Genomic DNA, 57,671 nt, shown 5'->3' with positions numbered 1-57,671 from the left:
CGCAGCAGACCGTTGAGCGTGACGTCGAGACAGGTCTGCAGGTAGCGCTCGACATTGGTGTCGCGTCCGCAGCACGAGGCGTATGAATGCCGCCACAAGGCCAGGTGCAGCAGCGGGGCGATCAGCACGGGGCCGATGGTGTCGAGATCGACGGCGCGGAACACGCCGCGCGCAATGCCGCGCGAGATCGCCGCGCGCACGAGCCCGAGTCCGCGCTGGATCACGGCCTGGTCGTAAAACACGGCGACCTCCGGGAAATTGCGCGCTTCCGACATCATCAGCTTGGGGATGCCGCCCAGTTCGGTGTTGCCGATGCGCTCCCACCAGCCGAGCAGAATCGCGCGCAGCAGGACGACCGGATCGTCGTGCGCGTCGAGCAGGGCTTCGCCGGCCTCGATCGCGGGTACGACACCTTCCTGGATGACCGCCTTGAACAGCGCTTCCTTGCTGTCGAAATAGAGGTACAGGGTGCCTTTCGAAACCCCGGCGCGTGCTGCGATCTCGTCGAGCCGGGTTGCCGCGAAGCCCTTTTCGACGAACAAGGCCAGCGCGGCGGCCGTCAGCTCCTGGGGGCGCGCCTCCTTGCGGCGGCGGCGCGAAGCATTGCCTGTCACGGCATCGGTCATGTCACACCATTGGTATTGAGCGAGAGGGGTGAGAACAACATGCGCCATCACCCGAGCCGGCGTGCGAGCCTCAGACTACTGACTGACTAGTCAGTAATTTAGTACAACGCCGCGGGAGATACAAGCTCCAAACGCGGGAGTCACGAGCAAGCCTTATCAGGAACCAAACCCCCGTCGCAGCAAACAGTTAAAGTTTGTACCGTAAGTGCCGTAGCAGCTTGCATCGTGAAAGCCGTAGCGCCCCTGCACCGTGGGGGCGTTTCGCCCGACACGGCAACATCGCGCCAGCAGCTGATCGCTTGCGCTAGTGCGCGACCGCTGCACCTGGACACCTCGCCCTGGAACCGCAAAAAATGGCTCACACGCTCACGATCAAACAGAAATTGCTGGGTTCCGCCGCAATTTCGATTGCGCTGACGCTCGGCGTCGGACTCATCGGCTACACCTCGACGGTAAAGCTATCGGAAGCCAACGAGGTTTCTGCGACATACGCGGAGGCGATCCGTTTTCATGTCGAAACCGACATGTTCCACGACGCGCTCAACAGCGACGTCCAGGCAGCGCTGCTGGCCGGTTTGCGCAATGACCCCGCCGCACACAAGGCTGCAGTGGCCGACGTGGCCGAGCACGCAGCGTCGATAAAGTCCAACGTTGCCTCATTGGCGGCGTTACCGATTTCGGCGGAAATCAAGCAGGCGATCGCGCAGTCCGACACCCCGCTCGAGGCCTACACGAAGGGCGCAGAGGAACTTGTTCGCCTGTCACTCGAACAGAATGACGCGGCTTTCGCGAAGAAGCCGCACTTCGACGAGCTGTTTACGGAATTGGAAGGGAAGCTGGAAAAGGTCAGCGACCGTCTCGTCGAAGAAACCAAACGCACCCGCGACGAGGCCATCTCCGCTGGCGCGCGCCAGAAGCAAATGACGCTCGGCGCGCTGGGCATTGCCCTGCCGTTGTTGTTGCTGTTTAGCATCCTGACCCTGCGTAGCATTTCGCAACGCTTGCACAGCCTGACCCGCTTCACGCAGGAACTCGCGTCCGGTGACGCGGATGTGCGCAAGCGGCTTCCTGCGGAAGGCGACGATGAAATTTCGGGCAGCGCGCGATCATTCAACTCTTTCATGAGCACGCTGCAACAGATCATCATCGAACTTAAGAATGATTCGGATGCGCTCAATGGCGCGGCCGCGCGGCTCGCGGAATCGGCGCGAAACGGGGAAGGACGCGCTTCCGCGCAGAGCGAGGCATCGGAAACCGCGGCGGCGACGATCGAGGAACTGACCGTGAGCATTGCGGCCGTCGCTGCAAGCGCCGAAGAAGTACGCGATCTGTCGCGCGGCGCGCAGGACCGCACCCGCGAGAGTCATGACAACCTGGACAAACTGGTTCGGGAAGTCGACGACGTCGAATCGGCGGTGCACGCGATCGCAGAGTCCGCGGCGGCTTTTATCGAGAGCACCGCGACGATCACGTCGATGACGCGGCAAGTGCGCGAGATCGCGGACCAGACCAACCTGCTTGCGCTCAACGCGGCGATCGAGGCCGCTCGAGCGGGCGAACAGGGGCGCGGATTCGCGGTGGTTGCCGACGAGGTCAGAAAACTGGCCGAACGCTCCTCGCATTCAGCAGTACAGATCGAGAAAGTCACGATCGGGCTGGGTGGACGTTCGGGCGAAGTCGAAAAAGCCATCCAGAAAGGTCTGCAGGCCCTGGAACAAAGCCATGCGTGCGTGGAGCGCGTGGTCAAGACATTGTCGGCGGCCGACGATTCGGTAGCCAAGGCCAATCGCGGCATGAATGACATTGCCAACGCGGTGATCGAGCAGCGTGCCGCCAGTCAGGGTATCGCCCAGAACGTCGAGCAGATTGCCCGAATGGCGGAAGACAATCATGCGGCCGTGAAGCAATCGGCCGAAGTGGCCGCATCGATGGAGGACACCGCATCGCGGCTGCACAACCTGGTCCGGCGCTTCCGCACCGATGGTTGATCCACGCCTATCGGGACGATGCCGTTGAGGGATTAGCGGCGGGGGCCTGCCAGCCAAGGTCGCGGTGGCGCGCGAGGTGGCGCGGGGTCCAGGATTGCGGGCTCTTCATTACGAAATGGTAGCGCGCGACGTGGTAGCTGGGGTCGAAGCCATAAAAGTTGCGGCGCATCGCGGCGAGTTCTTCTTCGCGGTAAGCGGCAAGCGGTTTTTCGACTTCGTCGGTGGCGCGGCGGGCGGCTTTTTCTGCGCTGCGCTCGGGGAGCGTCGGGTCGGTGGCGAGCGCGGCGGCGTGGCGCCCGACTTCGGTCTCGAAGGTCGCCAGATCCGGGCTGAAGACGGCATCCGCGAGCCCTGCGGCGCGGGCGTCGCGCGCGAGGAGCGGCAGGCGGTTGCCCATGATGCGGCGGATAGCTTCGCTACCGACACGGCGCGGTAGCAGGTAGGTCCAATATTCGGAGCCGAACAGGTTGCCCATGTTTTTGTAGTGCGGATTGAGCACGATGCCATCTCGCGCCCACACGAGGTCGGCTGCGAGCGCGAGGAAGCAGCCCCCTGCCCCGGCGTTGCCGCGCAGCGCGGCGATCGTGACCCGGTCGGTGAGCGTGAGCAGCGCGAGGCAGACGTCGTTCATCGCGTTGATGTTGGCCCAGGATTCGTCGGCCGGGGAGGCCGCGGCCTCGATGCGGTTGAGGTGGATTCCGTTGGACCAGAAGTCGCTCCCACCTTCGAGCACGAGCACACGGGTCGGGCGGCGGCGGGCGAAGTCGATGGCCGCGACGAGGCGGCGGCACTGGTCGGTGGCCATCGCGCCGTTGTAGAAATCGAACGCGAGGAAGCCAACCGTGCCGTCGGGGCTTTCGCGGTAGCGCAGTTCGCTCCAGCGCGTGTCGTCCGCGTCGCGCAACAGCGGGACCGCGAGTTCGGGCAGCTCGGCGGCTTCGGCGACGAAGGCGACGGTCGCGGGGAGCTTGAAGGGGTGGTCGCCGTCGGCGCGCTTGACGTGGCCGATCCAGACGGCGCCGTCGCGGGTTGCGCGCAGGATGGCGCCGTCGCGGCGGGCGATGGTTTCACCGGGGGCGGCGGGGAAGAATTCGTCGGGCGTCGCGGGGTGGGCGTCGAAGAGGTGGCAGGGAATGCCGAACAGGGAGTCGGCGACGCCAGGGAAGCCGTCGGCGGCGCGGAGTTTCTGCAGGACGGTTTTGGTCGTGTCGTGGGCCCAATCGATGGCGCGGTCGGACTGCTTCATCAGCGGGCGTTCGACGCCGATCGTTGTTTGAGCCGGCGCTAAACCGCGCCCTCCGGGCGCTGTCTCGTGCTTCGTTGGACGCGTGGCGAACGCCTCAGCACGAGACAGCGCCCGAAGGGGGCTGCTGCGTGCAGGACTGGATCGTTTTTCGTTGTCTTGTGCGCTGTTGTTCCCGGGGCGTTGCCCGACGCTTGCGAAGATCCCGGCGAGCGCAGTGGGGGACCAGTTTCCGGCGCGCCAGTCGGGGATGTTTCCTAGAGCAGTCCTCACCGCCAACACGGCGGTGGCCGTGACTTCGTTGCGGTAGAGGCTCGCCTTCGTCGCGTCGCGCATCGGAAAGCGCACGCTCGCCCACACGGGGCCCGCATCCATCTCGGCTTCGGCCTGCAGGACGGTGACGCCCCAGTCCGCTTCATTGTTCGCGAACGCCCAGTCGAGCGCCGACGGGCCGCGGTCGCCGACGATGCCGGGATGCACGATCAGGGTGAGATGCCGCGACCAGATCGATTCAGGCACGGCACGCTTGAGGAGGGGGGCGAGGATCACGTCTGGTTGGAACAGTGCGACGGCTTCCTCGGCGACGCGGTCGGCGATGTCGAACTCGACCGACAGCTCGTGGCCGTCCGCCTTCAGTTCGGCGTACAGCCGCTGGGTGAGGCTGTTGAAGCTGTGCGTGAGGAGCAGGATGCGCATCTGCATGATCTTTCTAGCAGATGCGCGGCAGTTGCTCGCCGGAGAGCCAATCGACCATGCGCCGGCCGCCGAAGGCGGTGCGGATCTGCACGAAGGCGTTCGGGTCGGCGGTGACGGTGCCGATGCGCGCGGCACGTTCGCCGAGCGGATGCGCGCGCATCACGGCGAGGAGGCGCTCGGCGTCCTCGACCGGGCAGATCGCGATCAGCTTGCCTTCGTTCGCGACATACAGCGGGTCGAGGCCCAGCAGTTCGCAAGCGGCGGCGACCTGGGGCTGGACGGGGATCGCGGCTTCGTCGAGTTCCATGCCGACGCCCGACTGGGTCGCGATCTCGTTGAGCGTCGTCGCGAGTCCGCCGCGCGTCGGGTCGCGCAGCACGCGGATCGACGCCACCGCGGTCAGCATCGTCTCGATGAGGCCGTGCAGCGCCGCAGTGTCGGAGGCGATCTCGGACTCGAAGGCGAGCGATTCGCGTTGCGCCATGATGGCCATGCCGTGGTCGCCCAGCGTGCCGGAGACGAGGATGGCGTCGCCGGGCCGCGCGTTCGCGCCGCCGATGTCGCGCCCGGCGGGCAGCGCGCCGACGCCCGTCGTCGTGATGAACACGCCGTCGCCCTTCCCTTGTTCGACGACCTTGGTGTCGCCGGTGACGACCGGCACGCCCGCCTCGCGCGAGGCGCGGGCCATCGACGCGACAATGCGCGCGAGCTCCGCCAGCGCGAAGCCTTCCTCGAGGATGAAACTCGCGGCGAGATACAGCGGGCGTGCGCCCATCACCGCGAGGTCGTTGATCGTGCCATGCACCGACAGGCAGCCGATGTCGCCGCCGGGGAAGAACAGCGGGCTGACGACGTGGGCGTCGGTGGCGACGACGAGGCGTTCGCCCGGCGCGGGGGCCGGCAACACCGCGCCGTCGTCGCCGCGTTCGAGGTGCTCGTTGGCGAAGGCGGCGGCGAAGAGTTCGGAGATCAGCTGCGCCATCGCGCGCCCACCGGCGCCGTGCCCCATGTCGACGCGTCCGTGCTTGAGGTCCAGCGGGCGCACGTAGCCCTTCATGATCGTTCCGGCGAGGCTCATGAGACGGTCCCGGCGGCGACCGGGACATCCCGGAAGCGCCCGTAGTTGTAATGCGCCGCGCAGGCGCCTTCGGAGGACACCATGCACGAGCCCATCGGATTCTCGGGCGTGCACACCGTGCCGAACAGCTTGCAGTTGGTCGGCATCTTCACGCCGCGCAGGATCGCGCCGCACTCGCAGGCGCGGTTGTCGGGCACGGAGACGAACTCCAGGCCGAACTTCGCCTCGGCGTCCCAGGCCGCGAAGGGCGCGCGGATCCTCAGCGCCGAGTACGGTACGTCGCGGAGCCCCCGCCATTCGAAACTGCGGCGCAGTTCGAAGACTTCCGACACCAGTGCCTGCGCCTTGAGGTTGCCGTCTGCGGTGACGGCGCGCGTGAACTCGTTCTCGACCTCGGCGCGGCCTTCGTTCACCAGCCGGATCAGCATGCGGATCGCCTGCATCACGTCGAGCGGCTCGAAGCCGGCGATCACCACCGGCTTGCGGTATTCCTCGGCGAAGTAGGCGTAGGGGCGGCTGCCGATGATCGTCGACACGTGCGCCGGGCCGATGAAGCCGTCGAGCGGCACGGTGCCGAGCTCGCGCACTTCGGGCGATTCGAGGATGGTCAGGATCGCGGACGGCGTCAGCACGTGGTTGCACAGCACGCTGAAGTTCGCGAGTTGCAGCGCCTGCGCCTGGCGCAGCACCAGCGCGGTCGGCGGGGTCGTCGTCTCGAAGCCGATCGCGAAGAACACGACCTCGCGTTCGGGCATCTTCTGCGCGAACGCGAGGGCATCGGCCGCCGAATACACCATGCGGATGTCGGCGCCGCACGCCTTGGCCTTCAAGAGCGAGAGCCCGTCGGACGCCGGCACGCGCAGGCAGTCGCCGTAGGTGCAGATCGTCACGTCGGGGCGCGCGAGCGCCAGGCGGATCGCCATGTCGATGCGCCCGATCGGCAGCACGCACACCGGGCAGCCGGGGCCGTGGATCATGCGCACGTTGGCGGGCAGGAGATCCGTGATGCCGTAGCGCGAGATCGCGTGCGTGTGGCCGCCGCAGAATTCCATGAAGGCGTAGCGCCGGCCGGGATCGGCCTCGCGCGCGATCGCGGTCGCGAGCTTCGCGGCGAGTGCGCCGTCGCGAAACTCGTCGACATATTTCATGTGGAAGCATCCTCGGCCGCCGCCGCGAGCGTATCCCCGGCGAGGCCGGCTTCGGCGAACAGCGCGAGCGTCTGCTCGGCCTCGTCCTGGTCGAGCTTCGACAGCGCGTAGCCGACATGCACGATCACGTAGTCGCCGACCGTCGCGCCATCGACCAGCGCGAGCGAGATCTCCTTGCGCACGCCCCCGAGGTCGACGCGGCAGGCGTCACCGGGCAGCAGTTCAACGATGCGGGCAGGGATGGCGAGGCACATCGTTCAGAGTCCTTCGTTCAATTGGTGGATCGCGACCCAGGCCTGTCCGAGCGCGAGGCCGGCGTCGCCGGGCGACAGGCGCTGCGCTTCGAGCACGGTCAGCCCTTGGGCGCGCAGGGCCGCACCGAGGCGCCGCGACAGGATGCGGTTGTGCAGGCAACCGCCGGAGAGCGCGACGACGTCGAAGCCCGTCCGCGCCGCGGCGTGCGCGGCCCACGCCGCGAGCGCGGCCGCGAGGGTCACGTGAAAGCGCGCGGCGCCGCGCGGCGCGTCCGGCTCGTCGGTGAGCGCGACGAGGAGCGGCAGCAGATTCAGCCGCCCTGCCCCGTCGATCGCCCAGCCCTCGGGCTCGACCGGGACATCGCCGACACGTTCGAGGTAGTCAGTCGCGGCGCGTTCGAGCGCGATCGCCGCCTCGGCCTCGACGCGCATCACCGAGCACAGACCGAGCAGGCCCGCGACGGCGTCGAACACGCGGCCGAGGCTCGTGGTCGGCGGGCACAGCGCGTCGCGCGCCAGCACGGCGGCGAGCATCGCCGCTGCGGGCTGGTCCGCGAAGCGGCGCGCGATCTCGTCGGCACGGCCGGCGCGATGCAGCACCGCGGCGGCCATGCGCCAAGGCTCGCGCGCGGCGCGGTCACCGCCGGCGAGCGGCAGCGGCGCGAGGTGGCCAAGGCGCTCGAAACGCGCGCCATCGACGTACAGAAGTTCGCCGCCCCAGGCCGTGCCGTCGGAGCCCAGGCCGACACCGTCCAGCGCGAGGCCCAAGGCCGGGCCGGGGTGAACGTTCTCGGCGAGGACTGCGGCGACGTGCGCGTGGTGGTGCTGCACGGCAATCGCCGGCACGCCGAGGCGCGCGGCCAATTCGCAGGCGCGGTGGCTGGAATGGAAGTCCGGGTGCAGGTCATGCGCGATCGCGGCGGGCGTGTCCTGTGCGAGCAAGGCCCGGGCGCAGCCGTCCATCCGCCGGCACGCGTCAGGGGTGTCGAGGTCGCCGACCGTCGCACTGAACCGGGCCTCGCCGTCGTGCGCGAGACACAGCGCGTTCTTGAAATACGCACCGAACGCGAGCACCGCCGGACCGCGCAGTGCGAGCGGCAGCGGCGCAGCGAAGGGGGGCGCTTCGAGGACGGAGCCCATCATCCCGCTCAGGCGAGCCGGGGGGCGGGACGGGCGGCACGTGCCTTCGCCATCCCGCGTTCCAGCCACGCGAGCCATTCGGCAATCCCTTCGCCACTGGTGGCCGAGGTGCGGATCACCTCGATGGCTGGATTCACGCGGCGCGCGTAGCCGATCGCGCGCTCGACGTCGAAAGTCAGGTGCGGCAGGAGGTCGACCTTGTTGAGCAGCATCAGGTCGGCGGCGGCGAACATGTCCGGGTACTTCAGGGGCTTGTCCTCGCCCTCGGTCACGGACAGGATCGCCACCTTGTGCGCTTCGCCGAGGTCGAAGGCGGCCGGGCACACGAGGTTGCCGACGTTCTCGATCAGCAGCAGACTGTCGTCGGCGAGCTGCATCTGCGCGAGCGCCCGACCGACCATGTCGGCGTCGAGATGGCAGCCCTTGCCGGTGTTGATCTGCAGCGCCGCCACGCCGGTCGCGCGGATGCGCTCGGCGTCGAACTCGGTCTGCTGGTCGCCTTCGATGACAGCGACGGGCACGCGGCCGGCGAGCTCGGTGAGCGTGCGCACCAGCAGCGCAGTCTTGCCCGAGCCCGGGCTGGAGACGAGATTCAGCGCGAAGATGCCGCGCCCTGCGAGACGGCGGCGGTTCGTTTCGGCACGGGCGTCGTTCTCGCCGAGGATGTCGCGCTCGATCTTCACCATCTGCGACTGCGTGAGGCCCGGCGCATGCGCGTGGGCGGGTCCTGCACCGAAGTGCAGGTGAAGGGGGTCGGCGTGGATGTGGCTTTCGTCCGGCACGGCAGCCGAATGCAGCGCGAGCTCAGGCACCGCCTGCGCCGGAACAGACTTCCATGCACGCGTCGCGCCCGCCTTCGGCCGCGCGGATTGCGCCCGCCCTGCCCCGCCGATACTCACTCCGCCACTGCCACAACCGCATACCGTACACATTGCCCTGCTCCACTGCGAAGCGCGACGGCCAGTCGGCCTGCCGCGTGACTCGGATCATTCGACTTCGATTTCCCTGACTCGCATCTCGGTGCCGCCGATCGGCCGCACCTGGTAACCGCCGCACTCGGGACACGCATCGAAGCGCTGCGCCAGCGGCACGCCACGATCGCACGCGAGGCACCAGCCGACACCGGCGACCGGTTCGATCTTGATCGCTGCACCTTCGGCGAGCGTCTCGCGCAGCACGACGTCGAGACAGAAACGCAGCGCCTCGACCTCGACCGCCGACAGTTCGCCGATTTCCAGCACGACCGTCTTTACGCGCGTGCAACCCTGCCCCCGCGCGGCGTCCTCGACGATACCGCGCACCCCTTCGGCAAGCGACAGCTCATGCAACGGGCACGTCCTCGATCACGATCTCGTACTCGACACACGGATCGAGCGACAGCGCGAGCGCCTTCAGGCGCAACATCGCCGCCTCATCCGATTCCGCTTCCCAGCCGCAACCTTCCCGCACGAAGGGGCCGTCGTCGTGGAAGTTCCATTGCGTCGGCGCGATGACCGCGTACTCGGCGATGCGTTCGCCATCGAGTCGCACGGCGTGCATCAGCAGGCCGCACGAGGTCTCGACGCAAGCGAGCCCCGCGTTCTCGCCGAGTGGCGCGGCATCGATCAGCACGGGCAGGTCGGACGCCTGGGGGTGGCGCAGACGGCTCGCGCAATCTGCCAAATCGACGACCCGCGCAAACAGGCGCGCGGCGATGCGGTGGCGGTGCGTCAGCAGGTTGGACACCATCATCGAATCCGCGTGGCGCGCGAGCACACCGGTCTCGTGGGCCCGTCCGAACAGCGTCGGCGCTTCGCAGAAGACCGTGGGCGGCACGCCGCCCAACTCGTGCGCCCACGCGCCCGCGGCGAGCGTCGGCAGCAAGGGCACCGCTTCGCCTTCGGGCGTGGATGAGCCCATCTCGATCAGGTCGGCGAGCGCCGCACCAATGGTGCCGCCACGCCGCGCGCGTTCGACGAATTCGCGCAGGCCGCTGGGTTCGCGCGTGGCGGTGAAAAAACCGCCAAGAAATTCGACTGCCACCAGATCGAGCAGATCGCCCCCCAGGTCATAGGCCGCTCGCCCATCGCCAAGCTGGGCGAGGCGCCGGTGCAGGATCGCAAAGCGATCGCTGCGTGGCTTGTGCCCGAACAGTTGTGGCCAGTCGAGCATCAGGCGCCACAGATGCTCCTGCGCCGTTTCGATCGCCAGCGCGCGCTCCTCGGCCCACGGCTCCATGCGAGTCAGGTCCGCCGCGCCGGCCGCGACGCAGGCGGCGGTCGCAGCGATGCCCTGCGCCCGCGAATACTGGCCGAACTTCGCGGGCACGAGTGTCAGCGCCTCGTCGATGGTACGTCCGACCAGCACCTGTGCTGCCTGCGGACGCGGGTTTGGCACCGACACGCCGACCAGGCGCCCGGCTTCGCGCCGCAGCACAAGGCGCATCAACGCGCCGGGACTCATATGCGCGCTCCGCGACGAATATTGCCTGCTGCCGCGCGGCGTCCGGCGGATCGCCACCGCCTGCCCTGAACCATGCTTTCTCCTTGCGCCTGCGTCCGACCCGAGCCGATGATAGGCGCAGTCGTGCATGGGTGAAAGCCTGCGCTTCGCCGAGCAAGCATTTCCGGGAAAGCCTGTGCCCAGCCGACCCCTTGCGCGGGATCACGCAGACAGCCAGGTCTCAGCGCGATTCGAGGATCAGGCGCCCGTTGTGAGGCTGGATTGGCCGGCCATTGCGCGCGTACAGGCGCGCGAAAATGGCCAGCTGCTCCGCCGATAAATACAGCGGCTCCTTCATCACCGCCCACAGCACCCCCTCGGTGCACGGCGGCGCCTCCAGCGAGCCCATGAACAGGTAGTGTGCCGAGTTCGCGGGCAACAGGCTCGCGGGATCGATCGTCACGGTCGGTGCGTACGCCGTGCCGCGCTCCAGCGGCAGGTTGTTCCACAGCGTCTGGACCAGCGGGTGCGGCCGATCGCCGCCTTCGAGCAGCACCGCGACGACCGCGATGTTTCCGGCCGGATCGCGGTGATGGAAATGCACCACCATGTCCGACGCCTGGCCGCCGACACGTTCCACCGACGGGCGGTGAAATTCGAAAAAATCGAGCTCATAACGCTGCCCGCGAAGGTCGACCCCCATGCCGGGCCCGACATGCACGCGCAAAGTACGCCCGGTATCGGCGATGCGGAATAGGGTCGCGCGGTAATCGAAGCGCGGCGCCTCGAGATCCACCGCGATCCCGTTGCGCAGATCGATCGGCGACTGGCGCCTGCCCTCCGCACAGACCGCCCACTCCGGGCGCAGCTTGCCCCAGTGTTCCGGCCCCGTCTCGCCATCGTAACTCCAGTCAAACCGCGCGACCGCGGACGACGACCTGGAGGTGGCTTTCGACGCTCCCGGCCCGGATGAGCGCACCGGCGTCGGCGCCGCCAGCGCAAGGGCAGCCGGCGAGGCTTTGCCGCTCGCCGCCGCCGGAACGATCGCCTGCATTTTCGCCGTCGCACTGCCTGCCGCCTTGCTTGCGATCCGCGCTGTTTCCTTCGCGGGGGCATCGGCAGTCGCCGCAGCCGAACGCGATAGCGGCACCAGCGGCGCAGCCCCGGCGTCGGCGCTTGCCGCATTCGCGATCACCGTCACCTCGCGTGCGACTTTCTGCAGATCGCTCACCGTCGGCGGCCGGCACACCTCCTGCCACATCCGCTCGTCGACGCTGTTACGCGCGGCAAGGATCGGGCTTTCGTCGAGCCCGCCTTCCTCGCGCACTACTACATGACGCGCATCCATATACACGCGCTTGACCGTGAAAAAGCTGCGGTTGTAGCAATCGTAGCGGTTCAGGGCCTTCACCGACGCATACCCCTCGACGGCAGCGCGCTCCGGCGACAGCACGATGCGTCCCCACCCGACCTTGCTGCCGCCGTCCGACTGGATCACGCTGGAGCGGTCGATCTCCACCACGCGCTCGCGATCGCGCACCACCGTTTCCCACGGCTGCTCGGCGAGCGCGGGCGCCGTCGGCAGGACCAGCGCCGCCAACACGGCGCGGAGAATCGGAAAACGCAGGACTTTCATGGCAGCGAGCACAGTCTCAAGGGCAATTCCGGGGGCGTCGATGGACGCCATGGTGGCCGTTCATGGCATCGTCTTCGGCCGCAAAACGGGAATCTTTAGCCCCGTCGCGCGCATGGCCACTTCCCTCGCCCCCTGCCTCGAGGTTACAATCCGCGCCGTCATTAGGGAGTAGCCGCCCCCGAGCCCTCGGGGGGACCACGTCAACAAACTTGCCCATCCGGGCATGGCGTGGCCAGTCTTCGGACCTGGCGAGACTTTTGACCGCATGCTCTCCGATTGTTCGGGCCGGGGAGGCTTGCGGTCATCGGTCATGTGCCGGCCCGGAGAACCTGATGATCTTCCCCTACGAAGCCTTCCTGATGTCCACCGGCATCGTCGCGCTCGCCGAAATCGGCGACAAGACGCAGCTGCTCGCCTTCATGCTCGCGGCGCGCTTTCGCCGTCCGTGGCCCATCATCGCCGGCATCCTGATCGCGACTCTCGCGAACCACGCCTTCGCCGGCGCGGTCGGCACCTGGGTCACCACCGTGCTCGGACCTGACGTGCTGCGCTGGGTACTGGGCCTGTCCTTTATTGCAATGGCGATCTGGACGCTGATCCCCGACAAGCTCGACGACGACGAACTCAGCACCCCCAAGCTGGGCGTGCTCGGCACGACCATCGTCGCGTTCTTCCTTGCCGAGATGGGCGACAAGACGCAGGTCGCGACCGTCGCGCTCGCCGCGCAATACAACGCCCTGATTGCCGTCGTCGCCGGCACCACGCTCGGCATGATGATTGCGAACGTCCCGGCAGTGGTCGTCGGCGACCGCATCGCGCACCGCATGCCGGTGCGCCTGATCCACTGCATCGCGGCCGCACTGTTTGCCGTGCTCGGCATCGCGACGCTGACCGGATTCGGCATGGACTGAGCCGGGTCGGTGACGGCATCGTACGGAAAAGCAACAAAAAATCCGCGCGATGCCGCCCGCGCCGAGCTGCGAAACGCTTGCCTGCGGGGCGCTCGTCCGGTAACGTTCGGGAATCCGTTAGGGGTGCCTGCCACGGGGTCGTGCGCGGGCTGAGACAGTCCCTTTGAACCTGATCCGGGTCGCACCGGCGTAGGGAAACGCATCCATGCAAGTCCGTTCGTCCGCAGCCTTCCCCTCCCGCCTCACGGTCGTGGCGCTCCAATGAGCCGCGCGATCCCCAATGTCGTGTCCATCGCAGGCGTCGACCCGAGCGGCGGCGCTGGCGTGTTCGCCGACATCAAGACCTTCTCGGCGCTCGGCGCCTACGGCTGCGGCGTGGTCGCGGCCCTCACCGCGCAGAACACGCAGGCGGTCGCCGCGGTACACATCCCGCCGACCGACTTCCTGCGCCTGCAGATCGACACCCTGTTTGCCGACGTCAAGATCCACGCGGTCAAGCTGGGCATGCTCGGCAGTGCGGAGATCGTTACTACCGTTGCCGACCGGCTGGCGCATTTCGACGCCCCCTTCGTCGTCTGCGACCCGGTGATGGTCTCCAAGAGCGGCGATCACCTGCTGGCGCGCAACGCGGTGGCGATGCTGATCGAAGCGCTGCTGCCGCGCAGCTTCATGATTACCCCGAATCTGCCCGAAGCCGGGGTGCTGCTCGAACAGCGGGCACCCGACACGGTGAAGGAGATGTACCGCGCCGCCGAACGCCTGCGCGAGATGCTGCCGCTGTCCTCGGAACGCTGGGTGCTGCTGAAGGGCGGACACCTGCCCGGCAGCGACGTCGTCGACCTGCTGTTCGACGGCGACCGCATGATCGAGATGCCCTCGCCCCGCATCGAGACCAAGAATACCCACGGCACCGGCTGCACGCTGTCGTCGGCGATTGCGGCGCTGCTGCCGCAGCACGCCGGCGGCTTCCGTTCGGTCGAAGCCGCAGTGCGCGATGCGCGCGACTACCTGCTGCGCGCGATCGCCGCGTCCGGTGCGCTTGCGGTCGGCAAGGGGCACGGTCCGGTACATCACTTCCACGCCCTGTGGAGAGCCTGACCCGGCAACGCAGAACCACCGCACATCACCGCAACTCACCACCCAAGCCAATCCGAAGTTCCCCGCGTGCCGGACGTGCACCGGGATAAGTCATAAATCAGATCCCCAGGAGACAGCATGAACGCCACAGAAAAATTCATCGCCGCAAAAGCCCATGTGGACGAAGCCGCGATCGCCCCGCTGCCGAACTCGCGCAAGATCTACGTCGAAGGCTCGACGCCCGACATCCGCGTGCCGATGCGCGAGATCTCGCAGGCTGACACCCCCACCGCCTTCGGCGGCGAGAAGAACCCGCCGATCTTCGTCTACGACTGCTCGGGCCCCTACTCCGACCCGGCCGCCAAGATCGACATCCGTTCCGGCCTGCCGGCCATGCGCCGGAAGTGGATCGAGGAGCGCAACGACACCGAGGTACTCGCCGACCTGAGCTCGGAATTCGGCCGCGCCCGCGCCGCCGATGCGGCGCTGGACGAAATGCGCTTCCCGGGCCTGCACCGCCACCCGCGCCGCGCCAAGGCCGGCATGAATGTCAGCCAGATGCACTACGCGCGTAAGGGCATCATCACGCCGGAGATGGAATTCATCGCCATCCGCGAGAACATGAACCGCCGCGCCTACGTCGAGTCGCTCCGCGCCACCGGCCCCACCGGCGAGAAGATGGCCAAGCTGCTGACCCGCCAGCACCCCGGCCAGCACTTCGGCGCCAGCATCCCCGAAGAGATCACGCCGGAATTCGTGCGCAGCGAAGTCGCGCGCGGCCGCGCCGTCATCCCCAACAACATCAACCACCCGGAAAGCGAGCCGATGATTATCGGCCGCAACTTCCTTGTGAAGATCAACGCCAACATCGGCAACTCGGCGCTCGGCTCGTCGATCTCGGAAGAAGTCGACAAGATGACCTGGTCGATCCGCTGGGGTGGCGACACGGTGATGGATCTGTCCACCGGCAAGAACATCCACGAGACGCGCGAATGGATCCTGCGCAACAGCCCGGTGCCGATCGGCACGGTGCCGATCTACCAGGCGCTGGAAAAGGTCGACGGCAAGGCCGAGGAACTCACCTGGGAGATCTTCCGCGACACGCTGATCGAGCAGGCCGAACAGGGCGTCGATTACTTCACCATCCATGCTGGCGTGCTGCTGCGCTACGTGCCGCTGACCGCCAACCGCATGACCGGCATCGTCTCGCGCGGCGGCTCGATCATGGCCAAGTGGTGCCTCGCGCATCACAAGGAAAGCTTCCTCTATACGCATTTCGAGGACATCTGCGACATCATGAAGGCCTACGACGTGGCCTTCTCGCTCGGCGACGGCCTGCGCCCCGGCTCGATCTACGACGCCAACGACGAGGCGCAGCTCGGTGAGCTGAAGACGCTCGGCGAACTGACCGACATCGCGTGGAAGCACGACGTGCAGACGATCATCGAAGGTCCGGGCCACGTGCCGATGCACCTCATCAAGGAGAACATGGATCTCCAGCTCGAGCACTGCAAGGAAGCGCCGTTCTACACGCTGGGACCGCTGACCACCGACATCGCCCCGGGCTACGACCACATCACCAGCGGCATCGGCGCCGCGCAGATCGGCTGGTACGGCACCGCGATGCTGTGCTACGTGACGCCGAAGGAACACCTGGGCCTGCCGAACAAGCAGGACGTCAAGGAAGGCATCATCACCTACAAGCTCGCCGCCCACGCCGCCGACCTCGCGAAGGGCCACCCCGGCGCGCAGATCCGCGACAACGCGCTGTCGAAGGCACGCTTCGAGTTCCGCTGGGAAGACCAGTTCAACCTCGGCCTCGACCCCGACAAGGCGAAGGAATTCCACGACGAGACGCTGCCGAAGGAGTCCGCCAAGGTCGCGCACTTCTGCTCGATGTGCGGCCCGCACTTCTGCTCGATGAAGATCACGCAGGATGTGCGCGACTACGCCGCGAAGGAAGGCCTCAAGGAAGAAGAGGCGCTCGCCAAGGGCATGGAAGTGAAGGCGGTCGAGTTCGTGAAGAGCGGCGCCGAGGTGTATAGCAAGCTCTGACGTTTCACTTCAACGCTGCAGCTGAAATGGACATCGGGCCGCAATTGCGGCCCGATGCGTTTTGGGGCGCCAAACGCAGCCGTTTCAAAAGTCCGACGCGAAGCAGGCCCGAGCTCAGTACCGTGCATCGACGACTGCGGCCGCCAACTCCCGGGTCAGCGCGCTCGCCGAGACCTCCTTGCATCCGCTCGCGTTTTGCCCCGCCCACAAGGGCGAGAATTCGCCACTGCCCAGGCTCTCGGCCTTGGCGCGTAGCGGCATGATGGCCGCCGTCGCCAGCGGGAAAGCGGGGGCGGCGGCACTCATCGGGCCCAGCTCCCTCATGATCCGGTTCACGATGCCGCGAGCGGGACGGCCGGTAAACAGGTTGGTGAGCGCCGTGATGCGGGCAGCATCACTTTTCAGGGCCGCGCGATGAACGGCGCTCGTCGTTGCTTCGGGACACAACATATAGGCCGTGCCGATTTGCACACCGGCCGCGCCGAGCGCCATCGCTGCCGCGACACCCCTGGCATCCGCGATGCCGCCCGTGGCGATGACCGGGATTTTCACCGCCTTCACGATCTGCGGCACGAACGCAAATGTGCCGACCTGGGTATCGAGATCGTCGGACAGAAAGTGGCCGCGATGACCTCCGGCCTCGAGCCCTTGAGCGATGACTGCGTCGACGCCACGCTCCTCCAGCCAGCGCGCTTCGTCGACGGTTGTCGCCGAAGACAGGATTTTGGCGCCCCAGCTACGCACCCGCGCCAGCAAGTCGGCCGACGGCAGGCCGAAATGAAAACTCACGACGGCAGGCCTGAATTCGTTCAGCGCGTCGGCAGTCGCGGCGCTGAAAGGGAAGCGCCCGGGCCCCGCGGCAATGGCGCTTGCATCGATTCCGTACTCGGCGAAGTACGGTGCAAGCGTCTCCCGCCATATCGCGTCGCGCTCGACGCTGGGCTCGGGCTGTGTATGGCAGAAGAAGTTTACGTTGAACGGCCTGCTGGTCTGCGCACGGATGGCTGACAACTCCTGGCGCATGGCTTCCAGACCGAGCAAGGCGCAGGGGAGCGAGCCGAGCCCGCCCGCATTGGAAACCGCAATGGCGAGCGCGCTGCCCTGCACGCCCGCCATTGGGGCCTGAATGATCGGGAGATCGATTCCGAGGAGCTTCTGCAGAATCATTGTCGGACCTCTTGCGCTAGTCACGCACTGTTGGCGCAGCCGCCCGGTTTGTAAATGCGTTGAGTGGATGCCGGATTATTGGCGAGCCTATTTGCCGGGCGGCGAGGACGGGCGAGCAACTCACCGCCACAGTTCGGGCACTTGCCGCCAAGGGGTCCGTCTGCACAGGATGCACAGAACGTACACTCGAACGAACAGATGCGCGCCTCGGTCGATTCAGGCGGAAGGTCCTTGTTGCAGCATTCGCAATTTGGTCTTAATTCAAGCACGTGAACCTCCTGATGGGAAAGCCATACCTTGGAAAACAGGCGGCACCGGAATGCAGGGGGGAACACCCAGCTGCGCGACAGTATGGCTCCCGCTTGACTGACCGCTCAAGCCACCCCCTTTGCCCATCGCCGTTCAAGCGGGCGACATGCCGGAAGAAAAGGAAAGGCACGGACGGAAAGCTGTAGGCGGATGACCCGCCAGGCTCACGGGATGGTCTCCCCGTCTTACCGGCGTCGAATGGGCGTGAACTTCAACATTCCCCGCCGATCCAATCCTTGCGCCCGGATCCTGCCATTTTCCTGCAATTGTGCAGACCAAGCCGGGCTGGATGGCATCGGTACCTCCCCCTGGTGCGGATGCGCCCGCTTCCGATCGCGGCATGCGGGCTGTGCAAGAACACGAAACAAGGAAAAGATCATGCGCAGACTGTTGATCATCGTTTGCTCGGCACTCCTTGCAGTGAGCGCTGGGTGCGCAACTCCCGGGGGATCGGGGACCGCGACGTCCGGCCAGGACTCGTCGCGATCGATGGGCGGCTATGGCGGTGGAGGTGGCGGCGGATACTGACCGACGCAAAGAGGCAGCACTCCTGCAAGACGGGTCGCGATCGCGACCCGATTTTTTTCCCGAAACCACTCTCCCCGCCCCGGATCAACCGTCACGGGAGTCTGTGCCTGAATGGGCTTTGAGAACTCGATTCACGCTTTCCGCGATTCGCCAACGCAGTCGTGCCCTCGTGCGTGAGACAATTCCGCTCTTGTGCCCGAACTTGCCGTGCCGCGCCTCACCGGAGTGCGCCCGACCGGCGAGGCGTCGGCGCCCCCAAACTTTCTCGAAGAAATCTACCGCGTCTGCATGACCTCTCTCGACAACTACACCGCATCCGACCTCATTAACTGGCTTGGCGCGGACGAGGTCGCGAAGGGGCGCGGCTACCTGTCGGCGGTATCGGCATTGCAGCGCAATGGCGAGATGCTGCTGGCGCGGGTGCGCGGCACGCGGATCACACCGTACGAGGTGGTCGTGCAGGTGGTCGGCGACGACCGGCGCGGCGGTGGTTTGCTGTCGCATTGCTCGTGTCCGGTTGGTCGCTCGTGCAAGCACGTGGCGGCGACACTGCTGGTGTGGCTGGCACAGCGCGCCGACCCGAACCGGCCACGCGAGCAAGTGCTGGCATGGATCGAAGCGTTCCGCGGGGTCGCGACCTCGCAGGAGATGCCCTCCCGCACCGCGACAAGCGCCACGCACGCGCTGCGCTACCTGATCCGGTTTCAGCCGGGCGCCCAACAGTACGGCGTGACTTGCTTCAAGGTGCGGCTCGACCGGCAGGGAGCGGTACGCAGCGCGGAGAGCTGGAACAACATCGAACGTGCGCTCGACATCCCGCCGGCCTTTGTCGACGACACCGATATGGAAATCCTGCGCCTGTTGTGGGCGCACAAGCCCCGCGGGCTTTCCTGGGGCGAGGCGCTGCCGCTGAACGGGCGCAATGCCGACGTGCTGATGGAGCTCTTGCTCGCCAGCGGTCGCGCGCACATCAACGAACTGACCGGCCCGGCGCTGACGGCCGGAGAGCCGCGGCCCGGCCGGCCGGAGTGGATCAACGCTTCCGACGGTCGGCGCGCGCCGGCGCTGCGCCTGACACCGCCCGCCGATCTGGTGTTGCCGCTTCTGCCGCCCTGGTACATCGACCGCAAGGCGAATGCTGCCGGACCGATCACGCTGGAGGCGCCGCCGGAGCAGATCGTGCACCTGCTGTCCCTGCCGCCGCTGACGCCGGTCGAAGCCGAACTGGTGAGCGCGACGCTGGCCGAGGTGGCGCCCGAATTGCCGCTGCCCTTGCAGATCGGCGAACCGCCGGTGCACCTCGACGGAACGCCGGTGCCGGTGCTGCGGGTGAATACGGCGCCTGTGAATGGCGTGAGCTTTCGCGATTATCCACGCTACGGCGTCGATGAATTCGACTATGCGACGCTCGCCTTCCGCTACGGTCCGCTGACGATCGAAGCTGGCGACACGGCAATGTTCCACACGCTGGAGGATGGCCGCAGCGCGCGCCTGGAACGTCACACCCGTGCCGAATCGGAGGCGGTGCGCCGGCTCGGGCGCGCAGGCCTGGGGAAAGTGCCATCGGGCAAAGTCCTGGCGGGCTACGAACGGCTGCCGGCGGACCTGTTCGGACTCGCCAGCGAGACCGACTGGGGCGCCTTCACCGCGAGCGAAATTCCCGCCTTGCGCGCCGAGGGCTGGGAGGTGGAGATGCCTGCCGATTTCCGTCATCTCGCGCTGGACATCGAGGCGCTGCTGCTCGACGTTGACGAGACCGACGGCGGCTGGCTCGACATTTCGCCGGGCATCGAGGTCGATGGTCGCCCGCTGGCGCTGGCGCCACTGTTGTCGGAACTGTTCACGCACGATTCGCGCTGGCTGGGCGGCGGGCTGGACCGCATCGAGGACACCGAGCCGATCATCCTGCACCATGAGCAACTCGGCCGCCTGCGGATTGCGGCGGCGCGCCTCAAGCCGCTGGTGGGTGCGCTGGTGGATCTGTTCGACCGGCCCGACGGCGTGTTGCGCGTGTCGCGGCTCGACGCCGTGCGCCTGGTCGATCTGGATCTGCCCGGGCGCGGTCGCGAAGCGCTGGCAGAGCTCGCGAAGCGCCTGCGCAACGCCGGCAATATGGTCGCGGTCTCGGCACCCAAGGGTTTCCGCGCCGAATTGCGCCCCTACCAGCTCGAAGGCCTGGCCTGGCTGCAGCATCTGGTGCGCCACGACCTGGCGGGCATCCTTGCGGACGACATGGGCCTGGGCAAGACGGCACAGGCACTCGCGCACCTGCTCACCGAGAAGCAGGCGGGCCGGCTCGACCGCCCCGCGCTGGTGGTCCTGCCGACCTCGCTGGTGTTCAACTGGCAGGCCGAAGCGGCGCGCTTCACGCCCAAGCTGAAAGTGCTGAATCTGCATGGCGCAGATCGCCACAGCCGTTTCGATGAACTGGAAGGCATCGACGTTGCACTGACGACCTATCCACTGCTGTGGCGCGACGCCGACGCGCTGCGGGCGCGCGAGTGGAGCCTGCTGATCCTCGACGAGGCGCAGACGGTGAAGAACGCCGCGAGCAAGGGCGCGCAGGTGATCCGCCAGTTGCGCGCGCGCCATCGCCTCGGCCTCACCGGCACACCGCTGGAAAACCACCTTGGCGAGCTGTGGGCGCAGTTCGACTTCCTGCTGCCGGGCTTTCTCGGCTCGCACAAGGATTTCACGCGCACGTGGCGCACGCCGATCGAAAAGCACGGCGACACGCAGCGCCGCGACCTGCTCGCCGCGCGCATCAAGCCCTTCATGCTGCGTCGACGCAAGGAAGACGTCGCCAAGGAGTTACCGCCGAAAACCGTGATCGTGCGCAGCGTCGGCCTCGACGGTGGGCAGCGCGACCTGTACGAGACGGTGCGTGCGGCGATGGACGAGAAGATCCGTTTCGAAATCGCCAGCAAGGGCTACGCGCGCAGCCAGATCGTGATCCTCGACGCGCTGCTGAAGCTGCGTCAGGTGTGCTGTGACCCGCGCCTGCTGAAAACGCCCGTCGCGGCGAAGGTGAAGGAGCGCGCCAAGCTCGACATGCTGATGGAGATGTTGCCGGAATTGATCGCCGAGGGGCGGCGCATTCTGGTGTTCTCGCAATTCACGCAGATGCTCGCGCTGATCGCGGCGGAACTCGACGCCGCCAACATCGGCTGGGTCAGCCTGACCGGCGACACGCGCGACCGCCGCATTCCGGTCGAGGATTTCCAGAAAGGCCGCGCGCCGGTGTTCCTGATCAGCCTGAAGGCGGGCGGCGTCGGACTCAACCTGACCGCCGCCGACACCGTGATCCACTACGACCCGTGGTGGAACCCGGCGGCCGAAAACCAGGCCACTGACCGCGCCCACCGTATCGGCCAGGACAAGCCGGTGTTCGTGTTCAAGCTGATCTGCGGCGGCAGCATCGAGGAACGCATCCTCGCCCTGCAGGATCGCAAGGCGGCTCTCGCGGCCGGCGTGCTGTCCGAGGATGCGAACGCACTGGCGAAATTCGGCGAGGCGGACATCAAGGCGCTGCTCGCGCCGTTGCCGCCAACCCCGCGCTGACGCGCGCCTGAATCGGATCGCCGGCGACGGGTTCGTGTCTTTCCATCGTCGACATCACACGGCTTCTCCGGCCAGCATCGCCGCCTTCGCGACCTCGTCGGCGCGGTACGAGGAACGCACCAGCGGTCCTGCCGCGACTTCGGCGAAGCCGAGTTCGAGCGCGCGCTCGCGTAGTCGCTCGAACTCGTCCGGCGCGACGTAGCGTTCGACCGGCAGGTGCGCCGGCGAGGGCCGCAGATACTGGCCCAGCGTGACGATGTCGCAGCCGTGCGCGCGCAGGTCGCGCAGCGTGTCGAGCACTTCGTCATCGGTTTCGCCCAAGCCAAGCATCAGGCCGGACTTCGTCGGCACGTCCGGCAGCCGCCACTTCACCGACTGCAGCAGCGCAAGCGAGCCGGCGTAGTCGCCCCCCGGGCGCGCGGCGCGGTACAGGCGCGGCACGGTCTCGATGTTGTGGTTGAAGACGTCGGGCGGGGTTGTCGCGAGGACGTCCAGCGCCACGGCCTCGCGGCCGCGGAAGTCGGGCGTCAGCACCTCGATGCGGATCGCCGGGACGGCAGTGCGTGTCGCCGCGATGCAGGCGGCGAAGTGGCCGGCGCCGCCGTCGCGCAGGTCGTCGCGATCGACCGAGGTGATGACGACGTAGCGCAGGCTCATCGCGGCGGCGACCTCGGCGAGTTGGCGCGGCTCGTCGGGGTCCGGGCGCGCCGGCCGGCCGTGGGCGACGTCACAGTACGGGCAGCGCCGCGTGCAGATGCTACCGAGGATCATGAAGGTCGCGGTGCCGCTACCGAAGCACTCGCCGATGTTCGGGCAGGCGGCCTCCTCGCAGACGGTGTGCAGCCGGTGGCTACGCAGGATCTGCTGCAGGCGCAGCACTTCCGGCGTGCCGGGGTCGCGCGCCCTGAGCCATGCTGGTTTGGGCGGCGACACGCGGCGGTCGTCGATCTTGACCGGTATGCGGGCGAGCTTGTCGGCGCCGCGCACGCCGCGGAGTTCTGGCATTGTTTGCATCGAAGTCGGCTCCTGTCAGAGGGGTTGCAGCAGGCCGGCCCGGCGAACGAAGCACCGGGCCGGCCGTCGGTCTTAGCCGAGGAAGCGTCCGATCAGGCGATTGACCTCGTTCGCGGCCTCCATCTGCAGCATGTGGCCCTGCTTCGGCAGCACCTCTACGAGCACCGGGGCCGTAAGGCCCTGGGCATGCGCCGCCGGGATGATGCGATCGTCCGCGCCCCAGATCACCAGCACCGGCTTGCCGAAGCGCGCCGCGGTTTCGCGCAGTACCGTTGCCTGGCGACCGTTCTCGAACAGGCTGCCGGCGAGCGTGCGCAACGCGTCACCAACGCCTTCGAGCCGCTTGTACTTCAGCATGTCATCGACGAGCTGGCGCGTGACCAGCGCCGGGTCCGCGAACAGTTCGGTGAGCAGCGGCTTCAGCGCACGGCGGTCGCCCGCTGCGACGAAACCGTCGATATAGGCGCCATTGATGTCCTCGCCGAGGCCAGCGCTCGCGATCAGCGTCAGCGAACGCACGCGTTCCGGCGCGGCGGCGGCGACCGTCAGCGACACCGCGCCACCCATCGAGTGGCCGACGAGATGCGCGGATTCGATGCCGACCGCGTCCATGAAGCCGGTCACCGCCGCCGCGAGCGCGCCGAGCGAGCCTTCGCCGACATCCTTGGACGACTCACCGTGGCCGGGCAGGTCGAGCGCATAGACTTCGCGATCCACGGCGAGCGCCGCGTGGTTGAACAGCCAGTTGTTGAGATCGCCACCGAAGCCGTGGATCAGGATCATCGGTTCGCCGACCTCCCTGCCCCGCTCACTGCCGCCCACTCCGAGCTTCAGGTAGCGCAGCTTCTTCCCGCCGACCTCGATCTTCTCGGGCGACGGGCCCGCATCCTCCTCGTCGCCAGTGGCCGGCGTGAAGTTCGCCATGAAGTCGGCAACCGCGGCGTCGATCTCAGCGTCCGCGACGTCGGCATCGGCGACGATGCCGAGGAGCCCCCCGACCGGCAGCACATCGCCCTCGCCGGCGCTTTGTCGGCGCAGCACGCCGGCCACCGAGGCTTCGACCGCGCCGGCGATCTTCTCGCTCTCGACTTCGACGATCTCCTCGCCAACGGCGATCGTGTCACCGAGCTTCTTCAACCAGCCGTTGACCTTGCCTTCCTGCATCGAAAGGCCCCATTTCGGCATCGTCAGGGTGTGGATTGCGGACATCAACGGTACTCCTTCACGCGGATTACAGCGGCCTCGACCGCGGCCGGACTCGGGACATACAGGTCTTCCAGCGCATCGCTGAAGGGCACCGGCACGTGCGGCGCGGTGACCGGCTCGATCGGCGCCTTCAGCGCGCCAAAGGCCTTCTGCGCGACCAGCCCGGCGATGTCGGACGCCATGCTGCAGCGCGGCGTAGATTCATCGACGACGACCAGCCGCCCGGTCTTCTCGACGCTTTCGAGGATCGTGTCCTCGTCGAGCGGCGAAGTGGTGCGCGGGTCGATCACTTCGCAATGGATGCCCTGCTTCTGCAGCGCGGCGGCTGCCAGCAACGCCTGATTCACCATGCGGCCAAAGGCGACGATGGTCACGTCGTCGCCTTCGCGAACGACGTTGGCCTCGCCGAAAGGCACGGTGTAGCTTTCCTCCGGCACATCGCCTTCCATCGTGTACAGCACCTTGTGCTCGAGGAAGATCACCGGGTCGTTGTCGCGGATCGACTGGATCAACAGGCCCTTCGCGTCGTACGGATTCGACGGCACCACGACCTTGAGCCCCGGAATGTGCGTGAACATGTTGTACAGGCACTGCGAGTGCTGGGCCGCGGCGCGGAAGCCCGCGCCGTACATCGCGCGGATCACGACCGGCGTCTGGGCCTTGCCGCCGAACATGTAGCGGAATTTCGCCGCCTGGTTGTAGATCTGGTCGAAACACACACCGATGAAGTCGACGAACATCAGCTCGGCGACCGGGCGCAGGCCGTTGCATGCGGCGCCGACCGCCGCGCCGACGTAGCCGGACTCCGAGATCGGCGTGTCGAGCACGCGGCCCGGGTACTTGTGGAAGAGGCCCTTGGTGACGCCGAGCACCCCGCCCCACGCATCCTCCTCGCCGGGCGCGCCGGCGCCGCCGGCGTTGTCCTCGCCCATGATGATGACGCTCGCGTCGCGCGCCATTTCCTGGTCCAGCGCCTCGTTGATGGCCTGCTGGTAGGTGATCTTTCTTGCCATTTGATGTCTCCTTGGAATCCTGTCGGGCGCTCAGTACGACACGTACACGTCGGTCAGCAGCTCGGCGGCTGCGGGTTTCGGGTCGGCTTTCGCGCGCACCACCGAGTCGTCGATCAGTGTTTTCACTTCGCGGTCGATCGCGTCGAGCTGCTCATTGGTGATCTCGCCGTCGGCGGTGACGCGGCGACGGAATTGCAGCAGGCAGTCCTTGGTTTCGCGGAGCCGCTGCACTTCGCCCGGCGCACGGTAGGTCTGCTGGTCGCCTTCGAAGTGGCCGTAGTAGCGGGAGAGCTTCACTTCCAGCAGCGTCGGCCCGCCGCCTTCACGGGCCCGCTTGATCGCTTCGCCCGCGGCCTGATGCACGGCGAAGAAATCGAAGCCGTCGACGATCACGCCGGGCATGCCGAAAGCCGGTGCGCGGTCGGCGATGTTTTCGCAAGGCACCGAGTACTTCGACGAGGTCGCCTCGGCGTAGCCGTTGTTCTCCGCGACGAAGATCGCTGGCAGCTTCCATACGGCGGCGAGGTTCATCGCCTCGAAGATCGTGCCCTGGTTCGATGCGCCGTCGCCGAAGAAGCACACGCCGACGTCCTTGGTGCCACGGATCTTCGCCGCCAGCGCAGTGCCGCAGATCAGCGGCCCGCCGCCGCCGACGATGCCGTTGGCGCCGAGCATGCCCACCGACAGGTCGGCGATGTGCATCGAGCCGCCTTTGCCCTTGCAGGTGCCGGTGGCCTTGCCCCAGATCTCGGCCATCATGCCGACCGGGTCCACGCCCTTGGCGATGCAGTGGCCGTGGCCGCGGTGGGTGCTGGCGATATAGTCGGTGCCGGTGAGGTGCATGCACACGCCGGTCGCCGAGGCTTCCTCGCCGGCGTAAAGGTGCACGAAGCCGGGGATCTCCCCGGTGGCGAAGTCGGTATGCACGCGTTCCTCGAACTCGCGGATGGTGCGCATGCTGCGGTAGGCCTTGAGCAGGCTCTCGCGATTCAGCGTCGTCGTCACGTCTGTCTCCTTCCTGGTTGATGGTCTTGCTGAGCGCTTGCAATGGCCGGCGGTGGATGCGCCGGACCATTCGCTCGTCGCAGGACTCATGTCGCACGCCACGTGCCAGATTGGCGGCAGCCGCGCCAGAACGGGCTTGCAGACACGCGCAAGGCATTGTTAGATAAGGAATGACAGATTCCGTGACCCGCCCTTTCGCGACGCGTGACGACCGCGCGCCGAGGCCGAAGCGCAAGACAGGTGCGTCATCGCCGGCACCATTCGTGAGACAGCTGCCTCACGCGCTGAGACACTTGTCCGCATTGCTTTCGCGGGCGACGCGGAATAGGCTGAAATCACAAGAAAAACGCCCATCCGCAATCTGATTCCGGCGCGCATAGACCGGAACGGAGGAGACACCATGCGAGAACATCAAGTCATTGCCGAGCACGTCGGGCGCGTCATCGACGTTGTGGAAAACGGCCTGCGCCTCGGTGGCGACAGCAACTTCGACCGGCTCGCGCGCTCGTGGCAGCGCTCGCTGAACGCTCACCAGGTGGACCCCGCCCTGGCCAACGTGCCGCGCGTCGTCACCAGCCAGGAACTGCGCGAACACCGCGACCGGCTCGAGACTTTCATGCGCATCTCGCGCGAAGGCCTCGACCGCCTGCACTCGCAGGTACTGCCGGCGAACTACTGCGTGCTGCTGACCGATGCGACCGGCGTGACGCTGGACTTCCGCACCGTGCCGGGCCTCGAGCGCGAGTTCCGCGACGAAGGCTTCCGCGTCGGCACCTGCTGGTCGGAAGAACACGAAGGCACCTGCGGCATCGGCACCAGCGTCGTCGACGGCCAGCCAACGCTGGTGCATCGCGACGAGCATTTCCGCTCGCACAACATCGGCTTCACCTGCAGCGCGGCGCCGATCTTCGGCCTCGACGACCAGCCGGTCGCGGTGCTCGACGCTTCCGCGCTGAACTCGCCCTCGCAGCGCGAAAGCCAGCTGCTGGTGTTCCGCATGGTCGTCGAGAAGGCGCAGCTGATCGAAAACGCTTTCGCGTACTACAACCTGCGCCCCTATTGGGTGCTGCAATGCGGCCGGCTCGCCGAATTCCTCAGCGTGCAGACCGACTACATCGTCGCCTTCGACGACGGCGGGCGGCTCGTCGGCGGCAATCGCCGCGCCAAGCTCGAACTGCTGAGCCGTGACGGCGTGACGCCGCTGTTCGTGCACGACTTGTTCGAATGCACCGCCAACGACATCCTCGCCGCCGCCCACGCCCGCCCCGGCCAGCCCTTCCCGCTGCGCCTGCAGGGCTCGGGCGAGCGCATTTTCGCCCAGCTGCGCGCGCCGGCGGCCCGCAGCCGGGCGAGCGCACCCGCGCCGGCGCGCGACACGGCGATGGATGCCGCCTGCGGGGAAACCAAGGTGCGCGGCTTCAGCCACCTCGCGCTCGGCGACGCGCGCCTGCGCGGCAACGTCGAACGCGCGCTGAAGATCGCCAACCGCGACATTCCGGCGATGCTGCTCGGCGAGACCGGCACCGGCAAGGAAGCCTTTGCGCGCGCGCTCCACGACTACAGCGAACGCCACCTCAAGCCCTTCGTCGCGCTCAACTGCGCGGCGATTCCCGAGAACCTGATCGAGAGCGAACTCTTCGGCTACCGCGACGGCGCCTTCACCGGCGCACGCACCAAGGGCGCGCGCGGCAAGATCCTGCAGTCGGATGGCGGCACGCTGTTCCTCGACGAGATCGGCGACATGCCGCTGCAGTTGCAGAGCCGGCTGCTGCGCGTGCTCGCCGAAGGCGAAGTGCTGCCGCTGGGCGCCGAAACCGCGACGCCGGTCCAGCTCCACATCATCTGCGCGACGCACCAGAACCTACCCGAACTCGTGCGCCAGGGGCGCTTCCGCGAAGACCTCTACTACCGCCTCAACGGCGCGGTGTTCCTGCTGCCGCCGCTGCGCGAGCGCGAGGACATCGGCGACGTGATCGCCAAAGTGCTGCAGGAAGAAGCGGCGGCGATGGAGCGCCCCGAGCTGCGGCTCGACTCCGACGCCCGCGCCGCGCTGATGCGCCATGCCTGGCCCGGCAACATCCGCCAGCTGCGCCACGCGATGCGCTACGCCTGCGCCATCGCCGACGGCAACGCGCTGCGCATCGAGCATTTCCCGGTGGACCTGTTCACGGCACCGGGCGGCTTCGCCAAGCCGGCGCCCGTTGCCGCACTGCCCGCCGACAGCCCGGTCACAAGCCGCACGCCAGCCGCGCCGCGCCAGGCGCCGCTCGACCTCTCGGATGCGGAGGCCGCACTGCGCGCGCGCATGATCGAGATCCTGCAGCGCAACCACTGGCAGGTCACGGTGTCGGCGCGCGAACTGGGCATGTCGCGCGCGACCTTCTACCGCAAGCTCGCGCGGCTGCAGATCGTCGCACCGAACCAGCGCGACGCGGCCTATCCGGACGGCACTCCCTGGCGCCAGCCGTCGTGACACCGGCATTTCCCGCGCAGTTTCCCATTCACTCGGCCGGCTGCCGGCCAAGGTACTGCAGGTAGGCGACGAGCTCCCAGATCTGCTCGACGCTAAAGGCGCCGCCCCACGGTGGCATCACGTCGGCGCCGGTGCGTCCGCGCGTGATCGTGTCGAATGCGAACTGCGGCGGCAAATCGGTGCGCCCCCTGAAGTCCGGCGCCCGTCCGCCCTTGCCTTCGAAGCCGTGGCAGTAGCCTGCGCAGGTCTTGTTGAAGCGCTTGCGCCCGGCCTCGATGCGCGCCGGATCGTCCAGATCGACGGCCGCAGCCGACGGCGCCCCCGCCTGGATCGACACCGCAGCGGCTTCCGCCCCACCCGCAGGCGGAGCCACCGCCGCGCACTCGAAAGTGAATGCCAGCCCCAACAACAGCCATCCGCGCACCGGAGAGCCCCGCTGCACTGTCGCGGCAGCACTGCGCATGCGATCGATGTTCATCTGGTTCGCTCCACTTCATGTCCGAAAAAATCCCGGGGCGACGCAACGACGCCCCGGGCGAAATGGGCTGCAGGCCAGCCCGGAGGAAGTACTCGATAGCCGCTACTGCAGCGTGAACGCGATCAGCGCCGCCCCGCCCGGCAGATCCTTGATCTGCGGATAGGCCCCGGCGAGAAAGCCCGGTGCGTGCGAGCCGAGCCCGGTCGGCACGACGATGTACTGCCTGCCGCCGGCGGCGTAACTCACCGGCCCGCCGCGCAGCCCCGAGCCGGCGTTGAAGCGCCACAGCTCCTTGCCGGTGTCGGCGTCATAGCCGTAGATGCGCCCCTCCATGTCGCCGGTGAACACCAGCCCGCCGGCAGTGGTCAGCACGCTCGACAGCGGCGGCATGTCATAGCGGATGCTCCACTTGCGCTTGCCCGTCAGCGGATCGCGCGCATCGAGACGCCCATGCGGCTTGTCGTCCGGCGGCGGCACCAGCTTGATCTCGTCGATGCCCAGCGACAGCGCCGAGATCGGCGTCAGGTTCGCCGGATCGTCGCGCCCGGCCACCACCTCGTTGCACACCTCCATGCCGTGCGAGTACCACAGGCCGGTCCCCGGGTTGTATGCACCGTGGTTCCAGCTCCTTGCGCCGAGCAGGTTCGGACAGAAGGTCTTGCGTTTGCCCTCCTCCGGATACACCGGGTCGATCAGGCGGCCGCTCTTCGGGTCGATGCCCTTGACCCAGTTCACGTGCTGCGCGAACTGCCACACGTTCTCGAGCTGGCCGTCGTCCTTGTCCATGACGAACACGAAGCCGCCCTTGTTGAGGTGCACGATGCGCTCCTTGCCGTCCTTGTCCCTCACCATCAGCGCCTCGTACGCCGAGTCGAAGTCCCACGAATCGTGCGGAATCTCCTGCCGCGCCCACTTCAGCGTGCCGCTCTTCGGGTCGAGCGCGAGCAGACTCGCGGTGTGCTTGTTGTCGCCCTTGCGATCCGCATTGAAGTAATCCGGCGCCGCGTTCGACGTGCCGATGTAGATCGTCCCGGTGCGCGGATCGTAGGTGCCCGGCATCCACGCGCTGCCGCCGCCCTTCGCGCGACTGTCGCCGGGCCAGCTCGCCGGATCGTCTTTGAGGATGTCGAAGGTCCACGCCGGCTTGCCGGTATCCGCATCGACCGCGTAGATCTTGCCGCTGATCGGCTGGTCGCCGCCGGTCGTTCCGCCGAACAGGATATCGCCGGCGAGCTGCGGCGGCGCCGAGAACAGCGCGCCGTACTGGGTCTTCATGTCGGTGAGCTGCGTCGACCACAGCTCCTTGCCGGTCTTCTGGTCGAGCGCGACGAAGCGGCCGTCGAGCGTGCCGAGGAAGACCTTGCCGCGCCCCACCGTCACGCCGCGACTCGCCGCCGCATAGAACACCTGCTTCGACAGCGGATTGAGCTTCGCCGCGTAATGCCACAGCGTGCGCCCGGTCGCGGCATCGACCGCCCACACATTGTTCTCGGCCGACACGTAATACAGCACCCCGTCGATGACGATCGGGGTCGCCTGGATGCCGTGAGTGATGTTGCCCGGCTGGTGGATCCACGCGACCTTCAGCTGCCCCACGTTGGACTTGTCGATCTCCTTCAGCGGGCTGAAGCGCCACGCGTTGTAACTGCGGTGATACTGCGGCCAGTCGTTCGGCGCTTCGTAGCCCGGCCCCGGCTCGGCAGCGGCGGTGAGGGCCAGCAGCAGGGCGCCGGCCAGCGCAGCCGGGCGCAGCGCTCCGGCGAAGGGAAGGGAATTCATGTGCGTCTCCATGATCGGTTCAGGCAGCGGATTCGGCGAGTCGGCAGACCGGGGCCTACCACGCATACGCGTACTTCAGGTTCAGGCTGTTCGTCGCACCGTGGCTGTCGCCATCGAGTCCGCGGGAATAGCGCAGGGTCAGCGACTGGTTGCCGTAATACTTGAACATCACGCCGAGGCCCGCCGTGGTCTCGTGGCTGCGCGCGACCTTCTGGCCGGTCGCCTTGTTGGTCCAGCTGCCCTGCTGCTCGTAGTCGAGGCCGACGAAAGGCTCGACGACGTCGTTGAGGGCGTAGCCGACACGGTGATTGGTGTGGAACACGTTCGCCGGCGTGGCATCCGCGGCATTCGACTCGCCGAAGAAGACGAAGCCCGCGTCGGCGGTGTAGGACCACTTGCCCAGCTGCACATCCCAGAACACGCTCGACAGGTTCTTCCAGCCGTCGCCACCGCCGATGTCGCTGTCGCCGACCGGAACTTGCACGAAGCTCTGGAAACCGACGGTCGAATTCGGGCTCGGCTTGTACCAGATCGCCGGCCCGGTCAGCGGATCGCCGATACCGCTCGCCGACGTGTTCGCCCGAGTGTTGCGAATACCCACCTCCGGCACGATCACTTCGTATGCCAGTCCGATGTTGCGATGCGACTCCGGCGACCAGAAGCGCACGTACTTCGTCAGCCCGACCAGCACCTCGCTCTTCGGCGTCGCGCGCCGATCGCCACCGCTGTCCCACACCCGGTCGGCACGCTGGAAAGTCGCGTACTGGACAAGGACGTTGAACGGCTGGAAGCCGACCGGCAGCTCGTACTCGTGCGGACCGATCACGTCGAGCGTGACCTGCGCCGCCGCCGGCGCGCCGTGAGCGATCGCCGCAAACAGTGTTGCGACGCGAAGAAGCCGGCGCACAGGGCGGCTCCGGATGTTGCTGGGCATGGATGTCTCCTTTGGTCCTGTTTTTGTGGCGATACACGCTACGAAGGGAGGCCGGTGTGATGCGCCCTTCCCACCCCTCTCGGTAACAGCGTCGCGACTTCCATGCCAATGCGCGGATATTTTTAAATTCAATGACTTGCGTTACACACTCAGGCGCAACAAGGGAAACAGCTGTCTCGAAGGAGTTGCGACGGCTGAGACACGCGAGACAGGTGTCGCAGCCACTGCGCTCACGCTGTCGGGGTGGGCGGCTGTCGCCGGGGGTGAGACAATCGCCATCTCATCCAGTCCCGAGTCCGCCATGTCCGCCGACGTTGCCCTGCCGATCGCCGCAATCGTCTACAAACCCACCGATCACATCGAACCGGTGCTGCTTGAAGCCGCGCGCGCGCTGGCACAGCAGGGGGTACAGCTCGGCGGCGTGCTGCAGCACGACATCCCGACCACGATCGACGACCCCTGCGGCATGGAACTCGAAGACCTCGCCAACGGCGAACGGTTTGCGCTGTCGCAGGATCTGGGCAGCGGTTCGGAAGCCTGCCGCCTCGACCCCAATGCGCTGGCGCATGCGGCGGTCGCGGTGCGGGGCGCCCTCGAACGCGGCACCGAACTGGTGTTCATCAACAAGTTCGGCGCGCAGGAAGCCTGTGGCTCGGGCCTGCGCGCCGAAATGGCGATGGCCGTGACCAGCGGCGTGCCGGTCATCACTGCGGTCGGCGAACGTTTCCTGCCGGAGTGGCAACACTTCACCGGCGGCCACTCGACCTTGCTCGACGCAAAAGTGGAAAGCATCCTGGCGTGGTGGGCCGGCCTCGCACGGCGGGCCTGACGCCGATGGAATGCCGTCACGCCTGCGCGGCGTGCTGCATCGCGCCGTCGATCTCGAGTCCGATTCCCGGCATGGCACGCGGCAAGCCTGCGGGCGTGCGCTGCATCCAGCTCGACGACGCCGACCGCTGCCGCCTGTTCGGCGACCCGCGCCGTCCGGCGGTATGCAGCAGCCTTAGCCCGCAGCCGCAGATGTGCGGCGAACATCGCGAAGCGGCGCTGATCTGGCTCAGCGAACTCGAAGCGCTGACGGCGCCGCCTGACGCCCTTACGTCCTGTTTCCGCTGACACGCACTTTCCGCCGCAGCGCAGCATGGCGACGGGGTATCATCGCCCCTTTCGCACTTCCCACCCACCGGCCGTGCGCCGCCCCGCTCCATGGATTTCTCCCAACTTCTCGTCGCGCTGATCCTCGGCATTCTCGAAGGCCTCACCGAATTCCTGCCGATTTCCTCCACCGGCCACCTGATCATCGTCGGCGACCTGCTCGGGTACAACGATGACGCCAGCAAGGTGTTCAAGATCGTCATCCAGCTCGGAGCGATCCTCGCGGTGTGCTGGGACTACCGCGAGCGGCTCACGAAAGTGGCATGCGGCTTGGCGAGCGACCGCAGCGCACAGCGCTTCGTCGGCATGCTGCTGATCGGATTCCTGCCCGCGGCAGTGCTCGGCGTGATGTTCCACTCGAAGATCAAGGCCCTGCTGTTCAACCCGCTGACCGTCGCCACCGCGCTGGTGATTGGCGGCCTCGTGATCCTTTACCTAGAAAAGCGCAGCTACCACCCGCGCATCAATGCCGTCGACGAAATGCGCTGGCCGGACGCCCTGAAAGTCGGCTTCGCCCAGGCGCTGGCGATGATCCCCGGCACCTCGCGCTCGGGCGCGACGATCATGGGCGGACTGGTGTTCGGCCTGTCGCGCAAGGCGGCGGCCGAGTTCTCGTTCTTTCTCGCGATCCCGACGATGTTCGCCGCCACCGCCTACGACCTCTACAAGAACCGCGCGCTGCTCGACATGGGCGACCTGCCGGTGTTCGCGGTCGGCTTCGTCGCCGCCTTCTTTGCCGCGATGTGGGCGGTGAAGACCTTCATCCGCTTCATCTCCAACCACACCTTCATCGCCTTCGCGTGGTACCGCATCGTGTTCGGACTGATCGTGCTGGCGACCTGGCAGTTGGATCTCGTCGCATGGAGCGATTCCTGATCGCGGCATCAAGCGCGCCCTGCGTCACTGATCCGTCGGGCGGTTACACTTGGCGATCCGCTCTCCGCCACCCCGTTGATACGATGATCATCTACCTGCACGGTTTCCGCTCAGCGCCTTCGTCGATCAAGGCACAGGCACTGCAAAGCCACATGGCCGCCAAGGGCCTCGGCAACGCCTTCTGGTGCGAACAGCTGCCGGTGGCACCGCAAGTCGCGATCGCGCGCATCGAAGCCCAGATCGCGCACTGCCGCCGCGAACAGCCGCAACACCCGCCGACCCTGGTCGGCAGCTCGCTCGGCGGCTACTACGCAACGCACCTGGCGGAAAAGCACGACCTCAGGGCGGTGCTCGTAAACCCGGCCGTCGTCGCCCCGCTGTCGCTCGAAGCCTACGTCGGCGAACAGACCAATCTGTACACCGGCGAAACCTTCGCATTCACACACGAATACATCGCGCAACTGCGCGCGATCGACGTCGCGACGATCACCCGCCCGCACAACTTCTGGCTGCTGGTCGAAACCGGCGACGAAGTGCTCGACTACCGCGACGCGGTGACGAAATACACCGGCGCGCGCCAGACCGTGCTCGAAGGCGGCGACCACGGCTTCTCGCGCTGGACCGACTACCTCGACGACGTCCTCGTCTTTGCCGGGATCACTGCCAAATGAGCACGCCCGCCGGATTCGACCCCCGCCGCTTCAAGGCGCAGGAACGTGCAGGCTTCAATCGCATTGCCGCGCGCTACGCCGAAGGTGCCCACCTGCGCGCCGACCTCGCCACGGCCCTGCTCGATGCAGCGAAGCTCGCGCCGGGTCAGCGCGTGCTCGACCTCGCCAGCGGCCCCGGCCTGCTCGCCCGCGAAGCCGCGGCGCGCGTCGCCCCGGACGGCTGGGTGCTGGCGAGCGACATCGCCGAAGGCATGCTCGCCGAAGGCGCACAACGCGCCGCCGACGAAGGCTGCGCCGACACGCTATCCTTCGCCGCCGCCGACGCCGAACACCTGTGCCTGCCCGACGCCAGCTTTGACCGCGTCCTCGCCGGCCTCGCGCTGTTCATGTTCCCGCATCCGCAACAGGCGCTCACCGAAATGCGCCGCGTGCTGCGCCCGGGCGGACGCCTCGCGCTATCGGTGTGGGGGCCGCGCGATGTCGTGCCGCTGATCTCGCGCGCACAGGACTGCATCGCCCGCCTGCTGCCAGCCCCGAAAGTCCCGCGCCCCTCGGTGTTCCGCTTCGGCGACGCCGATGCGCTGGTCAGCGCACTCACCACGGCCGGTTTTTCCGACCTGCGCATCGAACCCTGCCGCTTCACGTGCCATTTCGCCGATTCCGAAAGCTACTGGCAGGCCTTCCTCGACCTCGCCGGTGGCGCCGCCGAAGCCCTGTCGCGACTGCCGGAAGCGACCCAGGTCACGCTGCGCGCCGCCGTCACGGGCGACCTCGAAGCCCATCGCAGCGCCGACGGTGCCGGATATTCGGTCGACGCCCTCGCGCTGGTCGCAATCGCTCAGGCATGAATTCCACGCTGGTCATCGACGCGCCTGCGCGCCGTCAGGGCACGCTCGCCGCATTCGCCGCCTTCGTCATCTGGGGGCTCGCGCCGCTCTACTTCAAGGCCGTCGGCAGCGTGCCGCCAAGCGAGATTGTTGCCCACCGCATCGTGTGGTCGCTGGTCTTCCTCACCGCACTGCTCGCCTTCGGGCGCGGCTTCGGCGGCCTGTGGCGCCTGCGCAGCCAGCCACGCCTGATCGGCGTGCTCGCCTTTGCCGCGCTGCTCACCAGCAGCAACTGGCTGGTCTACGTGTGGGCGATCTCGGTGGACCGCCTCATCGAAGCCACCCTCGGCTACTTCATCAACCCCTTGATGAGCATCCTACTCGGCCGTCTGGTCCTCGGCGAGCGCCTGCGCCCACTGCAACAGGCGGCGGTCGCACTCGCCAGCGCCGGCGTGCTGTGGCGCGTGTGGCAGGTCGGCAGTCCGCCGTGGATCGCCCTGTTCCTCGCCACGACGTTCGCCGTCTACGGGCTGCTGCGCAAACGTGCCCCGGTCGATGCGATCAACGGCCTGTTCGTCGAAACCCTGGCGACCGCACCCATCGCGATCGGCTGGCTGGCCTGGCTCGCCAGCCAGGGAACCCTGCACTTCGGCGACGACCCCCTCACCGACGCCTTGCTGCCGCTGGCCGGCGTCATCACCGCCGTACCGCTGATGCTGTTTGCCGTCGGCGCCAAGCGCCTGCCGCTCTCGACGATCGGTTTCGTGCAATACATTGCCCCGAGCCTTGGCTTCCTGCTCGCCGTGTTCGCCTTCGGCGAGCCCTTCGATGCAGGCCAGCTCGTCGGCTTCGCGATGATCTGGGCGGCGCTCGCGATCTACTCCGTCGATATGCTGCGCACCAGCCGCAGCACCGCTGCCGCGGCCGCCTAGCGTTTTCAGCCGGCGCACGGCCGCGCCGCGCTCAGCGCCCGACGGTCGAATCCATTAAACTGTCGGGCTTGCTCATGTATGGCGGTCGCCGATGTTTCTGCTGTTCGAAGAGGATGGGGCCTTCAAGGCCGGGACCATCCTCGCTGATAACGACTCTTCCCTGCAGGTCGAGACCTCTCACGGCAAGCGCGTCAAGCTGAAGAGCAACCACGTGCTGATGCGCTTCCGCGAACCCTCGCCGGCGGAACTGCTCAGCCGCGCCGAAGCGGGCGCCGAAGAGCTCGATACCGCCTTCCTGTGGGAAGTGTGCGGCGACGACGAATTCGCCTTTGACGAGTTCGCCACCGAATATCACGGCCACACGCCGAACGCGGTCGAATCCGCGAGCATCCTGTTGCGCCTGCATTCGGCCCCGATCTATTTCCACCGCAAGGGGCGCGGACGCTTCCGCAAGGCGCCTGCCGAGATCCTGCAGGCCGCACTCGCCGGACTGGAAAAGAAGCGCCAGCAGGCCGAGTCCATCGAGCGCATGCGCGCCGAGCTGGTCGAAGGCCGGATGCCCACGGAGCTCGCCGGCATGCTGCCGCAGCTGCTGTACCGCCCCGACCGCAACCGCGTCGAAACCAAGGCTTTCGAGGCCGCCTGCGTGGACGCCGGCCTGTCCGCGCCGCGCCTGCTGCTCAAGTGCGGCGCGCTCGCCTCCAGCTACGACTTCCATTACAACCGCTTCCTGTTCGAATACTTCGAGGACGGCACCGCCTTCCCCACCTTCGACCCGCCCCACGATCCGGCCGACCTGCCGCTCGCGAAGGTCGCGGCCTTTTCGATCGATGACGCCACCACCACCGAAATCGACGACGCCTTCTCGGTCACCCCGCGCGAAGGCGGCGGCTGGCGCATCGGCATCCACATCGCCGCCCCGGCGCTGGGCTTCGCACGCGGCTCGGCACTCGACGCGATCGCGCGCCGCCGCCTGTCGACGGTCTACATGCCGGGCAACAAGATCACCATGCTGCCCGACGCGGCGGTCGAAGCCTTCACGCTCGCCGCGGGACGCGACTGCCCGGCCGTGTCGCTGTACCTCGACCTCACCGCCGCGCTGGCCGTCGTCGGCCAGGAAAGCCGCGTCGAGCGCGTCCCCATCGTTGCCAACCTGCGTCATCACGACATCGAGCCGCTGTTCAACGAACAAGTGTTGCACGAGCACAGCGACGGGCCGGATTTCCAGTGGAAACGCGAACTCACACTGCTGTGGGACCTCGCCACGGTGCTCGAAGCCGGCCGCGGCAAGGCCGAGGACAACCGGAACCAGGTCGATTTCAACTTCTACGTCGACTGGCAGACGCACACCACCGACGGCCCCGGCTACGTCACCATCAGCCAGCGTCGCCGCGGTTCGCCGCTCGACAAGCTGGTCGCCGAGCTGATGATTCTCGCCAACTCCACCTGGGGCAAGCTGCTCGACGACGCCGGCATTCCGGGCCTTTACCGCGTGCAAAGCGGCGGCAAGGTGCGCATGACAACGGCGGCCGGCCCGCACGACGGCCTCGGCGTCGACTGCTACGCCTGGTCGAGCTCGCCGCTGCGCCGATACGTCGACATGGTCAACCAGTGGCAGATCATCTCGGTGCTGCGCGACGAGCCGCCCGCCTTCGCACCGAAGTCCGCCGACCTGATGGCGGCGCTACGCGACTTCGAAATCACCTACGCCGCCTATGCCGACTTCCAGCGCCAGATGGAACGCTACTGGTGCCTGCGCTGGCTGCGCCAGCAACCGGGCATCGCCGTCGACGGCAAGGTGCTGCGCGACAATCTCGTGCGCCTCGACAGCATTCCGCTGATGGTCAAGGTGCCCTCGCTGCCGGTGCTGCTCTCCGGCACCCGTGTGCGCCTGACGATCGAGAACAGCGACCTGCTGGATGTGGACATCCACGCACGCTACGCCGAGACACTCGCCGAACCCGACCCCGCCGAAGCCGCGGACTCCGCGCTCGAAGGCAGCTGAGCACACCGCAGGCATGGCGAGCAGGCACTCCCACACCTCCTCCGGCGCAGCTGCCGGCGGCGCACTGGCGCAGTACGGTGCGCGCATCGGCGCATTTTTCGGCGGAGACGCGCGCCTTGCCGGCGCGTTCGCCATCTCGCTCGCCCTGCACGCCCTGGTGCTCGCGACCGGCTTCATCATGCCCGATCGACCGTCGCCGCGCGAACGCGACCGCGGCCTCGAAGTCGTGCTGGTTAACGCCCGTCATGCGCGCGCCCCCGACAAACCCCAGGTGCTCGCCCAGGCCAACGTCGACGCCGGCGGCAACAGCGAACAGGACCTGCGGGCGAAATCGCCGCTGCCTCCGCAGAATGCGCGACGCGAAGGCGACGCGCTGACCGAGATGCGCAAGCGCACCACGCCGCAAGCCACCGCACGCCCCGCGGTCTTGACGGCACAAAAGGCCGCGGCAAGCACCCCCGCCGTCCCGCCGCAGCCGGAACAGGCTGCCAACGAACCCCGCGCGTCCGGGCTGGACCTGCTCGACAGCGCCGCGGCCGTTGCCCGGCTCGAAGCCGAGATCGATCGCAAGCTTGAAGAGTACGCCAAGCGTCCGCGCAAGAAATTCATCGGCGCACGCGCCAAGGAATACCGCTTCGCGCAGTACGTCGAGGACTGGCGCCAGAAGATCGAGCGCGTCGGCACCCTGAATTTCCCCGACGCCGCACGCGGCCGCCTGTATGGCAGCCTGCTCCTGTATGTGGCGATCCGTGCCGACGGCTCGGTCGAACGCGTCGAGGTCCAGCGCTCTTCCGGCGAACCCGTCCTCGACGAAGCCGCAAAGCGCATCCTGCTGCTGGCTGCGCCCTTCGCGCCCTTCCCCAACGACATCCGCGCCGACACCGACATCGTCGAAATCGTGCGTACCTGGACCTTCACCAACGCAGACAGAGTCACCGCGAACTAGTCATGGACCGCTACGCCGTCATCGGAAACCCCATCTCCCACAGCAAGTCACCCGCGATCCATGCCGCCTTTGCGGCACAGACCGGCCAGTCGCTGACCTACGAGGCGCTGCTCGGCCCGCTCGATGCCTTCGCCGCGACCGTCGCACAGTTTCGCGCCGCCGGCGGGCGCGGCATGAATGTCACGGTGCCCTTCAAGCTCGAAGCCTTCGCCCTCGCCCGGCGCCATTCGCCGCGCGCGCAGGCGGCCGGCGCGGTCAACACCCTGGTATTCGACGCCGACGGCATTTTCGGCGACAACACCGACGGCGCCGGACTGGTGCGCGACCTCACCCACAACCTCGACTGCCCGCTCGCCGCTCGCCGCATCCTGTTGCTGGGGGCGGGCGGCGCCGCGCGGGGCGTGCTGCTGCCCTTGCTCGCCGCGCGCCCCGCACGGCTCACGCTCGCCAACCGCACCGTCGCACGCGCCGAGGCGCTGGTCGCGGACTTCGCCCAGCGCGCCGGCGACGCGCCACTCGACGCCTGCGGTTTCGCCGATCTCGCCGGACGCCAGTTCGACGTCGTCATCAACGCCACCGCCGCCAGCCTCGCGGACGAAGCACCGCCGCTGCCGCCCGGCCTGTATGCGCCGGGGGCGCTCGCCTACGACATGATGTACGGTCGTGGCGACACCCCCTTCCTCGCCGCGGCACGTGCCGATGGCGCCGCGCGCCTCACCGACGGCCTCGGCATGCTGGTCGAGCAGGCTGCCGAAAGCTTCCTGCTGTGGCGCGGCGTGCGCCCCGATACGACGCCCGTGCTGGCGGACCTGCGCCGCCAGATCGAGGGTCGATGAAAACGGCCCTGCGCCGCATCGGCTGGGCGCTCGCGGCGGTCGCCGCGCTGGTGTTGTTGTATCAGCTGTGGATCTTCACGCTGGTGCTGTGGTGGAACCACTTCAACCCTTCCACCACCAGCTTCATGGACCTGCGGCTCGACGAGTTGCAAGAAAAGCGCCCGAACATCGAACTGCGTCACGACTGGGTGCCCTACGAGCGCATCTCCATTCACCTGAAGCGCGCAGTCATCGCCGCGGAAGACGATAGTTTCATCGAACACGAAGGTTTCGACTGGGAAGGCATCCAGCGTGCGCTGGAAAAAAACCAGCGCAAGGGCAAAGCGGTTGCCGGCGGCTCGACGATCAGCCAGCAACTGGCCAAGAACCTCTTCCTGTCGCCCTCGCGCAGCTACTTCCGCAAGGCGCAGGAAGCTGTCATCACGGTGATGATCGAAGCCGTTTGGAGCAAGCGCCGCATTCTCGAGGTCTACCTCAACGTCGTCGAATGGGGCACCGGCATCTTCGGCTGCGAAGCTGCCGCGCAGCGTTACTACGGCATTCCGGCCAGTCGCCTCGGCGCCGATCAGGCCGCACGGCTCGCGGTGATGCTGCCCAATCCGCGCAAGTACGAGAAGCAGTTCGGCCCGCGCCTCGCCGCCCACGCGGCACGCATCCGCGGACGCATGGGGTACGCGCAGGTACCCTGAACCCCCTTGTTGGCCGCAGGTGCGCAACGCCGCTTGCGCATTGCAACAAATTCGGTTTCCCGGGGTCGCAAGAGCGGCGCGAAGTCCGTAGAATTCGCGCCTTACGACAGATCCCCCACACCCACCGGAGGCGCCGATGAGCGAGCAAGACGAACGCCACCCGGACGACGTACAGCAGCACCTGCGCGAAGTGCAGGAACTGCTCGGGCGCCACAAGGTGGTGGAGGATCTTGTGCATCGGCAGGACATGCCGCGCCACGAACTGGTCGAGGGCCTGGTGCACAAGCAGCACCTGGCCGAGCTGCAGAATCATCTCGATCGCCTCCATCCGGCCGACATCGCCTACATCCTCGAAGCCCTGCCACTCGAAGACCGGCTGTTCGTCTGGGATCTGGTCAAGGCCGAACGCGACGGCGACATCCTGCTGGAAGTCTCCGATGCCGTGCGCGAGTCGCTCATCGAGACGATGGACCCGCACGAGCTCAAGGCCGCTGCGGAAACCCTCGACGCCGACGAACTCGCCGACCTCGCGCCCGACCTGCCGCCCGAGGTCATGCAGGACGTGTTCCTGTCGCTCGACAGCGAGGAACGCGAACAGCTGCGTGCCGCGATGTCCTTTCCGGAGGACTCGGTCGGCGCGCTGATGGACTTCGACATGGTCACCGTCCGCGAGGACGTCACCCTCGAAGTCGTGCTGCGCTACCTGCGCCGTTTCGACGAGCTGCCGGACCACACCGACAAGCTCTTCGTCATCGACCGCGAAGACCACCTGAAGGGCATCCTGACGCTCGAATCGCTGCTCATCAACGACCCCGACATGGCGGTCACCGCAGCGATGCACAAGGAAAACGTCATCAGTTTCGAACCGCAGGACGAGGCCGACGACGCCGCCCAGGCCTTCGAGCGCTACGACCTTGTCTCGGCACCGGTCATCGACGCCGACAGGCGCGTCATCGGCCGCCTCACCGTCGCGGACGTCGTCGACTACATCCGCGAGGAATCCGAGCACGAGATACTCAGCAACGCCGGTCTGCGCGAAGAAGAAGACATCTTCGCGTCGGTATGGGATTCGGTGAAGAACCGCTGGTCCTGGCTGGCGGTGAATCTGGTCACCGCCTTCATCGCCTCACGCGTGATCGGCGCGTTTGAAGGTTCGATCGAAAAGCTTGTCGCCCTCGCCGCGCTGATGCCGATTGTCGCCGGCATCGGCGGCAACTCCGGCAACCAGACGAGCACGATGATCGTGCGGGCGATCGCGATGGGCCAGGTCGAACAATCCGCGATGCAGCGCCTGATGAAGAAGGAAGTCGGCGTCGCGCTGTTCAACGGCCTCGTCTGGGGCGGCCTGCTTGGCGTACTCGCATGGTGGCTCTACGGCAGCGCATCGCTGGGCCTCGTGATGACCGCCGCGATGACGCTGAACCTGCTGCTCGCCGCGTCGGCCGGCGTCGGAATTCCGATGCTGCGCATGAGGCTTGGCGCCGACCCGGCGATTGGCGGCTCGGTGATGGTCACCGCATTGACCGACTCGGGCGGCTTCTTCATCTTCCTCGGCCTGGCGACGCTGTTCCTGCTCTGAGCCGACTGGCAACGGCCGAAAAAAGGGGCGCCACGGCGCCCCTTTCCTTTGTCAGTCCGGCTTGGCCTTTTCAGCCCAGTGTCGCGAACACCTTGCGCGCGGCCGCGATCGTCGCGTCGATGTCCGCCGCCGTGTGCGCGGCCGACACGAAGCCCGCCTCGAACGCCGACGGCGCGAAGTAGTGGCCCGCGTCGAGCATCGCATGGAAGAAGCGGTTGAACGTGTCGCGATCGGACGCCATGACTTCGGTGAAGGAGCGCGGCACGCGCTCGCTGAAATACAGCCCGAACATGCCCCCGACCGAATCGGCGCAGAAGGTGACGCCGGCCTCGCGTGCAGCAGCGCTCAGGCCATCGACCAGCTGCGTTGCGCGGGCTGCCAGCGCGTCGTAGAAACCCGCTTCGCGCACCAGCTTCAGCGACGCGAGCCCCGCCGCAACCGCCACCGGGCTGCCGGACAGGGTGCCCGCCTGATAGACCGAGCCGAGTGGCGCGATGTGCTGCATGATGTCGCGCCGGCCACCGAAAGCGCCGACCGGCATGCCGCCGCCGATCACCTTGCCCAGCGTCGTCAGGTCCGGGGTGATGCCATAGAGTCCCTGCACGCCTTGCGGGCCGACACGGAAACCGGTCATCACCTCGTCGAAGATCAGCACGGCACCATACTGCGTGCACAGCGTGCGCAAGCCTTCGAGGAAGCCCGGCAGCGGCTTGATCAGGTTCATGTTGCCGGCGACCGCCTCGACGATGATCGCCGCGATCTCGCCGCCGCGCGCCTTGAACGCGTCCTCGACCTGCGCCAGATCGTTGTAGTCGAGCACGATCGTATGCTTGGCAAAATCCGCCGGCACGCCGCCGGACGAAGGGTTGCCGAAAGTCAGCAGCCCCGAGCCGGCCTTCACCAGCAGGCTGTCGGCGTGACCGTGGTAGCAGCCTTCGAACTTGATGATCGCGTCACGTCCGGTGAAACCGCGTGCCAGCCGGATCGCGCTCATCGTCGCCTCGGTGCCGGAGCTGACCAGGCGCACCATGTCGATCGACGGCATCAGTTCGCAGATCAGTTCCGCCATCTCGACTTCGCTTTCCGTCGGGGCGCCGAAGGACAGGCCGCGCAGCGCCGCCTCGCGCACCGCCTCGACGATCGCCGGATGGGCATGGCCGGTAATCGCCGGCCCCCACGAACCCACGTAGTCGATGTAATCCTTGCCGTCGGCATCCCATACGCGCGCCCCTTCCGCCCGCTCGATGAAGCGCGGGGTGCCGCCGACCGAGCGGAACGCCCGCACGGGCGAATTGACGCCGCCGGGGATGGTCTTCTGGGCGCGCTGGAAAAGGGCTTCGTTTCTGCTGTTCATATCGATTGAAACTCGTCGGTTGGCAATTGAAAGAAGGAAGGATCCTGATGAGCGGCGCAACGCCTTAGGTCGCCGCGGCAGCCGGCGCACCCCGGAAGGCCGCGCCATAGGCCGCTGCACGGGCACCCGGATCGGGATCGTCGAACACGTCGGAAATCACTGCCAGCAGGTCGGCGCCGGCGGCGATCGCCTCTGGCGCGTTGTTCAAGGTGATGCCGCCGATCGCGGAAACCGGCACACCCAGCTCACGCCGCGCGCGTGTCAGCAAGTCCAGCGGCGCATGCACTGCCGCCGGTTTGGTGGGCGACGCGAACACTGCGCCGAAGGCGACGTAATCGGCCCCCGCCGCGACGGCCTCCTTCGCACGCGACCACTCGTTGTAGCAGGTCACGCCGAGGAGCCGCTTCGCCCCCAGCGCCTGTCGCGCGGCGCGCAGCTCGCCATCGTCACGGCCCAGATGAACCCCATCGGCGCCGGTAGCCAGCGCAAGCTCCAGACTGTCATTGACGATGAAACGCACGCCCGCCTGCCGGCACAGCGTCGCCACCGCCTGTGCCTGCTCGTGACGCAGCGCCGCGTCGGCCTGCTTGCTGCGGTACTGCAGCAGCGCCGGGCGCCCCCGCAGGGCGCGCTCGACGAGCGCCAGCAGCGCTCCGCTGTCCGCGGTGTCCGGCGTCACCAGATACAGCCCGCGCAATTGGCGTTCAGGCATTGTCGTCCTCCGGCGGTCGCGCCCAGAAGAGCCGATCCGGCAAGGCCATGCCCATGCCCGGACGATACGCAGCGGACAGCGCCTGCCAGGTGAATTCCTGCGCCTCGCGCACCGCCTCCGGCACTTCCATGCCGTGCGCCAGCGCGGCCACCAGCGCCCCTGCGAGCGTTGCCCCGGCGCCAAGGTAACGGCCCGGCAGGCGCTCCCATGCATCGGTGCGCACCACGCCGTCGGGACCGACAAGCACATTGACGACTTGCGGCCCGGGTTCGCTGGCCCCGGTCAGCAGCACGTAGCCGACCCCGAGGCCGAGAATGCGCTCGAGCGCGTCGTCCAGGGACAACTCGGCATCGCCCGCGTCGCGCCCGTCATCATCCGCATCGCCGCCACTCAGGAAATCACCGAAATCAATCTGGTCTTCGCCGTCGTCCTCGTCGGCTTCGTCTCGCGAAACACTGCCGGCAGAGGGCGCGGCACCGGCCAACTGCAGTACCTCGCGCCGACTCGCCACCAGCACCGTCACCTGCGGCAGCACCAGTTCCGCAATCGCCGCAAGCAGATCCTCACCGCTCGCCTCATCACCATCCACGAACGACAGCGCGGGCTCCAGCACCAGCGGGACATCGGGATAATCGGACAGGATTTCGGCGATGACCGCGACGTTCTCCACGCTGCCCACCATACCCAGCTTGAATGCCTGTACGGAAATGTCTTCGAGTACCGCGCGCGCCTGGGCGGCCACCGCTTCGGCATCCAGTGCCAGCAGATCATCGACTCCGCGCGTGTCGCGCACGGTAATGGCTGCCAGCACCGACAGCGGATGACACCCCATGCTTGCAAGGGTCAGGACATCCGATTGCAGACCGCCACCCCCTGTCGCGTCGCTGGTCGCGAAGCACAGGACGGAAGGGGGAAGATCGGGAGAGCCGAGGGTCATGTTGAAATCTGCCGGATGCACAGCGCCGCCTGATCTGGCACGGCAGGAAAAATGCGGTAAGATGCGGCGGATTTTACAGCCAATTCGCCCACAGCACGCTCACAGATGGCCAACATGCAATTCAGGACCCTGGATGCGCCTGTTCTGCGGCTTCATCGACGACGAAAACAGTGGCATTCCCGACAATGGCATCGTTCCGGACTCCCGCAGGGGGCTCTGCCGCCAGACTCGACATGTCCTGGATGCAAGGGCAGCAAGCACGACATCGAACAGGTCGCAATATGACACATCAGCATGCCATGCAGCTAGACCGGGCAGCACGGGGCATCGCCTGCACGGCACGCCAATGCGCTTGTCCGAGGCATGTCCGACAACACCTCGCCACCAGGGACTGACGCCATGGATCTGACCGGACTCAAGGTGATGGTGATTGACGACAGCAACACCATCCGCCGCAGCGCGGAGATATTCCTGACCCACTCCGGCTGTCAGGTGTTGCTGGCCGAAGACGGCTTCGACGCACTCGCCAAGATCACCGACCACCATCCCGACGTGATTTTCGTCGACATCATGATGCCGCGCCTGGATGGTTACCAGACCTGCGCCCTGATCAAGAAGAATCCGCAACTCGCCGCCACCCCGGTCATCATGCTGTCTTCCAAGGACGGCCTGTTCGACCGCGCCCGCGGCCGCATGGTGGGCTCCGACGAATACCTCACCAAACCCTTCACCAAGGACAGCCTGCTCAAGGCGGTCGCAACCCACGCCGCGCGCAAGACCGGCTGAGACCACTGACGGGAGCACCGAAGCAATGCCGATCAAGAAGATACTCGTGGTTGACGACTCTCCGACCGAACGCCTCGCGATGACCGAACTGCTCACCGGCAAGGGCTACCAGGTCGTAACCGCGGAAAGCGGCGAGGACGCCATCGCCCGCAGCAAGAGCGAGAAGCCGGACCTGATCCTGATGGACGTGGTGATGCCGGGCATGAACGGCTACCAGGCGACGCGCACGATTTCGCGCGACGAACTCACGCGCAACATCCCCATCATCATGTGCACCAGCAAGGGGCTGGAAACCGACCGCATCTGGGGCATGCGCCAGGGCGCCCACGACTACCTCGTCAAGCCCGTCGACGGCGCGGAACTTCTCGCCCGCATCCAGGCGCTGGGCTGAGGCCGATGGCCAAGCGTCAGAGCCTGCGCGAATTCCAGGAGGACCTGGTGCGCCGCTTTGCCGAAGCGCAAAGTGGCGACCGGCGCGCGTTGCTCGGGGTGAGCGCGGGGCGCGAGAACTGGCTGCTCAACCTGACCGACAGCGGGGAGATCCTGCCGGTGCCGCCACTCGCAGCCGTGCCATTGACTCACGACTGGTTTCGAGGCGTCGCCAACGTGCGCGGCACCCTATTCAGCGTCGTCGACTTTTCCGCTTTCCAGCACGGCCCACTGACGGCTCCGGGCGGCCCTGCCCGGCTGCTGCTGATCGGCGCACGCCATGGCACGAACTGCGCGCTGCTGGTGTCGAGCGCGCTCGGCCTGCGCAACCCGGACGATTTCCAGCCGGAAACCAGCGGACACGACGACCGTCCCTGGGTCCAGGAGCGCTTGCGAGATGCGCGCGAGCAGCTGTGGCTCAAGCTCGATGTCCCGAAGCTGCTTGCGCACCGCGGCTTCCTGCAGGCAGGCCTCGAGTGACGCCGGCACCACTGCACTCAATACCGACTTTCCACCGGAACCCACCATCCGATCTCGCGGAGCACACACCATGGCCCTCAAGCTTCCGAAGCTGAACTTCAGCAACAAGAAGAAGGCTGATCCGGAAGACTCACCGGTCGCAACCACCATCATGGAAGCGCCCCCGCCACGCCGTGCCGCCGAATCCCCGGCGACAAAATCCCGTCCGGGAGGAGCCCGCAGCGCGACGGAAAAAATCGGCGCGCTGGCCTTCGTCTTCGCCCTGGCAACCTTGGTGGGCCTCAGCCTGCTGTACTACCAGTACCGTGACTCCGCCAACGCCACCAGTTATATCGCCGCGGCAGGGGAAATGGAAACCCTCGCGCAACGCATCGCCAAGGCTGCGCAGCTGTCGCTGCAGGGCAATCAGCAAGCGTTCGCCGAGTTGCGCGCCGGCACGCGTCGCTTCAATGAATTGCTTGAAGCGCTCGCCAAGGGCGGCACCATCGACGGGCGGGAGCTCCCGCCTGCGCCCGCCTCTGCACAAGCGCAGGTTGAAACCCTGACCGCCGCCTGGAACACGGCATCCGGGCACGCCAGCCAATTGATCGGACAGGATAAAAATCTGCTCGCCCTGAACCAGTCGGTCGCGGCCATCAACCAGCAGAACGACGCGTTGTTCGAACAGGCCGAACAATTCGCGCAGCTCAAGCTGCAGGGTAGCAACGCGCGCGACATTGCCGCCGCCAGCACCGGCATGATGCTAACCCAGCGCATCGCCAAGAATGCCAACGCCCTGCTCGTTGCCACGACCATCGACCCCGAAACGGCTTTCGTGCTCGGCAAGGACGCCAAGACGCTCACCGACCTGATCGGCGAGCTGCGCGCAACCAGCAACGACCCGGAGGCGCGGCGACGTCTGCAGGCGCTCGAGGCGGGCGCCGGTGACACGCTCGATGCGGTCACCGACATCCTGCAAAACATCCAGGCGCTGGTGCAGGCCAAAGCGGCCGGCAACGAAATCTTCAACGCAGCGGAAACCCTGACTGCGCGGGCGAGCGAGCTGTCGACGGCATTGAACTCCGCCTACAGCGGCTTCACGCCGGCCACCCTCGGAATCGCCATCGCTGCCGTCGTCGGATTGATCGTCCTGAGCATGATGGCGAAGGTCAACAACCGCGAACTCGCGTCCCGCCAGCTTGAGGCGGAAACGCAGCAGCGCAGCGCGGAAAGCGAACGCAACGTCGCCCAGCAGGCGATCCTGCGCCTGATGAACGAGATGGGCGATCTGGCTGACGGCGACCTGACCGTGCGCACGACGGTTTCGGAAGACATTACCGGCGCGATTGCCGACTCGGTGAACTACACCATCGAGGAACTCTCGGTGCTGGTGCGGCGAATCAACGATGCCGCAATGCGCGTGACGGTCGCCACCGAATCGGCGCAGAAGACGTCAACCGAACTACTGAGCGCAACCGAACGCCAGTCGCGCGAGATCGAGGAGGTCGGCGAGACCGTGCAACAGATGGCGCGCTCGATGACCGAATCGTCCGAACGCGCGTTGCGTTCCGCACAGGTCGCACGCCGCTCGCTGGACTCGGCGCGCAAGGGGGCCGGCGCGGTGGAAAACACCATCAAGGGCATGAACGGCATTCGCGAACAGATCCAGGAAACCTCCAAGCGGATCAAGCGCCTTGGCGAATCCTCGCAGGAGATCGGCGAGATCGTCGAGCTGATTTCCGACATTACCGAACAGACCAACGTGCTGGCACTGAACGCGGCAATCCAGGCTGCGTCGGCGGGCGAGGCGGGACGCGGCTTCACCGTGGTTGCGGAAGAAGTGCAGCGCCTGGCGGAACGTTCAGCGGAAGCGACCAAGCAGATCGCGGCGATCGTGAAGACGATTCAGACCGATACCAAGGACGCCGTCGGTTCGATGGAAAACGCCACGCGCGACGTAGTGGAAGGCGCCCAACTGTCCGACGCAGCCGGTCAGGCGCTGTCCGAAATCGGCGACGTGTCGACCGAAACCGCTCGCCTCATCGAACAGATTTCCAGCGACACCCAGCATCAGGCAGCAACCGCCGCGCGCGTCGCGGAAACGATGAAAGAGATCCTCGCGATCACCGAACAGACCGCCCACGGCACGCGGCAGACCGCCGTGTCGGTAGGTCAGCTTGCCGATCTGGCCGTCGAGCTCAAGGGCTCGGTGTCGGGCTTCAAGGTCTGACCGCGTAGCACCTAGCTCGGAAACCGGCCATGACGCACATCGAACTGGATCTGGGCCCACTCACCTGGGTCAAGAACGAAATCGACCTCGCCCTCGCGCGAGCGGACGAATCGCTTGAACTGGCGCTCGACGCGTCCGATGCGACAGCGCGCATCCAGTTTGCACAGACCCATCTGCATCAGGTGCGCGGTGCGCTCTCGATCGTCGGCCTGGATGGCCTGACCCAGTTTGCATCGTCGCTGGATCAGTCGCTCGGCGCCCTGGCGCGCGGCGAACGTGCGCCCGACGCAACAACACTCGCCCTGGCACGGCGTGCGCTGGCGACCATCGGCAACTATCTCGAAGAACTGGTGCACGGCACGCTGGACCAGCCACTACGATTGCTCTCCCTCTACCGGGAAATCCACGCCATCCGCAGCACCGATCCGGTGTCACCCGCGGAGCTGTTCTTTCCCGATCTGTCGCAGCGACCACCGCGGCGACAGATTGCGGTCATCGAGTTATCCGAAGACGCGCGCCAGAACCAGCTGCGCATGCAGCGCGCGCAATTCCAGCGCGGCCTGTTGCAGTGGCTGCGCAGCCCGACCGATGCCGCGGGCCCCACCGCGATGCTCAATGCGGTCAAGAGCATCGAAGCACTCCACACCGGCACCCCGGTCACTAACCTGTGGTATGCGGCGCAAGCCTTTCTCGAAACGCTGCTACATGGCGATCTGCCCGTACAACCTGAAGTCAAGCGTCTGTGCTCGCAGCTCGACGCCCAGCTCAAGCGCCTGGCGGACGTTCCCGCCACAGTTCCCGAACGCCTGATCCGCGAACTGCTCTACTGGACCAGCCAGGCGCCGGCACGCACAGTGCAGCAACAGGCCATACGCAACACCTGGCATCTTGACGCACTGATCCCGGAAGCTGGCGCTTCGGTCAGTGCGACGCCGCTCGCCCCCTTGCTGAAGTCGTTGCAAACGGCGATGGCCGGCGCAAAGCAGGCCTGGGACGAATTCTCCGAAGGCCACGCGGCCGCGCTGCCGCACTTCGCCAGCCATCTGTCGGATCTGGCCGCGCGGGCGCCACTGCTCGGACGCCCGGCGCTCGACCGCCTGCTCGACAGCCTCTTCGAATTCATACGCTGGCTACGCAAGGATCCGCTACTGTGCACCGACCAGGTCGCGCTTGAAGTTGCGACCGCGCTGCTGCTCGCGGACGGGGCGCTCGAGCGAGGTGCGCCCGACTCCGGCTTTTCCGCCCAGGTGACCGACACCGTCAGCCGCCTCGGCGCGCTGATGCGCGGCGAGGAGGTGGGAGCAGCCGAGCATTCGCAGACCGTCGAAACCGCCCGTCGCATGCAGGAACGCGAGGCGCTCGGACAACTGTCGCGCGAGATCCTCTCCAGCCTCGCGCAGGTCGAACAGATCCTCGACGACTACTTCCGCAACCAGCAGAAGCGCGCCCCGCTGGCCAACCTGGCAACACCGCTGAAGCAGATCGAAGGTGCCCTGACCCTGCTTGGCGACGAGCAGGCAATCGCGCTGGTGCACGACGCCGCAGCCACCGTCGCCCGCTTCGCACAAAGCGACGTCGCGCCTGAACCAGGGCAGTTCGAAGCCCTCGCGCAGCGCCTGTCGGCGCTCGGCTTCTACGTCCAGGCCTTGCAGCACGGGCCCGCCAACCTGCAGCGCTTCCTCGACCCGGCTGCTGCCGCCCGTGCGATCGTCGAAGAAGAGGCGCCGCCGATCACCATCGAGTTGCCGCAGTTCGCCGAGACCCCAACGGCACCACCCGCGCCGGCAACGGCACCGGCGTCCGCCGCGGCACCGCTCACGCCCGCCGCCACGGCCGTCGCGCAAGCGCCGGAAATGCCAGCCGAAGCGGTCGTCGAAGTCTCCGCCGAGCGTCCCCGGGAGACGATTGCAGCGGAGCCAGCCGAGCACACGCTCGAATTCGTGCCACTCGAGGCCGTGCTGGTGGCTACCCCGGAAACGGAAGCGCCGTCCGGCGACACGCGCAGCGCCGAAGCCGCGAAACCCGCACCCGAAGCCACGCCGGAAATCCTCGTCGCCCCGGCGCCCATGCCGGCTGCCCCACCCGCGCCGCCGAAACCGGCGGAGGCCAGCGCGGCAGAAATCGATGCCGAATTGCTCGAAATTTTCATCGAGGAAGCGCACGAGGTCCTCGCCACCATCGGCGAACAGCTCGAACTGTCGCGCACTGCATCTGACAGCCACGAACATCTGATCGCAATTCGCCGTGCCTTCCACACGCTCAAGGGCAGTGGCCGCATGGTGGGCCTGCTCGAACTCGGCGAAGCCGCGTGGGGCATGGAACAGACGCTCAACCGCTGGTTGCAGCTTGAATGGCCGCCGTCCCCGGCACTTCACCACCTGATTGACGCGGCGTACGACACCTTCTCCGGATGGGTTCACGAACTCGAAGCCGGCGGCAGCCAGGCGCGCGACGTGTCGGAGCTGATGGCCGAGGCGGAACGGCTGCGCAGCAGCGAAACGGCGATCATCGAACCTGCGCCGCTCGCCCCCGCAGCCCCGTCTGCGCCGGTGCTGGAGCAAGCCGCGGAAGCCGAAGCAGCAGGGGAAGCGGCGGAAACCCCGTTCGAGGTCCACGCACTCGAACGGGCGGCGAGCGGCGAGATCCTGCCGTTCAGCGGCGCAGAGCGCATCGACATCGAGGCCCTGCCGGAAGAGCTTGCACTCGACGAGGAATTCCCGGAAGAGATTTCGCTCGAGGATCTCGAGCCGGTGGAGGCGTTTGCGCCGGAAGTCGCTCGCGAAGAGACTCCTCAGCCGATTGACTTGACCGCAGACGTCGACAGGGCCGAAACGCTCGACGAAGCGCCTCTGTCGGAAATGCTCGGCACCGCACACGAGCCGGCCATCGAGGCGGGATCGGAATGGCTGACGGATTTCGAGCTTGCCGATGAAATGCCTCGGCAGCAGGAACTCGAGCCGACGGCGGAAATCGCAGCGGAAGCCGCCACCGCATTGCCTGCGGAGGAACAAGCGGAAGCAATGCCCCCGGAGGTCGCCGAGCCCGCAGCGGCGGAAGATCTGGCCACCCTTGGCGAGCGCGACGTCGTCCGCATCGGCAACATCGAGGTCAGTCGGCCGCTCTACGACCTGTACCTTGGCGAAGCGCGGCATCACCTTGCCATCCTGCACACCGAGCTTGCGCGACTCGAGATCAATCCGACACTGGTGCCGGCCGAGGTGACCCTGCGTGCCGCGCACACCCTCGCGGGCATTTCCGGGACCACCCGCGTGATGAGTGTGCAGGGCCTCGCGCGCGCGCTCGAGCACGCCATCGAGCGTCTGCGCGACGGCGCACACCCGCCGACCATGGAACAAGCGGCGGTCCTGAAGAGCTCGAACGATACGCTGGAGGCGATGCTCGCCCAGGTCGCCGTGCGCCAGATGCCGCTGGTTGTGCCCGAACTGATCGAGCAACTCGACAGCATCGGACGCACGATCCCGCTCGACACCGACATCGACATCGAAGCGGAACACATGGAAGGCGCCGGTGCTGCGGACGCCTTCCCCGCCGGGGCGCAAGCCGCCGAACCCGCCGCGACGCCCGCGGTTGCCACCCCGGTCCAGGACGACCTAGACGAGCAGTTGCTGCCGATCTTCCTCGAAGAGGGCAACGAACTGGTCACGGAACTTCATGCGACGCTGCGCAACTGGCGCAGCGGTGCCGTCGCCGGCGACCACGCCAAGGCTATCGCACGGCTGCTGCATACGCTCAAGGGCAGCGCGCGCATGGCCGGGGCGATGACCCTGGGCGAGCACGTACACCAGCTCGAGTCGCGTTTCGAAGCCGCGCGCTCCGCAGAACATGAACCCGCCGCACTGATCGAGGACCTGATCAGCGGCCTCGATCATGCCGAACAACTGATTGCGGCGCTGACGGGAACCGGCGCGGCCGTCAGCACCGTCGCGGAGGAAACGGCAGGCACGGCGGTCGCGGCCGTTGAAGCGGCAACCGCCGAGACGGAATCGGGCAGCGCTACGGCTACCCTGCGCGTCCGCGCGGACACCGTCGACCGCTTCGTGAACGAGGCCGGCGAAATCGGCATCGCCCGTACGCGCATTGCCGGCGAGCTGCGCACCCTGCGCCGCTCGCTGCTGGACCTCACCGAAAACGTCATCCGCCTGCGCAACCAGCTGCGCGAGGTCGAGATCCAGGCCGACGTGCAGATGCAGTCACGCATCGCCCACACCGGCACGCACGAGGGCGAATTCGACCCGCTGGAGATGGACCGCTACACGCGTCTGCAGGAACTCACGCGGATGATGGCCGAGAGCGTCGGCGACGTCACCACGGTGCAGCAGAGCCTGCTGCGCAACCTCGACGGCGCCGAGCTCGCACTGAACAGCCAGGCACGCATGTCGCGCGACCTGCAGCAGGCGCTGATGCAGGTGCGCATGGTGCCCTTCGACAGCCTTGCCGACCGCCTCTACCGCGTCACCCGGCAGACCGCGAAGGATCTGGGCAAGCGCGCCAACCTCGACCTGCGCGGCGGCCGCATTGAAATCGACCGCAGTGTGCTCGAGCACATCACCGCCCCACTCGAACATCTTTTGCGCAACGCCTTCGCCCACGGCATCGAAAGCCCGGATGTGCGCAAAGCCGTCGGCAAGGACGAGATCGGCCAGATCACCCTGAGCGTCAGCCAGGAAGGCAACGAAATCGCGATCAGTCTCACCGACGACGGCGCCGGCCTGGACTACGCACGCATTGCCGAGCGCGCACGCGCCAGCGGCCTGCTCGGCCCCGACGAAGTTGCGGACGAGCGGCGCCTGACCAACCTGATCTTCCTGCCCGGCTTCTCCACCGCCAGCAATGTATCAACGGTGTCCGGGCGCGGCGTCGGCATGGACGTAGTCAAGTCCGAAACTGCCGCAGTGGGCGGTCGCATCGACATTCGCGCCGCACATGGCAAGGGCACGGAGTTCCGCATCTACCTGCCGCTCACCCTTGCGGTGACCCAGGCGCTGCTGGTACGTGCCGGCGGCCGCAGCTATGCGATCCCGTCGAGCATGATCGCGCAGGTGCAGGAGCTGAAGGTCGACGCGTTGCACGCGCTGCGCGAGGCCGGCGGCACTGACTGGCAAGACGTGCATTTCAACTACCGCTACCTGCCCCGCCTGCTGGGCGACCGCGTCAGCCTGCCCGAGGAGCAGCGGTTCAACTGGGTGCTGCTGCTGCGCGCCGGTGCCCAGACGCTGGCGCTGCACGTCGATGCGCTACGCGGCAACCAGGAAATCGTCGTCAAGAACGCCGGGCCGCAGCTCGCGCGCATCGTCGGGATATCCGGCGCCACGGTGCTGGGCGACGGCGAGATCGTGCTGATTCTCAACCCGGTCGCCTTGGCCAGCCGCGGGCTGATCGCGGGCGAAACGGTGGCGCGCGACACCGCTGTCGAGTCGCTGGAGCCGCTGGAAACCGCGCAGGCGGAACATCAGCCGACCGTCATGGTGGTCGACGATTCGCTGACGGTACGCAAGATTACCGGGCGTCTGCTGGAGCGCGAAGGCTATCGCGTCATCACCGCCAAGGACGGCGTCGACGCCCTGGAGCGGCTGATCGAGACGGTGCCCGACGTGATCCTTTCCGACATCGAAATGCCACGCATGGATGGGTTCGATCTGCTGCGCAATATCCGCGCCGACGAACGCACGCGTAGTGTGCCGGTCATCATGATCACCTCGCGGCTGGCCGACAAGCACCGTCAATTCGCCGAGAAGATGGGCGCCAACGAGTACCTCGGCAAGCCTTACGAGGAAGGGGAACTGCTCGGGCTGCTACGGAGCTACACCGCAAAGGCGCACGTGGCGGCCTGATCGCCGCGCAATTGCGGCCGATAGGCGAAGGGGTAGCGTCGCCCCCCGCCGGGCGTGGCGGGGCAGCCCCCACCTCCCCGTTCCTACATCCGCGCAGCCGCAAAGCGAGTCAACGTCAGCCCGCGCGCAACCGCATGATCGACGACCGGCGCGGGATAATCGTGCCCGATGCGGACGCCGCACGCGGCCTGGTCCGCCGCTCCCATCTTGGCGGGCGCATGGATGAACTTGCCCGGCACGCGCGCGAGTTCAGGCACATAGCGCCTGATGAAGGCGCCTTCGCGATCGAAGCGCTGCGATTGTGTCACCGGATTGAAGATGCGGAAATACGGCTGCGCGTCACAACCGGTCGACGCCGCCCACTGCCAGCCGCCGTTGTTGGAGGCCAGATCGTAGTCGATCAGCCGGTCCGCGAAGTAGCGTTCGCCACGGCGCCAATCCACGCCCAGATCCTTGGTCAGGAAGGATGCTGCGATCATGCGCAGGCGGTTGTGCATATAACCCGTCGTGTTGAGCTGGCGCATCGCGGCATCGACGATCGGATAACCGGTGCGTCCTTCGCACCACGCGGCGAACAGCTCCGGCGCGTCATCCCAAACGATGCGCTCATACTCCGGCTTGAAGCTCGCGTCGACGACGCGCGGGTGATGCCACAGGATCATCTGATAGAAATCACGCCAGATCAGCTCGCTCAACCACGTCTCGGCGCCGGCTCCGCCCTCGGCCCACGCGAAGGCCGCGAGTTCCCGGATCGACACCGTGCCGAAGCGCAGGTGTGGCGACAGGTAGGACACCCCTTTCACCGCCGGAAAGTCGCGAGTTTCCCGGTAACGCCCGATGCGGGCGGCAAAATCATCCAACAGCTTGCGGCCGCCGGACATGCCCACGGGCAGGCGCAGCCCGGCGAGATTCGTCGGCTCGTAACCGAGGGCGGCGAGATCGGGGATGCGCTCGCCCTCGGCCTTCGGGGCAAACCGCGCGGCGTAGCGCGCCACCGGATAGGACTGCGTGTAGAAGCCGTCGAGTTTCTTCAGCCAAGCATTTTTGTAGGGCGTAAACACACTGTAGGGCTGTCCGCTTTGCGTGAGTACTTCGTCGCGCTCGAAAATCACTTGATCCTTGAAATCCTCGAACGCGATGCCAACTGCCGCAAGCCGTTCCGCCACGCGCCGGTCGCGCGCGCGGGCTGCGGGCTCATAGTCGCGATTGGCATAAACCGCATCGACGCCCAGCTCGCGCGCCAGCCGCGGAATCGCTTCATCGGCACGCGCGTGGCGCACGCACAAGCCCCCGCCCGCTCCGCCACTTTGCCGTGAAAGGCGATCGAGCGCCGCGTCGAGTTCCTGCACACTGCGCCAGATGAACTCGACACGCCGGTCCTGCCGGTCGGGCAACGCGTCGAGGATTTCCCTGTCGAATACAAACACGCAATGGACACGTTCGAAACGCCGCAACGCGTAATACAGCGCGGCATGATCGAAACTGCGCAGATCGCGACGAAACCAGACGAGGGCAGAGCGCATCGAGAAGCACCGGGGGGGAAAGTGGCATTCTGACGCAGACTTCATGCGCAGGTTCCTGCTCACCAGCCCACGCGAGCGGCTAAAATGCAGTCATGAGCGAAATCACCTCGAACCTCACGCACCACTTCCTGATCGCCATGCCGAGCATGACCGATCCGAATTTCGTGCGCTCCCTCACCTACATCGCTGAACACAACGATCAGGGAGCCCTCGGGATCATCGTCAATCGCCCCATCGACATGACGCTCGCGACCTTGTTCGAACGCGTGGAACTGCCGCTCGAGGCCGAGGGTTTTGCCGAACAACCGGTGTATTTCGGTGGCCCGGTGCAGACCGATCGCGGCTTCGTGCTGCATCGGCCGGCGGGCGACTGGCATTCCACACTCAAGGTGATGGACGAGGCCGGGCTCACCAGCTCGCGCGACATCCTGCAGGCCATCGGCAGCCGCGGCGAACCGCCCGAGGTGCTGGTCACGCTCGGCTACGCCGGCTGGACCGCCGGGCAGCTGGAACAGGAAATCGCCGAAAACGCCTGGCTCACCGTGCCGGCGGATCTCGCCATCGTCTTCGAACTGCCGCCCGAGGAGCGCCTCGCGGCCGCCATGCAGAAACTCGGCATCGACTTCGCCAACCTCAGCGAGATTGTGGGGCATGCCTGAGGCCCCGGCCCCAACACCCACCGCTCTCCCCGCCCGTGGCACCCTGCTCGGCTTCGACTTCGGCCTCGCGCGCGTCGGCGTCGCCGTCGGTGAGCTTGAAACCGGCCGGGCGAGCGCGCTTGTCACGATCAGCGGAGAAGCCAGCGCCCCGCGTTTTGCGGCGATCGAAAAACTCCTCGCCGAATGGCGGCCGGCGGCCCTCGTCGTCGGCAGCCCCTGCCATCTCGACGGCACCCCCCATGAACTCACCACACGCTGCCGCCGCTTCGCCAACCAGTTGCGTGGCCGCTACGGCCTGCCGGTGATGGAAAGCGACGAACGCCTGTCCTCCGCCGCGGCCGAAAGCATGCTGGAAGCGGCCGGCCAGCGCGACTGGCGCGCGCGCAAACCAGTGCTCGACGCCGTCGCCGCACAGATCATCCTGCAACACTTCCTGGACACCCACCAACATGCAAAGACTTGACGCCGAAGCGC

Annotated in this window: 48 protein-coding genes and 2 riboswitches (2 of these 50 only partly in view); of the genes, 25 read left to right on the top strand and 23 right to left on the bottom strand. The window is 67.0% G+C overall.

The window, feature by feature from the left end; genetic code table 11:
- Positions 1–626, bottom strand: the 5' portion of a protein-coding gene (locus GPA25_RS04020) for a TetR/AcrR family transcriptional regulator (RefSeq protein WP_169259062.1). The gene continues 31 nt to the left of window position 1, outside the view; only the first 626 of its 657 coding nucleotides appear in the window; it begins with the start codon at positions 624–626; its stop codon lies beyond the left edge, outside the window.
- Positions 627–979: 353 nt separating this feature from the next.
- Here GPA25_RS04020 and GPA25_RS04015 point away from each other — a divergent pair, with 353 nt between their 5' ends.
- The gene (locus GPA25_RS04015) at positions 980–2,614 is read left to right on the top strand and encodes a methyl-accepting chemotaxis protein (RefSeq protein ID WP_169259061.1); all 1,635 of its coding nucleotides are present in this window, start codon (positions 980–982) and stop codon (positions 2,612–2,614) included.
- A 7-nt stretch (positions 2,615–2,621) separates the two neighbouring features.
- Here the strand turns inward: GPA25_RS04015 and GPA25_RS04010 are convergent, their stop codons facing one another.
- From GPA25_RS04010 to GPA25_RS03970, 9 genes are all read right to left on the bottom strand, one after another.
- The gene (locus tag GPA25_RS04010) at positions 2,622–4,553 is read right to left on the bottom strand and encodes a hydrogenase maturation protein (protein ID WP_169259100.1); all 1,932 of its coding nucleotides are present in this window, start codon (positions 4,551–4,553) and stop codon (positions 2,622–2,624) included.
- A gap of 13 nt (positions 4,554–4,566) precedes the next feature.
- Positions 4,567–5,631: a hydrogenase expression/formation protein HypE gene (hypE, locus tag GPA25_RS04005; RefSeq protein ID WP_169259060.1), complete on the bottom strand. Its 1,065-nt coding sequence runs from the start codon at positions 5,629–5,631 to the stop codon at positions 4,567–4,569.
- Positions 5,628–6,779 carry a hydrogenase formation protein HypD gene (hypD, locus tag GPA25_RS04000; protein ID WP_169259059.1) on the bottom strand — a complete coding sequence of 384 codons (1,152 nt, stop codon included), beginning with the start codon at positions 6,777–6,779 and terminating at the stop codon, positions 5,628–5,630. The genes hypE and hypD overlap by 4 nt, the downstream gene beginning before the upstream one ends.
- Entirely contained in the window at positions 6,776–7,033 is a 258-nt protein-coding gene (locus GPA25_RS03995) for a HypC/HybG/HupF family hydrogenase formation chaperone (RefSeq protein ID WP_169259058.1), read from the bottom strand. Before GPA25_RS03995 ends, hypD begins: the two co-directional genes overlap by 4 nt.
- Positions 7,034–7,036: 3 nt before the next feature.
- Positions 7,037–8,176 carry a Kae1-like domain-containing protein gene (locus GPA25_RS03990; RefSeq protein ID WP_246265309.1) on the bottom strand — a complete coding sequence of 380 codons (1,140 nt, stop codon included), beginning with the start codon at positions 8,174–8,176 and terminating at the stop codon, positions 7,037–7,039.
- A 5-nt stretch (positions 8,177–8,181) separates the two neighbouring features.
- Complete coding sequence (gene hypB / locus GPA25_RS03985) at positions 8,182–9,105, bottom strand: hydrogenase nickel incorporation protein HypB (RefSeq protein WP_169259057.1); 924 nt, start codon at positions 9,103–9,105, stop codon at positions 8,182–8,184.
- 54 nt (positions 9,106–9,159) lie between these two features.
- The gene (gene hypA / locus GPA25_RS03980; RefSeq protein WP_169259056.1) at positions 9,160–9,501 is read right to left on the bottom strand and encodes a hydrogenase maturation nickel metallochaperone HypA; all 342 of its coding nucleotides are present in this window, start codon (positions 9,499–9,501) and stop codon (positions 9,160–9,162) included.
- Positions 9,494–10,615, bottom strand: a complete 1,122-nt coding sequence (locus GPA25_RS03975) for a hypothetical protein (RefSeq protein ID WP_169259055.1) — start codon at positions 10,613–10,615, stop codon at positions 9,494–9,496. The genes hypA and GPA25_RS03975 overlap by 8 nt, the downstream gene beginning before the upstream one ends.
- Positions 10,616–10,835: 220 nt before the next feature.
- Positions 10,836–12,281 (bottom strand): carbonic anhydrase, encoded by a 1,446-nt coding sequence (locus GPA25_RS03970; protein WP_246265308.1) that lies wholly within the window; start codon positions 12,279–12,281, stop codon positions 10,836–10,838.
- Positions 12,282–12,381: 100 nt separating this feature from the next.
- Positions 12,382–12,560: riboswitch (yybP-ykoY riboswitch) on the top strand.
- Between the two features lie 2 nt (positions 12,561–12,562).
- Here GPA25_RS03970 and GPA25_RS03965 point away from each other — a divergent pair.
- The 3 genes from GPA25_RS03965 (at position 12,563) to thiC (ending at position 16,273) form a co-directional block, all read left to right on the top strand.
- Complete coding sequence (locus tag GPA25_RS03965) at positions 12,563–13,141, top strand: TMEM165/GDT1 family protein (RefSeq protein WP_169259054.1); 579 nt, start codon at positions 12,563–12,565, stop codon at positions 13,139–13,141.
- A 109-nt stretch (positions 13,142–13,250) separates the two neighbouring features.
- Positions 13,251–13,354, top strand: a riboswitch (TPP riboswitch).
- A 48-nt stretch (positions 13,355–13,402) separates the two neighbouring features.
- Positions 13,403–14,239 (top strand): bifunctional hydroxymethylpyrimidine kinase/phosphomethylpyrimidine kinase, encoded by an 837-nt coding sequence (gene thiD / locus GPA25_RS03960; RefSeq protein WP_169259053.1) that lies wholly within the window; start codon positions 13,403–13,405, stop codon positions 14,237–14,239.
- Positions 14,240–14,356: 117 nt separating this feature from the next.
- A complete protein-coding gene (gene thiC / locus GPA25_RS03955) occupies positions 14,357–16,273 on the top strand; it encodes a phosphomethylpyrimidine synthase ThiC (protein WP_169259052.1) in 1,917 nt (638 codons plus the stop codon).
- A 114-nt stretch (positions 16,274–16,387) separates the two neighbouring features.
- Here the strand turns inward: thiC and GPA25_RS03950 are convergent, their stop codons facing one another.
- Positions 16,388–17,440 carry an NAD(P)H-dependent flavin oxidoreductase gene (locus GPA25_RS03950; RefSeq protein WP_169259051.1) on the bottom strand — a complete coding sequence of 351 codons (1,053 nt, stop codon included), beginning with the start codon at positions 17,438–17,440 and terminating at the stop codon, positions 16,388–16,390.
- A 20-nt stretch (positions 17,441–17,460) separates the two neighbouring features.
- The gene (locus GPA25_RS24355) at positions 17,461–17,709 is read right to left on the bottom strand and encodes a DUF1272 domain-containing protein (RefSeq protein WP_169259050.1); all 249 of its coding nucleotides are present in this window, start codon (positions 17,707–17,709) and stop codon (positions 17,461–17,463) included.
- 856 nt (positions 17,710–18,565) lie between these two features.
- Here GPA25_RS24355 and GPA25_RS03940 point away from each other — a divergent pair.
- A complete protein-coding gene (locus tag GPA25_RS03940) occupies positions 18,566–21,838 on the top strand; it encodes a DEAD/DEAH box helicase (protein WP_169259097.1) in 3,273 nt (1,090 codons plus the stop codon).
- A 54-nt stretch (positions 21,839–21,892) separates the two neighbouring features.
- Here GPA25_RS03940 and lipA read toward each other — a convergent pair whose 3' ends face one another.
- From lipA to GPA25_RS03920, 4 genes are all read right to left on the bottom strand, one after another.
- The gene (gene lipA, locus GPA25_RS03935) at positions 21,893–22,852 is read right to left on the bottom strand and encodes a lipoyl synthase (protein ID WP_169259049.1); all 960 of its coding nucleotides are present in this window, start codon (positions 22,850–22,852) and stop codon (positions 21,893–21,895) included.
- Between the two features lie 72 nt (positions 22,853–22,924).
- Entirely contained in the window at positions 22,925–24,061 is a 1,137-nt protein-coding gene (locus GPA25_RS03930; RefSeq protein WP_169259048.1) for an acetoin dehydrogenase dihydrolipoyllysine-residue acetyltransferase subunit, read from the bottom strand.
- Complete coding sequence (locus GPA25_RS03925; protein WP_169259047.1) at positions 24,061–25,071, bottom strand: alpha-ketoacid dehydrogenase subunit beta; 1,011 nt, start codon at positions 25,069–25,071, stop codon at positions 24,061–24,063. Before GPA25_RS03925 ends, GPA25_RS03930 begins: the two co-directional genes overlap by 1 nt.
- Positions 25,072–25,101: 30 nt before the next feature.
- On the bottom strand, positions 25,102–26,076 hold the full coding sequence (locus tag GPA25_RS03920) for a thiamine pyrophosphate-dependent dehydrogenase E1 component subunit alpha (RefSeq protein WP_343034825.1): 975 nt from the start codon (positions 26,074–26,076) through the stop codon (positions 25,102–25,104).
- A 400-nt stretch (positions 26,077–26,476) separates the two neighbouring features.
- Between GPA25_RS03920 and GPA25_RS03915 the strand changes: the two genes are divergently transcribed.
- Positions 26,477–28,549, top strand: coding sequence for a sigma-54-dependent Fis family transcriptional regulator (locus tag GPA25_RS03915; RefSeq protein ID WP_169259046.1), 2,073 nt, complete (start codon positions 26,477–26,479; stop codon positions 28,547–28,549).
- 28 nt (positions 28,550–28,577) lie between these two features.
- Here GPA25_RS03915 and GPA25_RS03910 read toward each other — a convergent pair whose 3' ends face one another.
- The 3 genes from GPA25_RS03910 to GPA25_RS03900 form a co-directional block, all read right to left on the bottom strand.
- Positions 28,578–29,027, bottom strand: coding sequence for a c-type cytochrome (locus GPA25_RS03910; RefSeq protein WP_246265304.1), 450 nt, complete (start codon positions 29,025–29,027; stop codon positions 28,578–28,580).
- 102 nt (positions 29,028–29,129) lie between these two features.
- Entirely contained in the window at positions 29,130–30,806 is a 1,677-nt protein-coding gene (locus GPA25_RS03905; protein ID WP_169259045.1) for a pyrroloquinoline quinone-dependent dehydrogenase, read from the bottom strand.
- A 55-nt stretch (positions 30,807–30,861) separates the two neighbouring features.
- Entirely contained in the window at positions 30,862–31,740 is an 879-nt protein-coding gene (locus GPA25_RS03900) for a transporter (protein WP_169259044.1), read from the bottom strand.
- 301 nt (positions 31,741–32,041) lie between these two features.
- On the opposite strand from GPA25_RS03900, the gene GPA25_RS03895 reads away from it, so the two are divergent.
- The 11 genes from GPA25_RS03895 to mgtE all read left to right on the top strand — a co-directional run bounded on the left by GPA25_RS03895 (position 32,042) and on the right by mgtE (position 42,256).
- On the top strand, positions 32,042–32,569 hold the full coding sequence (locus tag GPA25_RS03895) for a DUF2478 domain-containing protein (RefSeq protein WP_169259043.1): 528 nt from the start codon (positions 32,042–32,044) through the stop codon (positions 32,567–32,569).
- A 5-nt stretch (positions 32,570–32,574) separates the two neighbouring features.
- Positions 32,575–32,856 carry a YkgJ family cysteine cluster protein gene (locus tag GPA25_RS03890; RefSeq protein WP_169259042.1) on the top strand — a complete coding sequence of 94 codons (282 nt, stop codon included), beginning with the start codon at positions 32,575–32,577 and terminating at the stop codon, positions 32,854–32,856.
- A 90-nt stretch (positions 32,857–32,946) separates the two neighbouring features.
- Positions 32,947–33,771, top strand: coding sequence for an undecaprenyl-diphosphate phosphatase (locus GPA25_RS03885; RefSeq protein WP_169259041.1), 825 nt, complete (start codon positions 32,947–32,949; stop codon positions 33,769–33,771).
- A gap of 83 nt (positions 33,772–33,854) precedes the next feature.
- A complete protein-coding gene (locus GPA25_RS03880) occupies positions 33,855–34,442 on the top strand; it encodes a YqiA/YcfP family alpha/beta fold hydrolase (RefSeq protein WP_169259040.1) in 588 nt (195 codons plus the stop codon).
- Entirely contained in the window at positions 34,439–35,290 is an 852-nt protein-coding gene (locus GPA25_RS03875) for a methyltransferase domain-containing protein (RefSeq protein ID WP_169259039.1), read from the top strand. The genes GPA25_RS03880 and GPA25_RS03875 overlap by 4 nt, the downstream gene beginning before the upstream one ends.
- On the top strand, positions 35,287–36,201 hold the full coding sequence (gene rarD / locus GPA25_RS03870; protein WP_169259038.1) for an EamA family transporter RarD: 915 nt from the start codon (positions 35,287–35,289) through the stop codon (positions 36,199–36,201). Before GPA25_RS03875 ends, rarD begins: the two co-directional genes overlap by 4 nt.
- A 91-nt stretch (positions 36,202–36,292) precedes the next feature.
- On the top strand, positions 36,293–38,206 hold the full coding sequence (locus tag GPA25_RS03865) for a ribonuclease catalytic domain-containing protein (protein WP_169259037.1): 1,914 nt from the start codon (positions 36,293–36,295) through the stop codon (positions 38,204–38,206).
- Positions 38,207–38,219: 13 nt separating this feature from the next.
- Complete coding sequence (locus GPA25_RS03860; protein ID WP_169259036.1) at positions 38,220–39,152, top strand: energy transducer TonB; 933 nt, start codon at positions 38,220–38,222, stop codon at positions 39,150–39,152.
- Between the two features lie 2 nt (positions 39,153–39,154).
- Positions 39,155–39,988, top strand: a complete 834-nt coding sequence (gene aroE / locus GPA25_RS03855; RefSeq protein ID WP_169259035.1) for a shikimate dehydrogenase — start codon at positions 39,155–39,157, stop codon at positions 39,986–39,988.
- The gene (gene mtgA, locus GPA25_RS03850; RefSeq protein WP_169259034.1) at positions 39,985–40,677 is read left to right on the top strand and encodes a monofunctional biosynthetic peptidoglycan transglycosylase; all 693 of its coding nucleotides are present in this window, start codon (positions 39,985–39,987) and stop codon (positions 40,675–40,677) included. Before aroE ends, mtgA begins: the two co-directional genes overlap by 4 nt.
- Before the next feature lie 136 nt (positions 40,678–40,813).
- Positions 40,814–42,256 carry a magnesium transporter gene (gene mgtE / locus GPA25_RS03845; RefSeq protein ID WP_169259033.1) on the top strand — a complete coding sequence of 481 codons (1,443 nt, stop codon included), beginning with the start codon at positions 40,814–40,816 and terminating at the stop codon, positions 42,254–42,256.
- A 70-nt stretch (positions 42,257–42,326) separates the two neighbouring features.
- Here mgtE and hemL read toward each other — a convergent pair whose 3' ends face one another.
- The 3 genes from hemL to thiD (GPA25_RS03830) all read right to left on the bottom strand — a co-directional run bounded on the left by hemL (position 42,327) and on the right by thiD (GPA25_RS03830) (position 45,259).
- Positions 42,327–43,610, bottom strand: coding sequence for a glutamate-1-semialdehyde 2,1-aminomutase (hemL, locus tag GPA25_RS03840; RefSeq protein ID WP_169259032.1), 1,284 nt, complete (start codon positions 43,608–43,610; stop codon positions 42,327–42,329).
- A 64-nt stretch (positions 43,611–43,674) separates the two neighbouring features.
- Complete coding sequence (gene thiE, locus GPA25_RS03835; protein WP_169259031.1) at positions 43,675–44,322, bottom strand: thiamine phosphate synthase; 648 nt, start codon at positions 44,320–44,322, stop codon at positions 43,675–43,677.
- On the bottom strand, positions 44,315–45,259 hold the full coding sequence (thiD, locus tag GPA25_RS03830; RefSeq protein WP_211162932.1) for a bifunctional hydroxymethylpyrimidine kinase/phosphomethylpyrimidine kinase: 945 nt from the start codon (positions 45,257–45,259) through the stop codon (positions 44,315–44,317). Before thiD (GPA25_RS03830) ends, thiE begins: the two co-directional genes overlap by 8 nt.
- 399 nt (positions 45,260–45,658) lie before the next feature.
- Between thiD (GPA25_RS03830) and GPA25_RS03820 the strand changes: the two genes are divergently transcribed.
- The 5 genes from GPA25_RS03820 to GPA25_RS03800 all read left to right on the top strand — a co-directional run bounded on the left by GPA25_RS03820 (position 45,659) and on the right by GPA25_RS03800 (position 55,015).
- Positions 45,659–46,045, top strand: coding sequence for a response regulator (locus GPA25_RS03820; protein ID WP_169259030.1), 387 nt, complete (start codon positions 45,659–45,661; stop codon positions 46,043–46,045).
- Between the two features lie 25 nt (positions 46,046–46,070).
- Positions 46,071–46,436 (top strand): response regulator, encoded by a 366-nt coding sequence (locus GPA25_RS03815; RefSeq protein WP_169259029.1) that lies wholly within the window; start codon positions 46,071–46,073, stop codon positions 46,434–46,436.
- 5 nt (positions 46,437–46,441) lie between these two features.
- A complete protein-coding gene (locus tag GPA25_RS03810; protein ID WP_169259028.1) occupies positions 46,442–46,954 on the top strand; it encodes a chemotaxis protein CheW in 513 nt (170 codons plus the stop codon).
- Between the two features lie 70 nt (positions 46,955–47,024).
- Positions 47,025–49,163 carry a methyl-accepting chemotaxis protein gene (locus GPA25_RS03805; RefSeq protein ID WP_169259027.1) on the top strand — a complete coding sequence of 713 codons (2,139 nt, stop codon included), beginning with the start codon at positions 47,025–47,027 and terminating at the stop codon, positions 49,161–49,163.
- A gap of 29 nt (positions 49,164–49,192) precedes the next feature.
- Entirely contained in the window at positions 49,193–55,015 is a 5,823-nt protein-coding gene (locus tag GPA25_RS03800; protein WP_169259026.1) for a hybrid sensor histidine kinase/response regulator, read from the top strand.
- An 83-nt stretch (positions 55,016–55,098) separates the two neighbouring features.
- Here GPA25_RS03800 and GPA25_RS03795 read toward each other — a convergent pair whose 3' ends face one another.
- On the bottom strand, positions 55,099–56,538 hold the full coding sequence (locus GPA25_RS03795) for a cryptochrome/photolyase family protein (RefSeq protein ID WP_169259025.1): 1,440 nt from the start codon (positions 56,536–56,538) through the stop codon (positions 55,099–55,101).
- Between the two features lie 92 nt (positions 56,539–56,630).
- Here GPA25_RS03795 and GPA25_RS03790 point away from each other — a divergent pair, with 92 nt between their 5' ends.
- The 3 genes in view from GPA25_RS03790 to pyrR are tightly spaced (each overlapping or abutting the next) and all read left to right on the top strand, a layout consistent with a single transcriptional unit that may run on beyond the window.
- On the top strand, positions 56,631–57,197 hold the full coding sequence (locus GPA25_RS03790; RefSeq protein ID WP_169259024.1) for a YqgE/AlgH family protein: 567 nt from the start codon (positions 56,631–56,633) through the stop codon (positions 57,195–57,197).
- Positions 57,190–57,660, top strand: coding sequence for a Holliday junction resolvase RuvX (gene ruvX, locus GPA25_RS03785; protein WP_169259023.1), 471 nt, complete (start codon positions 57,190–57,192; stop codon positions 57,658–57,660). Before GPA25_RS03790 ends, ruvX begins: the two co-directional genes overlap by 8 nt.
- Positions 57,647–57,671, top strand: partial view of a bifunctional pyr operon transcriptional regulator/uracil phosphoribosyltransferase PyrR gene (gene pyrR / locus GPA25_RS03780; protein WP_169259022.1) — the 5' portion only. 476 nt of this gene lie beyond the right edge of the window; only the first 25 of its 501 coding nucleotides appear in the window; the start codon lies at positions 57,647–57,649; its stop codon lies beyond the right edge, outside the window. The genes ruvX and pyrR overlap by 14 nt, the downstream gene beginning before the upstream one ends.

It is taken from the genome of Aromatoleum diolicum (assembly GCF_012910955.1).
GTDB lineage: Bacteria > Pseudomonadota > Gammaproteobacteria > Burkholderiales > Rhodocyclaceae > Aromatoleum > Aromatoleum diolicum.
This window is presented reverse-complemented; position numbering and strand designations above follow the sequence as displayed.

Bases quoted from the DNA above. Each gene is read 5' to 3' on its own strand.
- GPA25_RS04015 (WP_169259061.1), top strand. From the start codon at position 980: ATGGCTCACACGCTCACGATCAAACAGAAATTGCTGGGTTCCGCCGCA.
- GPA25_RS04010 (WP_169259100.1), bottom strand. From the start codon at position 4,553: ATGCGCATCCTGCTCCTCACGCACAGCTTCAACAGCCTCACCCAGCGG.
- hypE (WP_169259060.1), bottom strand. From the start codon at position 5,631: ATGAGCCTCGCCGGAACGATCATGAAGGGCTACGTGCGCCCGCTGGAC.
- hypD (WP_169259059.1), bottom strand. From the start codon at position 6,779: ATGAAATATGTCGACGAGTTTCGCGACGGCGCACTCGCCGCGAAGCTC.
- GPA25_RS03995 (WP_169259058.1), bottom strand. From the start codon at position 7,033: ATGTGCCTCGCCATCCCTGCCCGCATCGTTGAACTGCTGCCCGGTGAC.
- GPA25_RS03990 (WP_246265309.1), bottom strand. From the start codon at position 8,176: ATGATGGGCTCCGTCCTCGAAGCGCCCCCCTTCGCTGCGCCGCTGCCG.
- hypB (WP_169259057.1), bottom strand. From the start codon at position 9,105: ATGTGTACGGTATGCGGTTGTGGCAGTGGCGGAGTGAGTATCGGCGGG.
- GPA25_RS03975 (WP_169259055.1), bottom strand. From the start codon at position 10,615: ATGAGTCCCGGCGCGTTGATGCGCCTTGTGCTGCGGCGCGAAGCCGGG.
- GPA25_RS03970 (WP_246265308.1), bottom strand. From the start codon at position 12,281: ATGGCGTCCATCGACGCCCCCGGAATTGCCCTTGAGACTGTGCTCGCT.
- GPA25_RS03965 (WP_169259054.1), top strand. From the start codon at position 12,563: ATGATCTTCCCCTACGAAGCCTTCCTGATGTCCACCGGCATCGTCGCG.
- thiD (WP_169259053.1), top strand. From the start codon at position 13,403: ATGAGCCGCGCGATCCCCAATGTCGTGTCCATCGCAGGCGTCGACCCG.
- thiC (WP_169259052.1), top strand. From the start codon at position 14,357: ATGAACGCCACAGAAAAATTCATCGCCGCAAAAGCCCATGTGGACGAA.
- GPA25_RS03950 (WP_169259051.1), bottom strand. From the start codon at position 17,440: ATGATTCTGCAGAAGCTCCTCGGAATCGATCTCCCGATCATTCAGGCC.
- GPA25_RS03940 (WP_169259097.1), top strand. From the start codon at position 18,566: ATGACCTCTCTCGACAACTACACCGCATCCGACCTCATTAACTGGCTT.
- lipA (WP_169259049.1), bottom strand. From the start codon at position 22,852: ATGCAAACAATGCCAGAACTCCGCGGCGTGCGCGGCGCCGACAAGCTC.
- GPA25_RS03930 (WP_169259048.1), bottom strand. From the start codon at position 24,061: ATGTCCGCAATCCACACCCTGACGATGCCGAAATGGGGCCTTTCGATG.
- GPA25_RS03925 (WP_169259047.1), bottom strand. From the start codon at position 25,071: ATGGCAAGAAAGATCACCTACCAGCAGGCCATCAACGAGGCGCTGGAC.
- GPA25_RS03915 (WP_169259046.1), top strand. From the start codon at position 26,477: ATGCGAGAACATCAAGTCATTGCCGAGCACGTCGGGCGCGTCATCGAC.
- GPA25_RS03910 (WP_246265304.1), bottom strand. From the start codon at position 29,027: ATGAACATCGATCGCATGCGCAGTGCTGCCGCGACAGTGCAGCGGGGC.
- GPA25_RS03905 (WP_169259045.1), bottom strand. From the start codon at position 30,806: ATGAATTCCCTTCCCTTCGCCGGAGCGCTGCGCCCGGCTGCGCTGGCC.
- GPA25_RS03900 (WP_169259044.1), bottom strand. From the start codon at position 31,740: ATGCCCAGCAACATCCGGAGCCGCCCTGTGCGCCGGCTTCTTCGCGTC.
- GPA25_RS03895 (WP_169259043.1), top strand. From the start codon at position 32,042: ATGTCCGCCGACGTTGCCCTGCCGATCGCCGCAATCGTCTACAAACCC.
- GPA25_RS03890 (WP_169259042.1), top strand. From the start codon at position 32,575: ATGGAATGCCGTCACGCCTGCGCGGCGTGCTGCATCGCGCCGTCGATC.
- GPA25_RS03885 (WP_169259041.1), top strand. From the start codon at position 32,947: ATGGATTTCTCCCAACTTCTCGTCGCGCTGATCCTCGGCATTCTCGAA.
- GPA25_RS03880 (WP_169259040.1), top strand. From the start codon at position 33,855: ATGATCATCTACCTGCACGGTTTCCGCTCAGCGCCTTCGTCGATCAAG.
- GPA25_RS03875 (WP_169259039.1), top strand. From the start codon at position 34,439: ATGAGCACGCCCGCCGGATTCGACCCCCGCCGCTTCAAGGCGCAGGAA.
- rarD (WP_169259038.1), top strand. From the start codon at position 35,287: ATGAATTCCACGCTGGTCATCGACGCGCCTGCGCGCCGTCAGGGCACG.
- GPA25_RS03865 (WP_169259037.1), top strand. From the start codon at position 36,293: ATGTTTCTGCTGTTCGAAGAGGATGGGGCCTTCAAGGCCGGGACCATC.
- GPA25_RS03860 (WP_169259036.1), top strand. From the start codon at position 38,220: ATGGCGAGCAGGCACTCCCACACCTCCTCCGGCGCAGCTGCCGGCGGC.
- aroE (WP_169259035.1), top strand. From the start codon at position 39,155: ATGGACCGCTACGCCGTCATCGGAAACCCCATCTCCCACAGCAAGTCA.
- mtgA (WP_169259034.1), top strand. From the start codon at position 39,985: ATGAAAACGGCCCTGCGCCGCATCGGCTGGGCGCTCGCGGCGGTCGCC.
- mgtE (WP_169259033.1), top strand. From the start codon at position 40,814: ATGAGCGAGCAAGACGAACGCCACCCGGACGACGTACAGCAGCACCTG.
- hemL (WP_169259032.1), bottom strand. From the start codon at position 43,610: ATGAACAGCAGAAACGAAGCCCTTTTCCAGCGCGCCCAGAAGACCATC.
- thiE (WP_169259031.1), bottom strand. From the start codon at position 44,322: ATGCCTGAACGCCAATTGCGCGGGCTGTATCTGGTGACGCCGGACACC.
- thiD (WP_211162932.1), bottom strand. From the start codon at position 45,259: ATGACCCTCGGCTCTCCCGATCTTCCCCCTTCCGTCCTGTGCTTCGCG.
- GPA25_RS03820 (WP_169259030.1), top strand. From the start codon at position 45,659: ATGGATCTGACCGGACTCAAGGTGATGGTGATTGACGACAGCAACACC.
- GPA25_RS03815 (WP_169259029.1), top strand. From the start codon at position 46,071: ATGCCGATCAAGAAGATACTCGTGGTTGACGACTCTCCGACCGAACGC.
- GPA25_RS03810 (WP_169259028.1), top strand. From the start codon at position 46,442: ATGGCCAAGCGTCAGAGCCTGCGCGAATTCCAGGAGGACCTGGTGCGC.
- GPA25_RS03805 (WP_169259027.1), top strand. From the start codon at position 47,025: ATGGCCCTCAAGCTTCCGAAGCTGAACTTCAGCAACAAGAAGAAGGCT.
- GPA25_RS03800 (WP_169259026.1), top strand. From the start codon at position 49,193: ATGACGCACATCGAACTGGATCTGGGCCCACTCACCTGGGTCAAGAAC.
- GPA25_RS03795 (WP_169259025.1), bottom strand. From the start codon at position 56,538: ATGCGCTCTGCCCTCGTCTGGTTTCGTCGCGATCTGCGCAGTTTCGAT.
- GPA25_RS03790 (WP_169259024.1), top strand. From the start codon at position 56,631: ATGAGCGAAATCACCTCGAACCTCACGCACCACTTCCTGATCGCCATG.
- ruvX (WP_169259023.1), top strand. From the start codon at position 57,190: ATGCCTGAGGCCCCGGCCCCAACACCCACCGCTCTCCCCGCCCGTGGC.